Annotated in this window: 44 protein-coding genes, 3 tRNA genes and 1 pseudogene (1 of these 48 running past the window's edge); 27 read left to right on the top strand and 21 right to left on the bottom strand. The window is 37.4% G+C overall.

Annotated elements, in window-relative coordinates:
* The 3 genes from B3P17_RS11090 to B3P17_RS11080 form a co-directional block, all read left to right on the top strand.
* A protein-coding gene (locus B3P17_RS11090; protein WP_252637554.1) for a DUF1080 domain-containing protein crosses the window boundary here: on the top strand, window positions 1–505 show its end. Its footprint begins 2,921 nt before the window's first position; 505 of the gene's 3,426 nt are visible here — the last part of the coding sequence; its start codon lies beyond the left edge, outside the window; its stop codon occupies window positions 503–505.
* A 297-nt stretch (window positions 506–802) separates the two neighbouring features.
* On the top strand, window positions 803–1,924 hold the full coding sequence (locus B3P17_RS11085) for a lipid II:glycine glycyltransferase FemX (RefSeq protein WP_252637556.1): 1,122 nt from the start codon (window positions 803–805) through the stop codon (window positions 1,922–1,924).
* Between the two features lie 129 nt (window positions 1,925–2,053).
* A complete protein-coding gene (locus tag B3P17_RS11080) occupies window positions 2,054–2,599 on the top strand; it encodes a DUF2179 domain-containing protein (protein ID WP_252637558.1) in 546 nt (181 codons plus the stop codon).
* 72 nt (window positions 2,600–2,671) lie between these two features.
* Here B3P17_RS11080 and B3P17_RS11075 read toward each other — a convergent pair whose 3' ends face one another.
* The 11 genes from B3P17_RS11075 to eco all read right to left on the bottom strand — a co-directional run bounded on the left by B3P17_RS11075 (window position 2,672) and on the right by eco (window position 22,927).
* Window positions 2,672–5,020: a GH92 family glycosyl hydrolase gene (locus tag B3P17_RS11075; protein ID WP_252637560.1), complete on the bottom strand. Its 2,349-nt coding sequence runs from the start codon at window positions 5,018–5,020 to the stop codon at window positions 2,672–2,674.
* A gap of 114 nt (window positions 5,021–5,134) precedes the next feature.
* Entirely contained in the window at window positions 5,135–7,462 is a 2,328-nt protein-coding gene (locus tag B3P17_RS11070; protein ID WP_252637562.1) for a GH92 family glycosyl hydrolase, read from the bottom strand.
* Window position 7,463: 1 nt separating this feature from the next.
* Window positions 7,464–8,585 (bottom strand): basic secretory family protein, encoded by a 1,122-nt coding sequence (locus B3P17_RS11065; RefSeq protein WP_252637564.1) that lies wholly within the window; start codon window positions 8,583–8,585, stop codon window positions 7,464–7,466.
* A 154-nt stretch (window positions 8,586–8,739) separates the two neighbouring features.
* Window positions 8,740–10,365, bottom strand: coding sequence for a RagB/SusD family nutrient uptake outer membrane protein (locus B3P17_RS11060; protein ID WP_306540402.1), 1,626 nt, complete (start codon window positions 10,363–10,365; stop codon window positions 8,740–8,742).
* 32 nt (window positions 10,366–10,397) lie between these two features.
* Window positions 10,398–13,622 (bottom strand): SusC/RagA family TonB-linked outer membrane protein, encoded by a 3,225-nt coding sequence (locus B3P17_RS11055; protein WP_291105480.1) that lies wholly within the window; start codon window positions 13,620–13,622, stop codon window positions 10,398–10,400.
* 449 nt (window positions 13,623–14,071) lie between these two features.
* Window positions 14,072–18,079 (bottom strand): hybrid sensor histidine kinase/response regulator transcription factor, encoded by a 4,008-nt coding sequence (locus tag B3P17_RS11050; protein WP_291105478.1) that lies wholly within the window; start codon window positions 18,077–18,079, stop codon window positions 14,072–14,074.
* Between the two features lie 539 nt (window positions 18,080–18,618).
* Window positions 18,619–19,377, bottom strand: a complete 759-nt coding sequence (locus tag B3P17_RS11045) for an MBL fold metallo-hydrolase (protein WP_252637572.1) — start codon at window positions 19,375–19,377, stop codon at window positions 18,619–18,621.
* 24 nt (window positions 19,378–19,401) lie between these two features.
* Complete coding sequence (locus tag B3P17_RS11040; protein ID WP_291105475.1) at window positions 19,402–20,202, bottom strand: hypothetical protein; 801 nt, start codon at window positions 20,200–20,202, stop codon at window positions 19,402–19,404.
* Between the two features lie 167 nt (window positions 20,203–20,369).
* Window positions 20,370–20,888: an SPOR domain-containing protein gene (locus B3P17_RS11035; protein WP_135103720.1), complete on the bottom strand. Its 519-nt coding sequence runs from the start codon at window positions 20,886–20,888 to the stop codon at window positions 20,370–20,372.
* Between the two features lie 99 nt (window positions 20,889–20,987).
* Window positions 20,988–22,259 (bottom strand): serine--tRNA ligase, encoded by a 1,272-nt coding sequence (gene serS, locus B3P17_RS11030; protein ID WP_252637574.1) that lies wholly within the window; start codon window positions 22,257–22,259, stop codon window positions 20,988–20,990.
* Between the two features lie 173 nt (window positions 22,260–22,432).
* Complete coding sequence (gene eco / locus B3P17_RS11025) at window positions 22,433–22,927, bottom strand: serine protease inhibitor ecotin (RefSeq protein WP_252637575.1); 495 nt, start codon at window positions 22,925–22,927, stop codon at window positions 22,433–22,435.
* Between the two features lie 281 nt (window positions 22,928–23,208).
* Here eco and B3P17_RS11020 point away from each other — a divergent pair, with 281 nt between their 5' ends.
* The 6 genes from B3P17_RS11020 to B3P17_RS10995 all read left to right on the top strand — a co-directional run bounded on the left by B3P17_RS11020 (window position 23,209) and on the right by B3P17_RS10995 (window position 30,089).
* A complete protein-coding gene (locus tag B3P17_RS11020; protein WP_252637577.1) occupies window positions 23,209–24,030 on the top strand; it encodes a LiaF transmembrane domain-containing protein in 822 nt (273 codons plus the stop codon).
* 40 nt (window positions 24,031–24,070) lie between these two features.
* The gene (locus tag B3P17_RS11015; protein ID WP_252637579.1) at window positions 24,071–24,874 is read left to right on the top strand and encodes a LytR/AlgR family response regulator transcription factor; all 804 of its coding nucleotides are present in this window, start codon (window positions 24,071–24,073) and stop codon (window positions 24,872–24,874) included.
* Window positions 24,875–25,087: 213 nt separating this feature from the next.
* Window positions 25,088–27,130, top strand: coding sequence for a methionine--tRNA ligase (gene metG / locus B3P17_RS11010; RefSeq protein WP_252637580.1), 2,043 nt, complete (start codon window positions 25,088–25,090; stop codon window positions 27,128–27,130).
* A 314-nt stretch (window positions 27,131–27,444) separates the two neighbouring features.
* Entirely contained in the window at window positions 27,445–27,948 is a 504-nt protein-coding gene (locus B3P17_RS11005) for an RNA polymerase sigma factor (protein ID WP_252637582.1), read from the top strand.
* Window positions 27,935–28,546, top strand: coding sequence for a hypothetical protein (locus tag B3P17_RS11000; protein ID WP_252637584.1), 612 nt, complete (start codon window positions 27,935–27,937; stop codon window positions 28,544–28,546). Before B3P17_RS11005 ends, B3P17_RS11000 begins: the two co-directional genes overlap by 14 nt.
* A gap of 160 nt (window positions 28,547–28,706) precedes the next feature.
* Window positions 28,707–30,089: a tyrosine phenol-lyase gene (locus tag B3P17_RS10995; RefSeq protein WP_252637585.1), complete on the top strand. Its 1,383-nt coding sequence runs from the start codon at window positions 28,707–28,709 to the stop codon at window positions 30,087–30,089.
* A 65-nt stretch (window positions 30,090–30,154) separates the two neighbouring features.
* Here the strand turns inward: B3P17_RS10995 and B3P17_RS10990 are convergent, their stop codons facing one another.
* A complete protein-coding gene (locus tag B3P17_RS10990; RefSeq protein ID WP_252637587.1) occupies window positions 30,155–30,757 on the bottom strand; it encodes a nitroreductase family protein in 603 nt (200 codons plus the stop codon).
* Window positions 30,758–30,904: 147 nt separating this feature from the next.
* Here B3P17_RS10990 and B3P17_RS10985 point away from each other — a divergent pair, with 147 nt between their 5' ends.
* The 8 genes and pseudogenes from B3P17_RS10985 to B3P17_RS10950 all read left to right on the top strand — a co-directional run bounded on the left by B3P17_RS10985 (window position 30,905) and on the right by B3P17_RS10950 (window position 38,502).
* Window positions 30,905–31,591: an HAD family hydrolase gene (locus B3P17_RS10985; protein ID WP_252637589.1), complete on the top strand. Its 687-nt coding sequence runs from the start codon at window positions 30,905–30,907 to the stop codon at window positions 31,589–31,591.
* Window positions 31,592–31,596: 5 nt separating this feature from the next.
* Window positions 31,597–32,520, top strand: a complete 924-nt coding sequence (locus B3P17_RS10980; RefSeq protein ID WP_252637590.1) for a class I SAM-dependent methyltransferase — start codon at window positions 31,597–31,599, stop codon at window positions 32,518–32,520.
* A 1-nt stretch (window position 32,521) separates the two neighbouring features.
* Window positions 32,522–35,047, top strand: coding sequence for a YfhO family protein (locus B3P17_RS10975; protein ID WP_252637592.1), 2,526 nt, complete (start codon window positions 32,522–32,524; stop codon window positions 35,045–35,047).
* A gap of 1 nt (window position 35,048) precedes the next feature.
* Window positions 35,049–35,954, top strand: a complete 906-nt coding sequence (locus B3P17_RS10970) for a glycosyltransferase (RefSeq protein WP_252637594.1) — start codon at window positions 35,049–35,051, stop codon at window positions 35,952–35,954.
* 192 nt (window positions 35,955–36,146) lie between these two features.
* Window positions 36,147–36,737, top strand: a complete 591-nt coding sequence (locus B3P17_RS10965; RefSeq protein ID WP_252637596.1) for a hypothetical protein — start codon at window positions 36,147–36,149, stop codon at window positions 36,735–36,737.
* A 1-nt stretch (window position 36,738) separates the two neighbouring features.
* A pseudogene (queG, locus tag B3P17_RS10960) lies at window positions 36,739–37,694 on the top strand (tRNA epoxyqueuosine(34) reductase QueG).
* Window positions 37,695–37,725: 31 nt separating this feature from the next.
* Complete coding sequence (locus B3P17_RS10955; protein WP_252637600.1) at window positions 37,726–38,268, top strand: hypothetical protein; 543 nt, start codon at window positions 37,726–37,728, stop codon at window positions 38,266–38,268.
* 150 nt (window positions 38,269–38,418) lie between these two features.
* Window positions 38,419–38,502, top strand: a tRNA-Leu gene (locus tag B3P17_RS10950).
* A gap of 71 nt (window positions 38,503–38,573) precedes the next feature.
* On the opposite strand, the gene B3P17_RS10945 is transcribed toward B3P17_RS10950, so the two are convergent.
* Both B3P17_RS10945 and B3P17_RS10940 read right to left on the bottom strand, forming a co-directional pair.
* Window positions 38,574–39,320: a hypothetical protein gene (locus B3P17_RS10945; protein ID WP_291105466.1), complete on the bottom strand. Its 747-nt coding sequence runs from the start codon at window positions 39,318–39,320 to the stop codon at window positions 38,574–38,576.
* A complete protein-coding gene (locus tag B3P17_RS10940) occupies window positions 39,302–40,915 on the bottom strand; it encodes an RNA-directed DNA polymerase (protein ID WP_252637631.1) in 1,614 nt (537 codons plus the stop codon). Before B3P17_RS10940 ends, B3P17_RS10945 begins: the two co-directional genes overlap by 19 nt.
* Window positions 40,916–41,151: 236 nt before the next feature.
* Between B3P17_RS10940 and B3P17_RS10935 the strand changes: the two genes are divergently transcribed.
* Complete coding sequence (locus tag B3P17_RS10935; RefSeq protein WP_252637633.1) at window positions 41,152–41,673, top strand: lipocalin family protein; 522 nt, start codon at window positions 41,152–41,154, stop codon at window positions 41,671–41,673.
* 107 nt (window positions 41,674–41,780) lie between these two features.
* On the opposite strand, the gene groL is transcribed toward B3P17_RS10935, so the two are convergent.
* From groL to B3P17_RS10920, 3 genes are all read right to left on the bottom strand, one after another.
* A complete protein-coding gene (gene groL / locus B3P17_RS10930; protein WP_135103738.1) occupies window positions 41,781–43,412 on the bottom strand; it encodes a chaperonin GroEL in 1,632 nt (543 codons plus the stop codon).
* 28 nt (window positions 43,413–43,440) lie between these two features.
* Window positions 43,441–43,710 (bottom strand): co-chaperone GroES, encoded by a 270-nt coding sequence (locus B3P17_RS10925; RefSeq protein WP_006842334.1) that lies wholly within the window; start codon window positions 43,708–43,710, stop codon window positions 43,441–43,443.
* 163 nt (window positions 43,711–43,873) lie between these two features.
* Complete coding sequence (locus B3P17_RS10920) at window positions 43,874–44,887, bottom strand: L,D-transpeptidase (protein ID WP_252637634.1); 1,014 nt, start codon at window positions 44,885–44,887, stop codon at window positions 43,874–43,876.
* 349 nt (window positions 44,888–45,236) lie between these two features.
* Between B3P17_RS10920 and B3P17_RS10915 the strand changes: the two genes are divergently transcribed.
* Both B3P17_RS10915 and B3P17_RS10910 read left to right on the top strand, forming a co-directional pair.
* A complete protein-coding gene (locus tag B3P17_RS10915) occupies window positions 45,237–46,322 on the top strand; it encodes a TlpA disulfide reductase family protein (RefSeq protein ID WP_252637636.1) in 1,086 nt (361 codons plus the stop codon).
* A gap of 97 nt (window positions 46,323–46,419) precedes the next feature.
* A complete protein-coding gene (locus B3P17_RS10910) occupies window positions 46,420–47,529 on the top strand; it encodes a TlpA disulfide reductase family protein (protein WP_252637637.1) in 1,110 nt (369 codons plus the stop codon).
* A 71-nt stretch (window positions 47,530–47,600) separates the two neighbouring features.
* On the opposite strand, the gene B3P17_RS10905 is transcribed toward B3P17_RS10910, so the two are convergent.
* Entirely contained in the window at window positions 47,601–48,587 is a 987-nt protein-coding gene (locus B3P17_RS10905; protein WP_252637639.1) for an adenosine kinase, read from the bottom strand.
* 83 nt (window positions 48,588–48,670) lie between these two features.
* Here B3P17_RS10905 and B3P17_RS10900 point away from each other — a divergent pair.
* Together B3P17_RS10900 and B3P17_RS10895 are read left to right on the top strand one after the other, a co-directional pair.
* Window positions 48,671–48,744: transfer RNA gene (locus B3P17_RS10900), tRNA-Asn, on the top strand.
* A gap of 32 nt (window positions 48,745–48,776) precedes the next feature.
* A tRNA-Asn gene (locus tag B3P17_RS10895) sits at window positions 48,777–48,850 on the top strand.
* Between the two features lie 58 nt (window positions 48,851–48,908).
* On the opposite strand, the gene B3P17_RS10890 is transcribed toward B3P17_RS10895, so the two are convergent.
* Both B3P17_RS10890 and B3P17_RS10885 read right to left on the bottom strand, forming a co-directional pair.
* Window positions 48,909–51,281: a DUF5686 family protein gene (locus tag B3P17_RS10890; protein ID WP_291105460.1), complete on the bottom strand. Its 2,373-nt coding sequence runs from the start codon at window positions 51,279–51,281 to the stop codon at window positions 48,909–48,911.
* Window positions 51,282–51,471: 190 nt separating this feature from the next.
* On the bottom strand, window positions 51,472–51,921 hold the full coding sequence (locus tag B3P17_RS10885; RefSeq protein WP_252637642.1) for a type I restriction enzyme HsdR N-terminal domain-containing protein: 450 nt from the start codon (window positions 51,919–51,921) through the stop codon (window positions 51,472–51,474).
* A gap of 78 nt (window positions 51,922–51,999) precedes the next feature.
* Between B3P17_RS10885 and B3P17_RS10880 the strand changes: the two genes are divergently transcribed.
* From B3P17_RS10880 to B3P17_RS10870, 3 genes are read left to right on the top strand one after another with little or no spacing between them, the layout of a single operon-like run.
* Window positions 52,000–52,779 carry an AMP nucleosidase gene (locus B3P17_RS10880; RefSeq protein ID WP_252637644.1) on the top strand — a complete coding sequence of 260 codons (780 nt, stop codon included), beginning with the start codon at window positions 52,000–52,002 and terminating at the stop codon, window positions 52,777–52,779.
* Entirely contained in the window at window positions 52,773–53,780 is a 1,008-nt protein-coding gene (holA, locus tag B3P17_RS10875) for a DNA polymerase III subunit delta (RefSeq protein WP_252637645.1), read from the top strand. The genes B3P17_RS10880 and holA overlap by 7 nt, the downstream gene beginning before the upstream one ends.
* Before the next feature lie 11 nt (window positions 53,781–53,791).
* Window positions 53,792–54,757 (top strand): alpha/beta hydrolase, encoded by a 966-nt coding sequence (locus tag B3P17_RS10870; protein WP_252637647.1) that lies wholly within the window; start codon window positions 53,792–53,794, stop codon window positions 54,755–54,757.
* A 26-nt stretch (window positions 54,758–54,783) separates the two neighbouring features.
* On the opposite strand, the gene B3P17_RS10865 is transcribed toward B3P17_RS10870, so the two are convergent.
* Window positions 54,784–56,196 carry an ATP-dependent DNA helicase gene (locus B3P17_RS10865; protein ID WP_291105519.1) on the bottom strand — a complete coding sequence of 471 codons (1,413 nt, stop codon included), beginning with the start codon at window positions 56,194–56,196 and terminating at the stop codon, window positions 54,784–54,786.
* Window positions 56,197–56,279: 83 nt separating this feature from the next.
* Between B3P17_RS10865 and B3P17_RS10860 the strand changes: the two genes are divergently transcribed.
* A complete protein-coding gene (locus B3P17_RS10860; protein WP_252637651.1) occupies window positions 56,280–57,089 on the top strand; it encodes a DUF3822 family protein in 810 nt (269 codons plus the stop codon).
* Complete coding sequence (locus B3P17_RS10855; RefSeq protein WP_252637652.1) at window positions 57,086–57,631, top strand: RsmD family RNA methyltransferase; 546 nt, start codon at window positions 57,086–57,088, stop codon at window positions 57,629–57,631. The genes B3P17_RS10860 and B3P17_RS10855 overlap by 4 nt, the downstream gene beginning before the upstream one ends.
* The last annotated feature ends 40 nt before the right edge of the window (window positions 57,632–57,671 follow it).

Genomic DNA, 57,671 nt, shown 5'->3' with positions numbered 1-57,671 from the left:
GGACGGCTGTATAGCCCTCGACCCGAAAGGTGGTCATGGCGGAAATCTTTATACAAAAGATGAGTTTGCAAACTTTATATACCGTTTCGAGTTTCAGCTTACTCCTGCGGCTAACAACGGGGTAGGTATCCGTACACCGATGGGTGTGGATGCTGCGTATGATGGTATGGAAATCCAGATCTTAGATCATGATAATCCTGTTTATAAAGATATCACACCATTGCAAGTACATGGTTCGGTGTATGGCATAATAGGGGCAAAACGTGCTAAGTTCAAACCGATGGGCGAATGGAACGAAGAGGAGATAATCGCAAATGGTAATCATATAAAGGTAACGCTCAACGGAGAGGTTATTCTCGATGGAGATATCAAAGAAGCAACCAAGAACGGAACAGCAGACGGGCATCAGCATCCCGGTTTGTTCAATCCGAAGGGGCATATAGGCTTCTTGGGGCATGGTTCGCCGGTTAAGTTTAGAAATATAAGGATTAAAGAACTGAAATAGGCTTTTTAGCAGGATAAAATAAGAGACTGCCTGAGTAGAGTTTTTCATCATCTCTCAGGCAGTCTCTTTTGTATTTAAATTTTTCCAAATTATCTTATATAAAGGCTTTTAGGTCTGAAAGAAGATAGGGGAAAGTGACAGGTCAAAAGATCTGCTAAAAGTGTCACTTTTGTCACCTTTTAGGGCTTAAGTGGTTGTAATATAGTGTAGTGTGTTTTCATGGAATTGTCACCTTTTGTATCTTGGCTGGTTTTACATTTTTATTATGCCTATCTTTGCAGCTATTTTGTGAAAATCATGGTAATTGAAGTATTTGAAAAAGAAATAAGAGACATAAACGATACACCGATTGTACAACAAACAGCCTTTTGGTCTGAGGTGAAGAGTCATCAGGGATTGGGTACCAAAGCTTTCGACTTTAAGGTAAAGAACAGAGATATATACACAAATGTAGGGGGACACTCATATACCAATGCTGATGTACTGGTGCTACAAAAGCCTTTAAACTCGGAATATAGCATGGCCTATGTGCCTTATGGCCCCGAGATAGAGCCGTCTGAAGAATTTCAAGGGCGATTTTTGGAGGAATTGTCTGAAATAATACGTTCTCATTTGCCTAAGAGTTGTATAGCTATCCGCTACGATCTCAACTGGCAATCACACTGGTGCGACGAGAGCAACTATGATGACCAAGGAATATGGATTGGACCTCCCGAAAAAAAATATCAAGAGTTTCAGCTAAACTATGGTACTGTAGAGTGGAATCTAAGAAAGAGCAATTCCGATATCTTACCATCTACTACTATATATCTTGATCTGAGTCTGTCGGAAGATGAAATTCTGATGCAAATGAAACCCAAGACTCGTTACAATATACGTCTGGCCGAAAAAAAAGGAGTCTGTGTCAAGCGTGTAGGATTGGATAAGATATCTATTTGGTACGATCTGTATAAAGAGACAGCTTTACGAAACGGTCTATATATAAATGATATAGAGTATTTCACCTCGGTGTTGACTGCAAAAGCAGATGATACTGCATCTCCGGCTCGGGTTGAACTCCTATTGGCGGAACACGAAGGAGAGCCTTTGGCTGCTATATTCCTGGTAATGTCGGGGCATAGAGGGACATATCTATATGGAGCTTCATCTTCTCGCAAGAGAAACTATATGCCGACTTACGCACTCCAGTGGGAAGCTATAAAAATAGCGAAGGAATATGGTTGTACCGAGTACGATATGTTTGGCGTTTCGCCGGGACCTGATCATTCCCATCCCATGTATGGACTCTATCAGTTCAAGACCGGATTTGGCGGAGAGCTTTTTCATCATCTGGGCTGCTGGGACTATCTGCTGGATGAAGAAAACTATCGCTATCTTTTGATCAGCGAGATGAATGCACAAGGCTACTACTTGTCTTGATATTCTCTAATTATCCTTATTTAAGGGTAAAGATATCTAATATAGATTAGTTTCTTCTCGTGTTGTTTAATATGTGAGAAGTGATATTTTGTATCTTTATATTTATTCAAAAAATAAAAAAGGATTATTATGTTTACCATTTTTGAGACTTATCCTTGGTTGTTGCCTGTGATGATTTTCTTTGGCCGGATATGTGATGTAACGCTAGGTACATTGCGTATCATCTTTGTATCGAAAGGTGAAAAATATAAAGCACCGATTGTCGGCTTTTTTGAAGTCTTTATCTGGGTTGTTATTATTTCTCAGATATTCTCCCAAGCCAATAGTCTGGTTGCTTATATTGCTTATGCTGCCGGATATGCTGCCGGTAATTATGTTGGTATCTTGGTTGAGAACAGGATTGCCTTTGGATATCAGTTGCTGCGTGTATACACAAAAAAAGAAGCATTGGAGTTAATAAAAGTGCTGAACAGCAAGGATATCGGAGCTACCTTTGTGAAAGGAGAGGGGGCTGTATCTCAGGTTCATATTGTGGAGATCGTCATAGGACGAAAATCGTTGAATGAAGTTATTGGTATAATCTCTGATTTTGATTCGAAGGTTTTCTATCTGGTTGAAGATATCAGATATAAGAAAGAGGGGATATTTACATTGAAAAACTTTGTGAGGAAGTAAGATAAAAAAGCCTGCCGATAAGATAATCGACAGGCTTAGTAATGTAGTGAAAACTAAGACTCCATTACAAGTCTAATTCTTTATATAGCGAAGTGTCTCCTTCGGCTTGGATAACGACGGTGCTACAGATTCATCCGAAGTACCCCATGATTTGTTCGGGTTGCTACCCAATACAAACTTAATGTCGGCTCCGTTCTTTATATCGTCGTAAGTAATATATGTCTTGTTATACTCCTTTCCATTGAGGAACATAGCCTGTATATAGACGTTTTGCTTACTATAATTTTCGGTGGTCATGGATATCTTCTTTCCATTTGCCAATGTAAGTTCTACAGCCTCCAGTCCCGGAGAACCTATTGCATAGATATTGCTTGACGGACATGTAGGATAGAATCCCATGCAGTTGAAGATATACCATGCCGACATTTGTCCGCAATCATCATTCCCGCTTAGGGCATCAGGCTTATTGCCATAGAAAGTATCGAGTACATAGCGTATCTTTTCCTGTGCCTTCCAAGGTTGTTTGATATAGTTGTAGAGGTATATTATCTGATGACAAGGTTCATTGCCATGCCAGTATGCACCAATTCTACCTTGAATATCATGTGCACCCGGAATATCATCAGGCAGTTCCATTGTGAACATAGAGTCGAGACGTTGTTCAAAAACATCACTACCCATCTCGTTTATATATCCTTGTACATCCTGAGGTACATACCATGTATATTGATAGGTAAAACCTTCGGTAATGTCTCCCCAGCCATGAACAGATCCCGGGCCTGTATAGGCTATCGCATCGAATGGTGTTCGCCAGTTGCCATGAGAGTCGCGTCCTCTCATAAACTTGCTTTCCGGGTCTATCAGGTTTTGGTAAGATAGAGAACGATTAAGGAAATATTTATAGTCTTCTTCCTTTCCTAATTTCTTGGCAGCCATAGCTACGCAATAATCGTCATAGGCATATTCCAATGTCTTCGAAACAGACTCACGCTCTTTGTCGAAAGGTACCCAACCCATAGCTGTGTATTCGGGTAAACAATCGTAATGCGGGTTCATCGCTGTTGTTTTCATTGCTTCATAGGCACGTTCGTAATGAAAGCCCTTGATGTCTTTTACTATAGCATCGGCAATAACCGAAACCCCATGATAGCCTATCATACACCACGTCTCATTTCCGTAGAAAGACCAGATAGGTAACATGTGCTCTACACTCTGGTCGTAATGAGCCAGCATGGAGTTGATCATGTTTGCATTTCTGTCAGGGTTTGTCAGGTTCAACAGAGGATGCTGAGCCCGGTATGTATCCCATAATGAGAACACGGTATAGTTGGTAAACTTGCTATCGGTATTACGGATATTCGAATCGTGCGCCCTGTATTTACCATCTATATCTTCATATATAAAAGGATGTAGCGAGGCATGATATACAGAGGTATAGAATGTTTCCAGTTGCTCTTTGGTTCCTTTTACTTTGTACTTGTTTAGTTCTTTAGCCCAGAGGATTTCTCCCTTCTTTCTGAGGCTGTCAAAGTTCTGATTATCCAGTTCTTCCAGATTGGCATAAGCTCCTGATGTGCCGGTAGAAGATATCGCAACTTTTACTTCTATCTCAGCTCCTTGCGCAGCATCAAAATCAAGCCATCCCATAATTTTAGTACCATAGGCTACTTTATCGCTACGGAAACGTTTTGTATCATAGATTACAGGTTTGCCGTCTTGCATGATACCTGATCGTTTGAATGGTTTGGAAAACTGTGCTACAAAATAAACATAGCGTTCAGGTCCCCATCCATTAACCAGCTTAAATCCGCAGATGGTTGAATCATTTTCTATTCTAAATTGAGACCATGCGGTTTTAAACCATTGTACATGATCCATATCTATCATCACAAAAGCACTATCTGTTTTGGGAAATGTGAATTTGAATATTCCGGATCGGATACCGGAAGTCATTTCAGCTTTCACATTATAATCCAACAGGTCTACTGCATAATAATTGGGTGATGCCCATTCTTTATCATGGCTGTATCGTGATCGGTATCCTTCATCGGGGTTCTCGTGTGTGCCCGCAGTGTATTTCTTTGTGCCTGTACCGGGTATAAATAAGAAGTCTCCCAGATCAGGGATTCCTGTACCACTAAGATGTGTAAGGCTGAATCCCATTATTGTCATATGGTTATATTTATAGCCCGCTGCAGCATCGTAATAGTCACAATCGGTGTCGGGACTTATTTGTATCCCTCCAAAGGGAATCTGAGCTCCCGGGTATACGTTACCAAATCCAGATGTACCAACAAAAGGGTTGACATAGGTATTTAATGTCATATTTACAGCCATGTCTTCTGTTGGTGTCTTCTGACTACAAGATAAGACTGTGAGATTTATAATAAGAATGGCAGCGGCCCGAAACAGTTTATTCATAATCTTCGTAATAAAGTTGAGAGTTTGTTTGCTATGGAGTTTGGATATGTATTGTTCCAAACTCCAGACCTAGCAAACGGAATAAATAGATGACTCTTATCTTAGTGTAACAAGTTATTTAGAAAGAGAATACGGCTTTTCGTCTTCATTGAACAGCCTTTTTTTGTTTGGAGTTGACGACATTTCGAATGTAAGCTCAGCTCCATTTTTGATATCATCATAATTGATATAAGCTTTTGTATACGGTTTACCATTTAGCTTTACCGATTTTACATAGCGCATTTTATCGCTTACTTTATCTGCTTTTATTTCCAGATAGCGTCCTTCTCCTAAGTTTACTTTCATGTAAGGAAAATAAGGAGCTCCCAGAATATATTGGTTTGTACCCGGACAAACAGGATAAAAGCCCATCGCAGAGAATATATACCAGGCTGACATCTGTCCGCAATCATCATTGCCACAGAGACCATCGATGCTATTGCGATACATACGATTCATAATTTCCCGTACCCAGTACTGTGTTTTCCAAGGCTGCGAAGTCCAAGCATACAAATATGCTATGTGGTGACTTGGTTCATTGCCATGTACATAATTACCCATAACGCCTTCGCGGGTAACATCTTCTGTTTCTGCGAAAAACTCATCAGGTAAGTGCATGGTGAAAAGTGAGTCGAGGCGTTGTACAAACTGTTTGTCGCCACCCATTTCTTTGATAAGCCCTTTTACATCATGCGGAACAAAAAATGAATAGTTCCATGAATTGCCTTCAATAAAACCTTCTCCATGTGTGCTTAGCAGGTTGTATGGTGTTTTCCACTCACCGTTGCTTAAACGAGCACGTACAAAACCTATTTGATGATCGAATACGTTTCTGTAATTCAAAGCCCTTTTCTGATAAGCATCTGCTACAGATTGGTTACCTATTTTTTTAGCGGTATTGTATATTGTCCAATCGTCGTACGAATATTCAAGGGTGATGGATGAGCCACTTCCATTTCTGTCAACAGGGACATAGCCAAGCTTTTTGTAATATCCTGTACCATCATAGTAATCGAGGTTAGAACTACTTATCATCGCTTCCAACGCTTTGTCTTTGTCTATGTTCAAACCCTTATCCAAAGCATCTGCTAAAACAGATACAGAGTGATAGCCGATCATGCACCAGTTTTCGTTGCCCATGTGAGACCAAACAGGTAATGCTTTGTGAACGCTTTGTTCGTAATGAGCGATCATCGATTTTACAATGTCGGTGCTTCGCTCTCTGTTGATGAGATTGAATAATGGGTGGAGGGCCCTAAAGGTATCCCATACAGAAAAGATAGTATAATTAGTAAAGCCTTTAACCTGATGTATGTTATGGTCTATACCTCTATACTGCCCATCCACGTCCATATATACTGAAGGATTAATCATCGTGTGATACAATGATGTGTAGAACATTGTTTTCTTATCAATGTCTCCTGTTATATCTACTACGTTCAATTCTTTGTTCCATTTTGCTGTTGCTTCTGCGGCTATCTGGTCGAAAGATTTTCCTTTCGTTTCAGCCTCAAGATTTTTTATTGCTCCTTGCGTACTCACTGCCGACAAAGCTACTTTTATAACAAGAGGAGCTGACGCATTATTATCGAATTCCAGATGAGTAACAATTTTTCGTCCGGCTATTTCAGGAAAATTATTCTGTAAGTCAAACTTCCTCCAGAATCCTGAGTATTTAGGTTTTTCTTTATCTACATACCCATATTTTTTTATTGGCTTAGATAAAGAGATCGCAAAGTAGGTATAGTTTTCTCTAGCCCAACCATTCGTGATACGATAGCCTGTAATCAGCGTGTCGTTTTCAACTCTCAGGCTTGCCCAAAGAACTTTTCCGTCATAATTATAGATTCCGTGTGTAAGATCCAATAATATTTTCTGAACCTCACCTTCGGGGTATGTGTATTTATGTACGCCAACACGTTCTGTTGCTGTTAGCTGTGCTTTTACTTTATAGTCGTCGAGGACAACTTCATAATATCCGGGGCGTGCCTTTTCTGTATCATGCGAATAGCGAGACCGATATCCTGAATCGGGTTTGTCGGCTGTGCCGGGGTTAAATTTGAGTGGTCCTGTTACGGGTACGATTAAAATATCTCCTAAGTCGGAATGTCCTGTCCCACTAAGGTGTGTATGACTAAACCCTACAATGGTTTTGTCGTCGTGCTGATATCCGGCACAATATTTATATGTGTCTTTCTGATATACACCGTTTATACTATGAGGTATAGTATCCGTGTCCGGGCTTAACTGTACAATGCCATGAGGAACACAAGCTCCCGGGAACGTATGTCCCATCTTTACAGTGCCAATCATGGGGTTGACATAGGATGTCTTCTCTTGTCCGGATACCATACCACACAAAATGTATAAAGAAAAAGTGAGGACAATTTTGTTGAATTGCATATTATTTTTTAGCGTTATTAATTAAATATTCCTGATATTCATTCCACATGCCTTCGATGCTCGCTTCGGGTCCGAAAACTTTCTTGATAGCGCCATCAAAACTCCATACATCCATATCTCTTACTGTAAGGTGAAATTTTCGGATTGCATCCGGGTCTTTAGTGGTGAGCCACTGTATAAAAAATCCTGTGGTGCGGTAACCATCCATCCAGTTGCCTCCGGGTTTGCGTGTACTCATATCAAAGAGTCCAGCTTCGGCTCTCACTGCATCGGCGATGCCTTCGATACATGCCCAGAAAGTTTTATTATTGCCGTAGTTTCCAATGCCTTTTGGTTCAAACTGGTAACCATGTGTCAATTCGTGATAAAGAACGCCACGTGTTTCGAAATCTAATTTATGTAATGATTCTTTAGCTGATTTTTCTATGTGCTGTGTGCTATACACTATATTTATATTAGGAGAACTGCCTCCTTTAGCCGAAACTCCGTTGTAATCTTTCAGTGTATAATCTATTTCCTGTACATCTACCATTGGATCATTAGCTGTATAATACAATATTTCGGCTACCTTTTGGGTATGGTATTTTACATACTCGTCAGGATTCTGCACTAGCTGATGATATATCTTATTACCCTCAGTATCGGGATCGAGAGACTCAAATACTACTTTGGGATATTTGAAGTTTTCCCAACCAGCTTTTAAGTTTTTAGTTGATAATACAACTTCTGCAATCTTCAGCGTGTCATTGTTGGACGTTTTGGCCTCCAGCATATAATATTTGTATGTTGCAGGCTTTTGTACTACACATAATATTTCCTGAAAACGTGAACAAAAAATCTGATCTTTTCTCTCATCTACTATTGTCCATTTTTTTCTATCGTTCGATCCTTTTATAGTCCAGTTAGTAGGATCATAAGCAGGGAGCTCCCCTGTAGAGTATATTTTATAGCTTAACACAGGCGTGGTATATTCTGTATCAAATACAATTTGATTCAGTTGCCTTTTTCCTGTGTAAGATGTTGTAAGGTCATTATCCAACAATTCTTTCGGATTCGTTGATAATGATTGGCTTTGACATGCTAAAAAAGGAACAAGTAGAACAGATAATATTAGCTTTTTCATTATATTCTGTCAATTGTTTTGAGAAATAAAAGAGATACTTGTTTTCGTAATTTATAGTTAAACAACCTGCAATTCCTTTATTGCAATGGGAATTGCAGGTTATTAATTTTATATAGGTTTCAAATAAGATTCACTATTTGTAAGAATCTTTATTTTAATTCCATCCTGGATTCTGATGTCCTTGCAGAGAAGGGTTAGCTTGCATTTCACTTAATGGAATAGGCCATAATAGAGCATATTCAGGAATTGCGCCAACTTTAGTACTTCCGTCAGGTTTGTTTTGGATTTTTGCCGTTGCAAGTGCTACCCATTTTAGCTTACCTGATTGGTTGCCATCAGCTTCCGGGTACAAACGAGTACGACGAATATCATCCCATATCTTGAACTCTAATGGGAATTCATGGAAACGTTCAGTTAAGATAGACTGTATCAACGCATCGCCAGCAGCAGTTTCATCTGCTAGTCCGGCACGTTTGCGTACTTGGTTAAGATAAGTTCTAGCCTCACCTTCTTTTCCTGTACGTGCAAGACCTTCAGCCGCAATTAACAATACTTCGGCATAACGGAATGTAGGCATGTTGTAGTCGCCATCTTTACCTGTTTTTAGAGCATTTTCATCAAGCCAAGCCCAGTTTCCAACATTATTTAATGTACTTGTTATAGTATTTTCACCTATCGTATAAGTATATTCTTTGAAGAAAAATTGTTTTTCATGTCCGCGGATATCACCAGGGGCATAGCTATTGATCAACATATCGCAAGGCAAGTATGCATTATACAAAACGTCTCCACCCGGTTTGAAAATACCCCATTGGAAAGCATCTGTTCCAATTGAACGACAAGCATAAGAGTTACCTACATTGTAACTGGTTTGGTTGTATTCTTTAGCGAAGATGATTTCATTCGACGACTTTGTTGTTTTAATGACGTTGTAAGCAGAATTAAGATCATCGCTACTTCCTTCTGGTTGTATAAGGGCGTGTTGTCCACCTTTTACTACTTCAAGAGCCATGTTAGCTGCTTTAGTATAATACTCGTTTCCGCCATTGAGAGGAGCACCTGCCCATTGTAAATATACTTGAGCTAAAAGCGTTTGAGCCATTGGTTTAGTTACATAGCAACCATTCGCATAAAATGCTTTGTTAGCTAATACATCTCCGGAGATGATGCTAAGCAAATCTTCTTCGATGTGTTTGTATACATCTACAGACGGTGTACGTTCTACATATATACCATCCAAAGATGTATAAGGTTTATCTATATATGGAACATCACCAAATTCTTTTACCAGATAATAATAAGCGTATGCTCTGAAGAACTTACCTTGTGCAACAAAATTGTTTATTTGTGTTTCACTTAATACGTTAGTCATTGTCGGAATATTGGCAATAACGAAGTTTGCACGTGAAATACCGATATAGAATTCAGACCAAAGCTTTCTTGCTGTAGCATCGAACGCTTCAATATTAAAGTTACCTCCTTCGGATGCAGTCGTAAACGTTCTATCTTTACGTTTATCTACGAACAAGCCGGACATAATACCGCCCCACATAGTGGCTTTAGGTGTCCAACCACCATCAACATCAATATTATTCAAATATGGAACCCCACCGAAGTAAAGTGCATTTACAGCTGTTTTAGCATCAGATTCTGTTTTCCAGAACTGACCTGCAGTTTTTTCATCCAGCGGCTCTTCTTTCAAGAAGCCATCACATGAACTCATTACTAATGATAATGTAATCATGTAAAAGATGGATTTGTATATTTTATGCAATTTCATATGATTATGAATTTATTGTTTATTACTATTAATTAGAATGCTACATTAAGACCAAACGTGAATGTTCTTGGACGTGGATAGGTAAAGAACTGGCGGTTGGTTCCCCATTTATTGTCACCCAAACGAGATGAGTTGTCAGGATCATATCCTAAATAGTCAGATGATGTAAGTAGGAATGCGTTGTTTACACTAGCATATAAGCGTAATGAAGAAAGACCCACTTTGTTGAGGATTTTAGGATTGAATGTATAACCAAGTTGGATTAGGTTTACGCGTAGGTAAGAACCATCGGCAACCCAAGTATCGTCAGCTTGATTGTTTGCACCTTGACCAAAGTTGTTCAAGCGAATAGCTTGTGCTGTACCTGTAGGATTCAGCGTTGGGTGCCATGCATCTTTGTAAAGACGAGTAAGACCACTAGTTAAGAAACGAGCCTCTGTAGAGTGGAAGAACTCTTGCATAACATCTACACCCCATTGGAATTGCAGATCTAATGTTAGGTCAAATCCTTTATATCTAAAGGTGTTGATGAATGATCCGGTCCAATCAGGTAAGCCATTACCAAGAATCTGACGTTGTTTATATGTAACTTTTTCACCAATAGTTGAAGGTATATTCATTGTTTCAGCATCCCAGTTAGAAGGAACTCCATCATAGATACCGGCACGTTTGTAACCGTAGAAAGTAGAAAGTTCTTCACCTTCGCGGATTAACATGTCATAACCAACAAAACCATCAAGAAGGATTTGGCGTTTGCCTGTAATCGGATCCACAGACGAACTTGGGTCTAGTTTTTCTACACGGTTTTTATTGTAGTTTACATTTAGAGTTGTATTCCATTGGAAGTCACGAGTATCAATCGGATATGCATTGATCAATAAGTCCAAACCACGGTTCGAAACTTCTCCTACGTTTGTTGTAATAGAAGAAAATCCGGTTGATAAAGGTAGAGGACGGCTAAGTAATAGATCGGTAGTATATTTATAGTAATATGATGCTTCTAAGTTCAGTCTGTTGTTGAACAAACCAAGATCAATACCGAAATCTAATTGATTCGTTCTTTCCCATTTCAGACCCGGGTTGGGCATTCTGCTCATATAAGACACAGTTTGTAAGCCATTACCAATAATAGTGGTTGATTGGCCCATTGTCGCTAATGATGCATAAGGATCTATCTCTGAGTTACCCGTTGCACCGAAAGAGGCATGTGGTTTCAGTTTGCTTATAATCTGATTCTCTTTCAAGAAATTTTCATTAGAAGCCATCCACCCCAAACCGATTGAAGGGAATAGTGCATACTTGTTATTGTCTCCGAACTTAGACGCTCCATCATAACGACCTGTAACTGTAGCCATATATTTATTGTCGTAAGAATATGCGCCACGTAGGAAGTAAGAGTTCATTGTCCATTTATAGTGATCGTTACCTACCGAAGGGCGATCTTCACCTTTACCTAAGTTGTAGTAAGCATAAAAGTCATCCGAGAATTTACTTCCTGAAGCACTGAAATATGTATAGTTACGTTCTTGCCAAGACATACCTGCCATCGCATTGATATAATGCTTTCCTAATGTCTTATTGTAAGTCAGGTATGTTTCTTCTTGCCAATACAATGTATTAGAGTTGTTTGCAGAAGCAGAACCTGTAGAACTTTGATTGATTAGTGGACGTGGAGTGAACGGTGTGTAATTGGTATTACGGTTGTTCTGATAGTCAATACCAAGCTGTGTTTTTAAATCAAGACCTTTTGCAAGATGGAAAGTTAAAGCTGCATTACCAAATATTTGCGTTTTGTATTGCATAGCTTGGATGCGCTCAAGCAACTCAACAGGGTTACCAACACCTTCAGGACTAAATCCTTGCTTCCCGCTGTCAGGATTATTTTGATCATTTAGAATAGAGTTTGTTTTAATGATATTGGTTTGAGTATATACTCCATCCAACTCAACTGGTAAGAATGGCAACTGTTCGATCATTGTACGTAAAGCACCTTGACCGTATGGGTTGTCCGAAGTTCTGTTACCCCAAGTGTGGTTCACTAATAAATTGATACCTGTTGATAACCAGCTTGTTGGTTTATCGTCATAAGCTAATTTTGCATTCAAACGTTTGAAATAAGAATTACGCATGATACCTTGTTGGTCGGTATAGTTTAAGAATGCACCAACAGAAGAGTTTTCGTCACCACGTTGGATACTTAACTGATGATTGTGTGAAAAAGCTGTTCTGCTTGCTTCTTTCTGCCAATCTGTATCATATATAGGAGTACCGTCCGAATTGAACAAGCGTGTGTCTGTGAAGATTTGAGAAAGGTCTGTAGTAAAGTTTTTACCTTGCCAAGCATTGGCATTTTCCAAACCTTGCTTAAATGCAGCCATCCATTCGCTAGAATTCATAACATCCATATATCTCGACATTGTGCTAACGGATAGTGAACCATCGTAAGAAATACGAGCGCGTTTTCCTGTATTGCCACCACGTTTAGTTGTTACTAGGATAACACCATTTGCTCCACGTGCACCATAAATAGCAGCTGAAGATGCATCTTTCAATACTTCAATAGACTCAATGTCATTTGGATTAAGATATTGGAAGTTTGACATAACCACTCCGTCAACTACATATAATGGACTTGCAGAAGCATTAATGGTAGAGATACCGCGGATGATAACACGTACTTCTCCTCCGGGTTGTCCGGTATTAGAGAAAATATTTACACCGGCAGCTTTACCTTTTAATCCTTCAAGGGCATTAAATGATTGATTTTTTACGATATCGCTACCTTTAGCAGTAGATATAGATCCGGTTACATCCGATTTACGCATTGTACCGTAACCTACTACGACTACTTCTTCCAAGGCTTTAGCATCTTCTACTAATACCACGTCGATGCTGGTTTTTCCACCAACAACTATTTGTTGTGTATGGAATCCTATAAAAGAAAATACAAGTGTTGAATTGGAATTTGGAGCAGTGATAGTATATGCACCGTCCAGATCTGATATTGTTCCTGTTGTAGTACCTTTGACAACAACGCTTACGCCGCTTAATGGCTCGCCGGTTGCGTCTTTTATTGTGCCTTTCACAGTGATGTTACTCTGTTCAATGCTTTTGCTTTCATTTGCATCCTTTACGGCTGCAGGAGCTGAAGCAGATGAGTACTGAAAGATCATGAGAGAAAGAAATAGAAAAAGTGCCTTTCTGACATAATCCTTGTAGTAACTTTTAGAAGTATTACTTGCAGATTTTTTTCTCATAATATGATTTTTATTAAGTTAACTTGTAATTAGTTATTTGAGACATTCGTCTCTGTTTTGAATTTAAAATGAGTTGGTTTTAATGAATGTTACATAAATTCTAGGTTTTAGAGGTTAATATTATAGGGAGTGTAATGTATTTTCCTTTGTCTTGATATACCTGAAAGTTGTTTTATAAACCTTTTACCTATCTGTAAGTCTTTAAATTTCTAGGTTGATAATTGATGTTTTATGTCTTTCTGTTTTCCATGGACAATTCTTATATTGTATATAATATCTTTAAGAATTCCTCTGAGCTATTTTAATGTTTATTCCAATAAGGAACATGCAATGTTAATATTTCTGTATGTTTATTTCTTTATCTTAAAAGCTGAAAAAGGTATCCTTATTTACATGATGTAAACGAGGATACCTTTTTGGTTTTTTAGGATACTATTCGGTCTGTCTAGTTATTTTTGCTGCCTGTATTCCTTAGGGGTCATATTGTATTTTTTTGAGAACTCTCTATAGAAGTAAGATTTGTTATTTATCCCCACCTTATATATAATCTCTTGAATGGTGAGGTTTGTTGTGATTAATAATTTTGCAGCACAAGTAAATCTGTAATCTTTTATAAAATCACTTGGTGTAAGTGATGTTATTTTCTTAAATCTTCGGTACAGATTCCGTGTATTTGTACCAAGCTTTTCTGCTATTAACTCCGGTCTAAGATTCTCTTCTTCGATATTACTGTCTATTATCGAAATAACGGACTCCATAAACTCTTTATCTTCCTGATGTATTACTTGCCCATCCGAATACTCAAGTGCACTTTCGGGTGAATAGTAATAGTCTTTTAGTTTCTTCTTCGTATTTAGAAGACGATTTATCACAGAGCGCAAAAAGAGTGGGGAAAATGGTTTTGTAAGATATGCATCTGCCCCAACATCGAGACCTTCAGATTGATCTACATCACTAATCTTTGCTGAGATAATAACCAAAGGGATGTGTCTGGTTATTTTGTCTGATTTTATTTGGTTTATCAGTTCCAGCCCGCTCACCTCAGGCATCATGATATCAGTGATGATCAGTTCCGGCATTTGGCTTTCTATTTGTCTAAGCGCTTCGTTTGCATTGTTAGCTCCTTTGATAATATATTCGTCTGATAAAATATCATTGATGAGCCATATTATATCTTCATTGTCATCTACAACGAGTATTATTGGTTTAGAACTCTTGCCTGAGTTGTCATCCGGTACAACGTTTACCGACTCTTGAAGAGTAGCAACAGGTACTTCTTTTATTTCTAGTCGAGGCAGTTCCACAATAAACTCTGCATATTTATTTACTTCACTTTCTACTTTTATGTTCCCTTGTAATAGCTCAACAAGGCTTTGGCAAATAGACAGCCCTATTCCATTCCGCGAAGATGTACGAGAGTATTGGTTGTCACTCCCTATTTCTTCAAGGATGCTATAGCGGTCAAATATAATCGGAATTTTAGAAGCCTCAATTCCCTTTCCTGTGTTGTATACTTTTAGGGTTAAGGTATCGTTGTCTGTCATTAAGGTAACTTTGACTTCTCCACCTTCTTTTGTGTATTTAAATGCATTGGATACAAGGTTGGTGTATATTCTATTGAAACATATTATATCTGTATTCCAAAGTAGCTTATCCGGTACTTGTAGGTTGAATCGTATTTTATTTTGCTCGGCAATAGAAAAGAATGACTGAGACTGTTTCGTTATTTGTTCGGCAACAGGAGCATTCTTTATTATATGGAGGTTGTATTTGGATTCTTCTAATTTTCTGAAATCGAGTATTTCTTGGATAAGCTCGTTTAGATTATCGACATTGTTGCGCAAGATCTCGATATACTTATGAAAGTTATTATCCATATTTGGGGTTTTCTCTATGCGATCGGTCACTCCATTTATAAGAGTTAGCGGAGTACAAAACTCATGAGTAACATTTGTGAAGAAGTCTAGTTTAGCTTCTATCAACTTCTCTTTTTGTTCTTCTTCTATTTTATTCGCTAGTTGTATTTGCTTGTTTATTATTTTTTTGCGAATCATATAAATGATATATGCGCAAACAAGCAAGAATAAGCATGCATATCCAACTATTGCCCATGTGGTGAAATACCAAGGAGGTAATTTCTTTATATGGAGGGTGTAGAATCTTTCATCGGAATTGAACACGTCGTTCTTATATCTAACTTTCAAGACATAGTCTCCTGAAGGCAGATTGGTGAATGTTATCTCATTTGACTTTTGTAAATCTGTCCATTCATTATTGTAGTCTTCCAGCATATAAGAATATTCGTAGTTTTCTCCATCGATATAGTCTACCGCTATAAATGAGAGGGTAAAAGCTGCGACATTAGCAGGGATTTCGAGATACTTCGTGCTGTTGTTAATGTAATTTGACAAGGGACGATCTTCTCCTGATATTTTTAATCCAAAGAAATAAAGATCAGGTCTATAGCTGTTCTCAAAACTATATCCGGGCTCTAGCCATGTGAGTCCGTTTATACCACCAAAGAAAAGTCGCCCTGTATATGGGCAATGCCAGTAGGCATCATCAGAAAATTCAAAGACTTTTAGATCAGGAAATGTATAGTTGTGGAAAAAGTCGTTATGCGGATTATACTTAGCCAGTCCTTTATTTGTACTTAGCCATATACAGCCTTCTTTATCTTCTAGTATCCCGTGTATCATATCATTTATGATGCCACTTTTTCTGTCAAATTGCTTGATTGTATGATTTCCGTTTTTGAAAAACTGCATTTGAGTTAGGCCTGAGCTGGCTCCGAAATAAAAAACAGAGTCTTTACTCTGATAAACGCTTAAGACATCACCAATAGCAGTACTTTCTGCTTTATTGATCGGAATAAATTCGTATTGTTTGTTCGTGATGTTAAACCGTGTTACTCCATAACCACCTCTATTCCCTATAAATAATGTTGATTTTCCGTCATAAGTCATAGAGTGGAACTCGTTGCATGTCTTATCGTTTTTCTTCGGAAAAAAGGCATTTATCGATTTAACTTCAACTGTTGGAGCCTGATTGTCAACAACAACTTCCAATAAACCATTTCCGGCTGTGGCCATCCATAATGTGGAATCATTTACTTCACATATTGAATGAACTTTACCTATTGTGTTCGGAGTCTTATTTATCGCTGTCTTTATTTTATTGTCTTTGTACGAATAATAAGAAAGTCCCGGGCCTTCTGTCCCTAACCAGATTAAGTCTTTCTTTTTACTTCGTAAAAAACAGAATACAAGGTTGCTGACTAGTCCTTCGGTTGTTGTGTAATGGATTATTTCCGATGATGGGATTTTTACATTATTCAACTTATCGTAATTCTTAATCAAAAAAATACCGTCACCTTTTGTTCCTACCCAAAGATTGTTGTGTTCGTCGGTATATATCGAACGAACAGGTTTTTGACTATCGAATGGTAAATGTTCGAGCAGTATATTCCCAAACATATCGTGATTCTGATAGAACATTTCTACTCCTTTGCCATCTGTTCCAAGCCATAGTATATCTTGTTTATTATCTTTTAATAAGCAAAAAACACCTATCCCGCTGGTTATAACTTCCGGTCTATAGTGGTCTTCTATATTCAATTTTACTACGCCATTGTTTTTGAACGCGATATATACGTCATATTTGAACGATGTTATTCTTGCTATACCGCCATTTTTGGCTGTAAGTTGCGATATATCTGATAATAATATTTTTTTTGAAGCAATTATGTCATATAGGTATAGCTTTTGATCTTTATCAACGAAGTAAATCTTATTGTTCTCATAAGATGCATAATCTATATTTTTATCATGCATTGTTATTTCATGAGTCTTTAGTTTTATATCCGAATCCTGCTTCTTAGAATATTCAATATTAAGGAGCTTCCCATTGTTTGTAGTCAGATAAAGTTTATCATTCTTAGTAAAGAAAATATCTTTTATCGTTTCAGCGTCAGCCTCAGGGAGATGGATGTCTTGGAATCTTTTCAAGTCGGAAGATGATGAATAATAGGAAATATATCCTCGTTTGCATATAACCCATGTATTGCCTTTACTGTCTGCGGCTAATAGTTTTGCTTCGNNCGGGTGAGACTCTGTTACTCGCCTGTCTTTTAACGAGAATCTGTTAAGTCCAAGAAATGTGGATATCCACAAATGGTCAGCATCTGCTTGCGAAATTTTATGTATGATATTGCTGCAAAGTGAATATTCGTTGTCTAGTTCGAACCGATACACATAAAGGTTTTTTCCATTGTATAGATTAAGGCCATCATATGTACCAAACCACATATATCCATTTTGATCTTGGTACATACATAATACAGCGTTATTTGACAGGTCAAGGTTTCCGACTCTGTGAGCCCCATATGCAGCATATGAACTCAGAGTTGAAAATACAGAGAACCAGCAAATAAGAAATAAGGTGGTTGATTGTTTCATTCTCGAATTGTATGGTGGTTTTAGTGCATTACACGAATAACAAGGTATCCATGAATATGTTTCTTCATGAGTTAGAGAAACTAAATTATCTTATAGTTATATAGCCTAACAGAGTATTTGAAGAACAAAGAATTTAGAGCATTTAATTTACAAAAATAAGAGATAATATTGTAAAAATATAGTTAAATCGTTCGAGATTTAAACTTTTATAATATTCTGAATATAAAAATGGTTGACATAAAACTCTTTAATTGTATTGCAGTAATATTAACTCGGTATTCATTTGATTATGCATGCATTACTGATATAAATAATTCCAATGTTTTTCTTCAGTATTTATTTTACACGTTAAGCCTAAATATTTTCTAAATATAATAAAATCTTTAAAATAGATGACTATTTAATAAAAAGTTATTAATATCTCTTTTGATATGTGCTTGTGTATTTTTAATGTCCTCGTTAAGTAATATTCTGTTCAAGAATAAAAATAAATCTAACGGGGTCTATGATACTATTAATCTTCGTTGTATAACCTTATATTATATATTGATTTCAAGCCCGTCGTACGACAAGTATACATTTGGAGGCAATATGACCTGTACCTTATCATGTAATCCCATTTGATGAGACATGTGTGTCAGATAAGCTTTCTTAGGAGATATTTTCTTTATCTCTTCCAAAGCTTCTATTAGATTTAAATGAGATATATGCTTGTCGATACGTAGAGAACTAATAACTAAGGTATCCAAGTCTTTTAATTTATAGTATTCTTCTTCAGGTATATGCTTTACATCAGTGAGATAAGCGAAGTTATTGATTCGGTAACCTAAAATAGGCAGCATGTGATGCATGATTTTTATAGGTTGTATCTCAATATTCCCTATATAAAAAGACGCTTCATGACTCACTTCGTGAAGCCTGAACGTGGGAACTCCGGGGTAGCGGTGCTCCCTGAAAGAGTAGGGGATTCTTATTTTTAGCGCATCTAAGGTAATAGCGTTCGAGTATATATCTACATCGTCGAATCTACAGAAAGGACGTAAATCGTCTAATCCGCCCACATGGTCATAATGTTCGTGAGTGAGTAATACTCCATGAATGTGCGAAAATTCCTCATGAATAATTTGCTCCCGGAAATCAGGACCACAATCGATAAGAATTCGCTTATCACCTATATTCAATAAAACAGACGCTCGCAGGCGTCTGTCTTTTATGTTATTAGAGGTGCATACCTCACATTTGCAGCCAATTTCAGGGACTCCTGTGGATGTTCCTGTTCCTAAGAACTTTATCTTCATCCTTATCAAATATCTTTGTTTACACTATTTTCGTAGAATCCATAAATCTGTTAATGGTATTCTGTATGTTTTCAATAATTGTGCAGAAGACTTTCGTGCATTATACTGTTCTTCCACGGTCTTTATTTTATTCAAAGCTTCCTGTTCCGAGTCATACGTTCCGATAATAACATAATATATACCCGAAGTGTTTTTTACTACGATTAAAGACTCTTTCGCCCCTAACGTTTTTTTTAGGTGTTCTGATCCATTATATTTATTCGTTAGTGAAGCTATTACTACACTATATTTTTTAAGCTTTGCTTTATCTTCTTTATTTAAGTAAGATAATCCTTCTGTTTTGAGCGTTTTCTTCTCACTATCGAGTAAATGCGCAAAAAAGTCTGAACTTTCGGGTTCTCCAACCAATGTTTCGCTTGTTTGTCCTCCTTCTGCTTGAGCATTAGACGGTGATGTTACAGGCACCACAACAGATGTCTTCTTCGGACAATCGGGACATTGATCGATAAGAGCCTGTCTGCGTTTTGCAGCTTCCAAATATACATCTCCATTTGCATACTCCGAATCATCATGATTTACTTTATAATGTTCATAAGTAGTTTTTACCTGAGCCATGTAAGCCGATTCGGCCGCATAGTTTATTGATTCGCTACTACTTTTCGTTTCTTTACCCGAAGTATTTTTGCTTTCTTCGATTAAGAAGCTTTCTCCTTTCATCTGATTGTTTGCCTCCCGATAAAATTTAGTAATAGATTTTTCCTGTGATCCACAAGAGGATACAAACATAATAATTGATAGTAGTAAAGTTGTGTAGATTGTCTTCATTCTTAGATGTTTGTTTAGTAAATATTATCTATATCACTATACAAAGATATAAAAAAAGACGTTCAATTAATACTCTAAAGGTTAAAAGTAAGGGTGTTTAAATGGCATTGGCTTTAGTTATAAACATGAAAAAAGGAGAGCTGTTAAGGCTCTCCTCTTATATTCGTTTAGTATTCTCGCTGTAATATCCACCAATCGTTAAATGGAATTCCGTATTTGCTTTTTAGAGCAGATACATCTCCCATTGCATGGTATTTTTCGAGGATTTCATTCTTTTTAGCTACAGCTTGTTCCTTCGAGTCGTAACTTGCTATAATTACACGATACATTCCCTGATCGTTGCGAACCAATATTATATTGTAACCGTCGTTTCCAAATCTTTCTTTCAAAGATTCAGCTCCGGGTTTCATTGCCATTGCAGCAACAACTACACTGTAAGCCTTCAACCCATTAGCATCACTTTCGTATACCGGGGTTACTTTTTCTTTTCTAACGGTTTCGCTACTGTAGCTAGGAGTCGTAGTCGCCGGTTTCGAAACAGGAGTTGAAGATACTGAGTTCTCTTCCATTTCTCTTTCTTTCGCAGCTTCATATACCGACTTATATGCACTTTGTTTAGGTTTACAAGACCCAAATGCAATAAGGAAAGCCAGAGCTAATCCAATTCCAATTAATTTTTTATTCATATCCTTTATTTTAATATGTTAGATTTAGCATTTGACGCAAAATTAATACATTACCATTTAGTATAACGCTTTTTTGTGGCAAATAGTATGATTTTCACTTTAATTAATAAATTCAAAACCTGTATATGGCACCAATACTTTCGGTATGCGAATGCCTGCATCGGTCTGATTGTTTTCTAACAATGCAGCAACAATGCGGGGTAAAGCTAATGCGCTGCCGTTCAGTGTATGAGCCAGCTGTATCTTTTTGTCTGCATCCCGATAGCGGCATTTCAGACGGTTTGCCTGATAGCTTTCGAAATTGGATACCGAGCTTACTTCGAGCCAACGTTTTTGTGCTGCCGAGAATACCTCAAAGTCGAATGTAAGGGCAGAAGTGAAACTCATATCCCCACCACATAGACGAAGTATTCGCCAAGGCAATTCAAGTTCATCAACGAGTGACTGAACATGAGCAACCATTTCCTTCAAAGAGTCGTAAGAGTGCTCAGGTTTGTCGATACGAACAATTTCAACTTTGTCGAACTGGTGTAAACGATTCAATCCACGAACGTCTTTCCCGTACGAACCTGCTTCGCGACGGAAACAAGCAGAATATGCCGTATTCATAATCGGAAGATCTTTTTCTTCGAGAATAACGTCACGATATATATTTGTTACAGGAACTTCGGCTGTAGGTATCAGATACAAATCATCCAACGTAGCATGATACATTTGTCCTTCCTTATCCGGCAACTGACCTGTACCATAACCCGAAGCAGTATTTACTACATAAGGTGGCTGTACTTCCAGATATCCGGATTCACGAGCTTCGTCAAGGAAATAGTTTATTAAAGCACGTTGTAGGCGTGCTCCTTTTCCTTTATATACCGGAAATCCCGCTCCTGTAATCTTTACGCCAAGTTCGAAATCGATAAGATCATATTTTTTAGCCAAGTCCCAATGTGGAAGCGCGTCTTCTCCAAGTTCAGGTATGATGCCTCCTGTTTTTTCTACAACATTGTCTTCGGCTACTCTTCCTTCAGGAACTTCGTCCGATGGAAGGTTTGGTATAAGAACAAGCAATTCTTGTAGATCTTGTTCTGCTTGGCGAAGTGTATCTTCGAGAACTTTACTTTGTCCTTTTATTTCAGCTACCCTGTTTTTTGCAATCTCAGCTTCGGCCTTATTGCCTTCTTTCATTAGTTGTCCTATGTGTTTCGATAGATTATTGGACTCTGACAAACAAGAATCTAAAGAGGTTTGTGTTCTCTTTCTTGTCTGGTCTATTTCCAATACCTTTTCGATTATTTCTTTTGCATCGAAATGTTTTTTAGCCAGCTTTTTAATTACTAGCTCAGGATTCTCACTAATTGTTTTCAGCGTTAACATAAGTCTGATTTTTGTTTATGTTGCAAAGTTATAAATATTTTAAGAAAATGTTATTTATATACCTATACAAGTTTTATTTGTTTTAGGAAGTAACAAAAGACGATAACGACCTTTATAAAAAAGAGACAGGTCGAAATCGACTTGTCTCTCTGTTTTGACGATTATCAACAATCTTATTTTATTTCAGAGTTTTGGTCTTTGCCGGCTTTCCAAACTCGATATTTAATCTCATAACCTTTCGGAGCGTATACCACTATAGGTAGTTTGCTATTGTATCTCACAATAAGAGATTGACTTGATACAAATCTGTTTTCGTTCGGCTTATTACATGCCATCATTGTAGAGGCTGTTTTTCCATCCGATGTGAATTCGTAATAAGTATATCCCCATCCCTGTAAATCTTTTTCTTCCAATTTACCCATCAGGGTATGCACATTGCAATCCACGCTCATTACTTTTCCGGGAACTATTTCTATCTTGAATTTAGATTCGTCCGACTTTTTACTTAGATAAATCACATGTCTCACCATTCCGTCTTTTGCTGCCGGATAGGGTTCTAGTATTTTGGCTCTTTCTTGTTTGCTTTGTGCATTTGCTACCGAAGCAAGAGATAAGCACAGACTCATCATAAGTAGTGTTAACGCTGCGAGTGTAGTTCGTTTCATCATGTTATTGTTTTAATTGTTTAATATTTAATTTGTTTCTAATATTGTTTTGCTATTATTATGACTAAGCAAAAAGATAAAGGTTTAAGATACTTGTTTGGTGTTAAATCTTTACTTTTATATTCGAATATAACAAGTGCCTGTCGTAAAGGTTCATATCCGATTCTTTTGTTTGCAAGTTTTTATCTTTCGTTTGTCGGGAAATAGAATTCGTTCATCGATTATTACTTGTTTATATATGCCGGTCGGATTAATTTTACATCATAACATTAAATAAGTTTATTATGAGACGAAATTTAGAAGATAGACATTTTTTTAAAAGAGCTAGAAGAGATAAATCAAATAAAGACGGTATCGGTTTTGCCGTTTTGCTAATTCTAGTCGGAGGCTTTTTCTTATTCTTTAATATGGGAATTCTTCCCGATGTATTAAGACCAATATTTATATCGTGGCAGATGTTATTGATCGGAGTTGGGGTATGGTCTCTTGTTGTAAAACGAAAACTAGGGCAGGGACTTTTGGCAATTGGTTTTGGATTATTTTTTATCTACCCCAAATTGAGTTCTGCATTTCCCACTATTTTCATTGATCTCGATATCGATTTCAGAACATACTGGCCAATAATACCGATAACAGTGGGCACCGTTTTAGTATTAAACTGGTTGAGATCTTCTGATAATAAAAAAGGTGAGCGATGGAATAAAGTATATAATGCAGAGACTGATGAGTGGCACGAGTCTGCTCAGGCAATACATAATAAATCCGATTTTTTCGAAAAGAATATGATTTTCGGAGGCTCTGAGCAGATCATATTATCTCAAAACTTTAAAGGAGGAGAAGCTAATGTAATTTTCGGAGAGTTGATCTTAGATTTGCGTAAGGCTCAGCTGGGTGAAAATATAGCATACTTAGAATTGAATGCGATATTTGGCAGCTTGGTTGTATATATCCCGTCAGAATGGACATTAAAGGTGGATAGTTCTACTGTTTTAGGTGCTTTCCAAGACCGACGTTTGTATAAAGACGAATCTTTGGAGAATGAAAATGGCGCACGGGTTATAATGGAGGCTAATAGTATATTTGGCAATATAGAAATCCGAAATTAAACAGATAGCCGTTAGGATGAAGAGTCGCTTGATAATCATAATGTACATTTTTATAGCATTGCTGACTACTGCTATTATATATGGCTGTATGAAGCCTTTGGCGATGGTTCCCTTGCCTGTATTGTGGGCTGACGCTTGTGTCTCGGGGATTGTTTTGTCTATACTTTTATTTTTATTGTATGAGATTGTAAAATATACTCGCTTTGCTACTTTGCCTTTTAAGCAACAGGTCGTTAATTATACTGCATTAGCTATATTATTTGTGTTTTTCTGGTTGGGAGCAGATCTTTTAGCTCTGTATACACTTTTCCCCCAAGAGGAATGGATTGGTTTGTTGCCGATCTCTACAACTCGGATTGTTTTAAGCTTGCTGGTATATGTGTCTGCAATACTTTTTTACAATAATATATATAAGTCTAATGTACAGAGTTCAGATGAAAATACGGATGAGTTTCCTATTGCAGAAGATGATAATATAGAGAATCTCGTGACTGAAGAAATAAAACCAAATGAAGAATTGGAGCGTGTCGCTGTAAAAAATGGGCAAAGAATAGAGGTAATCCCTGTCTCCAATATAATTTATATACAGGCAGAGGGAGATTATGTGATGATATACTCGGATAAAGGTAAATTCCTCAAAGAGCAAACGATGAAGTCTTTCGAAAGCCTCTTACCTTCTACTAAATTTGTGCGTGTACATCGTTCCAGTATCGTAAATGTCGATTTTATAGCGCAAATAGAATTGTATAATAAACAAAGCCAATTGCTAAAGCTCAAAGATGGTTCACAGGTGAGGATTAGTATGAATGGGTATAGGCTCTTAAAGCAAACGCTGGGTTTGTAAGGTTGTTAATAAGGTTAAGAGTTTCAATTTTAATGAAAGTAGTCTCCGCTTCTTTTTTTACCACAGAGTAAAAAGAGTAAAGCGGAGTTTTTGATCATAAAACAAAACCCCAAACAAAAATCATAAAGGACTGTATTTTTTGTCTCTAAGTTCCTATCTTTGCACCACGAAAATGCATTTTACGGGAACTAAATATAAAATAACTTACTATATATGACCAAGAAATACAACAGAACCCTTGTTACATCGGCCCTTCCTTATGCCAATGGTCCTGTACATATCGGACATCTTGCCGGAGTTTATATTCCTGCCGATATTTACGTTCGTTATCTTAGGCTTAAAGGTGAAGATGTAATACACATAGGTGGTTCTGATGAGCATGGTGTTCCTATCACCATCCGTGCAAAGAAAGAGGGAGTTACACCTCAGGATATTGTTGATAAGTATCATGGAATTATCAAGAAATCTTTTGAAGATTTCGGAATAGCTTTCGATATTTATTCCCGTACAAGCTCTGATATTCATAAAAAGACAGCTTCTGACTTTTTTCTAACGTTGCATAATAAGGGAGCTTTTGAGGAAAAAACAAGTGAACAATATTATGATGCGGAAGCTCAGATGTTTCTCGCCGACCGTTATATTATGGGTGAATGCCCTCACTGTGGCAATCCGAATGCTTACGGAGATCAGTGTGAGTCGTGCGGAACATCGCTTAGTCCTACCGATCTGAAAAATCCTCGCTCTACAATATCAGGTTCTACTCCTGTGATGCGTGAAACAAAACACTGGTATCTGCCTCTTGACAAGCACGAATCGTGGCTTCGTCAGTGGATACTCGAAGATCATAAAGAGTGGAAATCGAATGTTTACGGACAGTGTAAGTCATGGCTGGATATGGGGTTACAACCTCGTGCCGTAAGTCGCGACCTCGATTGGGGTGTGCCTATTCCACTGCCCGATGCAAAAGGAAAAGTACTTTATGTGTGGTTCGATGCTCCTATCGGATATATTTCTAATACGATAGAATTGCTGCCGGATAGCTGGGAGAAATGGTGGAAATCGGAAGATACGAAATTGGTACACTTTATCGGGAAAGATAACATTGTTTTCCACTGTATCGTTTTCCCTGCCATGTTGAAGGCTGAAGGTTCTTTTATTTTACCTGAAAATGTCCCGGCAAATGAATTCCTGAATCTGGAGGGAGATAAAATATCTACTTCTCGAAACTGGGCTGTGTGGTTGCACGAATATCTCGAAGATTTTCCGGGACAACAAGATATACTTCGTTATGTACTCACGGCTAATGCTCCCGAAACGAAGGATAATGATTTTATGTGGAAAGATTTTCAGGCTCGTAACAACAATGAGCTTGTAGCTATTCTGGGGAACTTTATCAATCGTGCATTAGTACTTACCCAAAAATATTTTGAGAATAAAGTACCGCAGCTGAATGAACTGACAGACTATGACAAGGAAACCCTTAAAGAGTTTGCAGATGTAAAGGCTGTAGTCGAATCTTATCTCGATACATACCGTTTCCGCGATGCGCTTAAAGAAGCCATGAATTTGGCTCGTATCGGTAACAAATATCTGGCAGATACAGAGCCTTGGAAAGTCGTTAAAACGGATATGGCACGTGTAGAAACAATATTGAATATATCTCTACAGATTACAGCCAATCTCGCAATCGCTTTCGAGCCGTTCTTGCCATTCAGCGTGAAAAAGATACGCCGGTTTATAAATGTTGATAACCTGACATGGGATCAACTAGGACGCATTGATCTGCTGCCTGTAGGACATCCGTTGAATCATTCGGAATTGTTGTTCTCTAAAATAGAAGATGAAACGATAGAAAAACAAATCCAGAAACTTCTGGATACTAAAAAAGCAAATGAACAGGCTGTGGAAGTAAAAATTGCTCCGCAGAAACCAAACGTTGCTTTTGATGATTTTTCGAAGCTCGATCTTCGTGTTGGAACAGTTTTGGAGTGTATAAAAGTACCTAAAGCTGATAAATTGTTGCAATTCTTAATTGATGATGGCATGGGTAAACGTACCATTATTTCGGGAATAGCAGCTTGGTACAAGCCTGAAGATTTAGTAGGTAAGCAGGTGTGTTTTATTGCAAATCTCGAACCACGGAAACTAAAAGGAATAGAGTCGCAAGGGATGATTCTTTCTGTAGAAGATGGGGGCGGTAATTTATCGCTTATTACACCTTCTAAGGATGTAGAACCGGGTTGTCAGATAGGATAAAGAATAATATATTTCTCTTAAACCGATATACCTCAAGAGGTGTGTCGGTTTTTTATTTGAACTTATTTTGATTTTTGACCACGAAGTCTCACGGAGTAAAGCGTAAAAAACTATTGTCGTCTTTTGTCATTGATTACACTGCGTTCCGTCGAACGTTCTTTCTGAGCGAAGAAAGGATCTCCTTGCAATAAAGAGTCGAGATGCTTCGTTACCTCAGCATGACAAATAGAATATACAGTATTATTATAAAAAAATAGTTTTCTTGTAATAAAATTCAAGTAACTTCTACTATATAGTAAAAGGACAATAATGATATGGATGATCTGAGAGAGAACTTTCTACAAATGCTGGAAAAATATCAATCCATTTTGCATAAGGTGAGTCTTATCTACTTTAGGCATGAAGATGAACGGAAAGATAATTTTCAGGAAATTGTTTATCAGATGTGGAAAGCATACGCATCTTTACGAAATAGAGAGAACGTTGTATCGTGGATATACTCAATATCTATCAATACTTCTATATCACGAATTAGAAAAGATTCCCGGATGCAGTACCGGGAAGAATTGCCCGATGAGGCTTGTGTAGATATGGCTAAGCAATGGGCTGTGGATGAAGATATGAGTATGCTGTTGACAGCTATTTATAATTTGAATGATATCGACAAATCGATCATACTGCTTTATTTGGAGGAGAAAAGCTATGAAGAAATTTCAGAAATCATAGGTATAAGTAAATCCAATGTAGGGACTAGGATAAACCGAGCAAAAAATATTTTGAAGGACAACTTAATTAAGATGGGTTATGAAAAGGGATAATTTACAAGATATATGGCACAAAGGAAGCTCTAATATAGAGGCTCAATCTTCTGAAGACCTCAAAAAGCTGCTAGAAAAGAAGGTTGTCAAAGTGATGAGAAAACATTCTTTTATTGATTATATTTCCATATCGGTAGGAATTATACTTTTTGTATTACTGGTATATGCCGGAATAAAAAGAGCGAGTGATACCTATTATCTAATAAACAATATAGTGCTATGCTTTGTAGTTGCTGTCTTTGTTGTATCGGGCATCCGATCGCACTATAAGATAAATTATAATACGATGAGTCTTCCTCTCAGAGATTGGTTGAGGTATCGGATAAATGAGATATCCAAATCGCAAAAGATGTATCCGGTTCGTTATCTTTTTGCGATCTTAATGATTTTACCATGCTATCTGTCTTTTTTCGTATATTCAATAAACAGGTCTTTTCTTGATGTTGTTACGAATGAAGCGTTCTTTCCTGGTTTTCTTATTGTATTTATTAGCGGTTCTTTCTCTTCTTTCTTGGCCATGAGGAATATAAGCCTATATAAAAAGAAAATATTAAAAAGTCTTAAAAAAATGTATGATCAACTTTGCGAACAAGATTGATCCCTGTTATTTTGTAAGTAAATAAGGTTTGTTTCTATTTTCTTTTTGATGTTTTTATTTTATATTTGTAGTGTAGTGCTGTTTGATTTGTCAAATAGTTAGTTGACCTTGCTTTATTTTCTTTTCGATAAATAATTCTTTTAACCAAAAATCTACGAATATGGCATTCTCAAAGAAACCATGGGCAGAGCCCTATCGCATCAAAGTAGTAGAACCCCTGAAAACCACAACAAGGGAGCATCGTTTGAAATGTATGAAAGAAGCCGGATGGAATACCTTCTTACTCCATGCCGATGATGTCTATATCGATTTGTTGACGGATAGCGGAACGAATGCGATGAGTGATATGCAATGGTCGAGAATGATGATCGGGGATGAGGCTTACGCCGGTAGCCGCAGTTTCTACTATTTGGAAGAAGTCTGTAAAAAATATTACGGTTACAAATATATTCTGCCTACTCATCAAGGTCGTGGAGCCGAAAACTTACTAAGCAAATGTATGATTACTCCGGGACAGTATGTGGCAGGTAATATGTATTTTACGACTACACGTCAGCATCAGGAGATTGCAGGAGGTACATTTGTAGATGTGATTATCGATGAGGCGCACAAAAGTCAATCTACACATCCTTTCAAGGGAAATATAGACCTCGAAAAATATGAGAGGCTGATTAAAGAAAAAGGTGCAAAAAATATAGCCTACATTACTGTCGGTGCCCCTGTGAATATGGCGGGAGGGCAGCCTGTGAGTATGGCGAATATGAAGGCCGTATCGGAACTGTCTCACAAGCATGGTATCAAAGTTGTGTTGGATGCTACACGCAATATAGAGAATGCGTATTTTATCCAACAGCGCGAAGAGGGTTGCAAAAATCGCAGCGTAGAGGATATAAATCGTGAATTTTGTTCTTATAGCGATGCTGCGACAGTCAGTGCCAAAAAAGATTTGTATGTAAATATCGGAGGTTTGGTTATGTGTAACGATGCTGATCTTTACGATGATTTACGAAGTCTGATTGTTGTATACGAAGGAATGCCAACATACGGAGGTCTTGCCGGAAGGGATATGGAAGCGATGGCTCAGGGACTGATCGAAGCTGTACAGGATGATATGATAGCCTCGCGTGTTCGTCAGGTCGAATATTTCGGTAATCTGCTGTATGAGGCAGGTATACCAATTGTGTTGCCTATCGGAGGACACGGTGTATTTATTGATGCCAAGAAATTTTACTCACATATACCACAAGATCAATTTCCTGCACAGAAACTGGCTGCGGATATTTATATCGAATCAGGAGTGAGAGGAATGGAGCGAGGAATTGTATCGGCAGGAAGGAATAAACAGACAGGTGATCACTATTATCCCGAGCTGGAGTTGGTGAGATTGACTGTTCCTCGTCGGGTATATACACAGGCTCATTTCGATGTGGCAGCTTGGAGTATAATAGAGATGTTTAAAGATCGGGATAAAGCCCGGGGATTGAAGATGGTGTACGAGCCTAAATTCCTTCGTTTCTTCCAAGGACGATTTGAGGAATTATAATAAAACAAAGGGAGCGGTTTTTGCCGCTCCCTTTGTTTGATAAAGAACTTAACCTATTCTTTCTTTTATTTAAATACTACTACTCTGCTTTCTAGCGGTTGGAATTCCTTTGGTCCTGCTTCGCTTGTTGGTGTGCCAAATGGCATTTGAGCTATCAGTTTCCATTTAGGGCTGATGTTGAATGCTTTGGCTACTTCCTCATCAATTATCGGATTGTAATGTTGCAGTGATGCGCCTAATCCAGCTTCTTCGAGCATTGTCCAAATAGCAAACTGGTGCATTGCCGATGTGTGCTGAGACCATACAGGGAAGTTTTCGCTGTATGCAGGGAATGCGTCTTGCAAGCCTTTTACAACATCTGTATCTTCATAGAAAAGTATTGTTCCGTGACCTGCAGCAAATGCACCGTCTATCTTCGCTTCTGTAGCCGGAAAAGCTTCAGGTGAAACAAGCTTCTTTAATACCGATTTTACAATATCCCACAGTTTTTTGTGGTTGTCATTCAATAGGAGAACTACCCTTGTAGATTGCGAATTGAATGATGATGGAACATGCAAAACTGCGAAGTCTATAATTTCTTTTATCTGATTATCTGAAATAGGGCTCTTGTCATTGATAGCGTAATATGTTCTACGACCTTCTATTGCTTCTTTAAGATTCTTTTTCATTGTTTATTTTATTTAATTAGTGTCTAAACTCTATAGTTGGCTTTGTTTCTCTAACGTCAAAGTTAAAGCAAATGTTTTAGTGATTTATATAAAAATAATAATAGTTATCTCTTCAAATATCTATATATCTAAGTATTTCGTACATTTGTGGCTGAATTCTTAACAAATGGTATAATGCTTTTTTCGGGAGTAATATTTGATTTTAACGGAACATTATTTTGGGATACTAAGCTGCATAATAAAGCATGGGATATATTTCTGACTAAACATGGTTTGTTTTTATCCGATGAGGACAAGTTTAAGAAGATGCATGGTAAAAACAATAAGGATTTGTTTATTGAATTATTTAATAAGCCCTTGTCTGACGTTGAAATTCAAAAGTATGTGCTTGAAAAAGAAGGACTGTATCAGGATCTGTGTTTGCAAACCGATATGCAATTAGCACCCGGAGTTGCTGACTTCCTGGATTTCCTGAAAGGGAATAAAATACCATTTACCATTGCCACTGCCTCAGGGAAAGAGAATCTCGATTTTTATTTCGAGCATCTTCCTCTTACCCGATGGTTCGAATACGATAAGGTTGTTTATAACAACGGAAAGATAAAAGGAAAACCCGATCCTCAGATATATCAGAATGCTTTGGCTATTATAGGCAAGCAACCTGAGGATGTCATTATATTCGAAGATGCTGTAGCCGGATTGCAATCTGCACGAAATGCAAAAGCCGGAAAAATAATTGTCGTAAACTCAAATGATGACGATTATACAGACTGGTCGGATTGCCAGATAATTAAAAATTTTGACGAAGTAGATAGAACGCAATTTGTATTATAAAGAAAATGGAGAGCTCTATAAAGAAAGTTCATACTGTAATTTGTCCTGTCTGCGGAAGTCGTGGAATTGACCCTTTTCTATCCTGTAAAGATTATCTTACAACTCAGGAAGTCTTTGAAATCAATAAATGCAATGTATGTGGTTTTGCTTTTACTCAGGATTTTCCTGTCGAAAATGAAATCGGAAAATACTACGAAGCACCTGAATATATTTCACACTCGGATACAAACCGGGGAATAATAAACAGTCTGTACCATCTGGCTCGTAAGATAGCTTTGAAGTCGAAGTCGAAGCTAGTTACCAAATATGCGGGCAGTAAAAAAGGGATGCTGCTTGATATAGGTTCAGGAACCGGCTATTTCCTAAATCGGATGAAAGAACTGAAATGGATTGTAACAGGCATAGAGAAATCGGCATCAGCCAGAAAGTATGCAAAACAAAAATTCGGCATAGATTGTCAGGACTCCGAATATCTTTACGAGATTCCGTGCCAGACAAAAGATGTGATTACGATGTGGCATGTGCTGGAGCATCTCGAACATCTGAACAGTGTACTGGACTATCTCCAAAAAATATTGAAAGATGACGGTACTCTCGTTATTGCTTTGCCCAATAAAGAATCGTTTGATGCAAGATACTATAAAGAATATTGGGCTGCCTACGATGTGCCCCGCCACCTATGGCATTTCTCTTCTTCCGATTTTCAGCGCATTGCAAACAGGCATCAGTTCGAAATTATAGAAGTGAAGCCGATGTATTTCGATGCTTTCTATATATCTATGCTGAGTGAGAAAAATATGGGACATTCGTTTGCCAGTTTGCGAGGATTGATTCGAGGTGGAGTTTATTTCCTACGTACTTTGAGGAATAAAAATGGCAGTAGTTCGTTGATTTATATATTAAAGAAGAAAATAACAAACACAAAATAAGATGATAAAAAAAGAGCAGTCTTTGGTGAAGATGTTGTTGCCACATATTATTGCAGTGGTTGCATTTCTATTTATAACAATGGCATATTTTAGCCCTATGTTGCAAGGTAAAGTGTTGTCGCAGCACGATGTAACACAATATCAGGGCTCAGCAAAGGAAATTAGTGACTATTACTATAATGAGGGTAAGACTTCGGCATGGACAGGCTCGATGTTCTCCGGTATGCCTGCGTATCAGATAGGTGTGCATGGAGGCAGTCCAAATTTTCTTGACTATCTCGAAGCTCCTGTAAAAGCATTGGGCAACACTACGGCAGGACCTGTTTTTGCAGGTATGCTGATGGCCTATATCTTATTTTGCTTGATGGGATTCAGTCCGGCAGTTGCTATATTGGGGGCTGTTGCTTATTCGCTGTCATCTTACAATATTGTTATACTCAACGCCGGGCACGTGACTAAAGCATGGGCACTGGCATACATGCCGCTGATAGTGGCAGGCTTTATGTCGTTGTTTAAGAATAAAATTCTGCTCGGTAGTGTGTTGGTTGGTTTGGGGCTGGCTCTACAGATAAAAAGTAATCACTTACAGGTGACTTATTATACAGGTTTACTCAGTGTTATACTCTTCATTACATATGCAGTTGAGGTTCTCTCAAAAAAGAATTATAAGTCATTCCTTATGTCGTGTGGTGCGATGATTATTGCTGTGGCTTTGGCTGTGTTGGCTAATCTGGGGAATATATACGGCAATATGGAAATGGCACGAGAAAGTACGCGTGGAAAGTCTGAGTTGACTTCGCCGAAGTCTGAATCGGAAAAGCAATCGTCAGGACTCGACAAAGATTATGCTTTTGGGTGGAGCTATGGCAAAGCGGAAACATTCACATTCCTTGTTCCTAATCTGTACGGGGGAGAATCGAAGCCTTATGACAAAGATGCTCAGAGTATAAAAGTATTGACTCAGAAGGTACAATCGGGAGAAATTCCTGCCGAATTTGCCAATCAGGTGTCACGCATTCCTCAGTATTGGGGCGACCAGCCGTTTACTCAGGGAACTGTATATCTGGGAGCAATCGTTTGCTTCTTGTTCCTGTTGGGTATGATCATTATAAGAAGCAATGTAAAATGGGGTTTACTCGTGGCTACTATCTTTTTCATATTGCTGGCTTGGGGTAAAAATCTGGAATGGTTCAACGACTGGTTTTTCTATCACTTCCCGCTCTATAGTAAATTCAGGGCAGTGTCTACGGCTTTGGTAGTGCCTGCACTCACTATTGTTATGGTTGCGGTGTGGGGAATAAAAGAATTTTTCTCGGGAGAAATAGATAAAAAGAAACTAAAGAAAGCACTTTATATATCGTTAGGCGTAGTTGGTGGTTTTTGCCTTATTCTTTGGATAGCGCCGGGAGCATTCTTCAATTTCACTTCGGGTGCAGATGCACAATGGAAAGCACAGGTTCCTGAATGGTATTATAATGCATTGCTAGCCGATCGTCAAGACTTGATGTCGTCCGATGCTTTACGCTCTTTGGTGTTTGTTTTGTTGGGTGCAGCAATTTTGTATTTCTCTCTTCGGACGAAGGTTGATACAAAGAAAATGACAATATACGGTTCGCTGGGACTTGCCGTTTTAGTCTTGATCGATTTGTGGGGAGTTGATAAACGCTATTTGAATGAGAATAATTTTGTGGCTAAAAGCACCTACAAAACAGAGACGTTTTCTCCCTCGGTAGCCGATCAAGCTATCTTGAAAGATCGACATCCTTCCTACAGGGTTTTGAATCTCAATAATCCGTTTGCGGAAACAACGACTTCTTATTATCATAAATCTATTGGAGGCTATCATGCAGCCAAACTGAAACGTTATCAGGAATTGATCGATAGTCGTCTGGATGGTGAAGTTAATCAGATCATCGGCACATTCAGTTCGCAAAATATAGATACAATCATGGCATCGTTTAATAAAACGAAAGCACTGAATATGTTGAATGCAAAATACGTAATATATCATCCTGAACAACCACCATTGGTAAATCCGAATGCAATGGGAAATGCTTGGTTTGTAAATGAATACAAGTTGGTAAATAATGCTGACGAAGAAATTGCGGCAATCAATACTTTAGATCCGCACACAACAGCCGTTGTGGATAAGCGTTTCGAAAGCGAATTGTCGGGATTGAAAATTACCCCCGACTCTACAGCTACGATAGAACTAGTATCATATAAGCCGGATGTGTTGACTTACAAAACAAAAGCTGCCTCAGATCAACTAGCCGTACTTTCTGAGATTTATTTCTCGAATGGTTGGCAAGCTTATGTTGATGGAAAGGAAGTGCCTCACTTCCGTGCCGATTGGACATTGCGGGCAATGCGTGTTCCGGCAGGAGAGCATGAAATTGTTTTCAAGTTTGAGCCTCAGGGATATTATAACAGCCGCCATGTGGCAACAGCTTCTTCGGCAGTACTTGTTTTGTTGTTGATCGGCATAATTATAAGACCTTTTGTTTTGAAGAGAAAGGAAAAATAAAATGAAGCTATCTGTTATTTTCTGTACATACAATAGGGAGAAATATCTGTACAATGCGTTGAAAAGTATTTCGCAACAGAATATTCCATATCACGACTACGAAATAGTTATGGTGAATAACAACAGTACAGATTCTACAGAAAGTATTTGTAAGCAGTTTCGATATGATTATCCTGGAGTTAATTTCCGATATTTTCTTGAAACTCAACAGGGACTTTCGTATGCACGCAACAGAGGTGTGCAGGAGAGTAGGGGAGATATCCTTGTTTTTGTAGATGATGATGCTACTGCCTTCGAATCCTATCTTTCGTCCATAAAATCATTCTTCGAATCTCACCCCACCGTATCGGCATGTGGCGGGCCTATTGTGCCAGTATATGAGGTGGATAAACCGAAATGGCTGTCTCATTATACCGAGCAGCTTATTGGTGGAGCCCTGTACGAAGGAGATAAGATAAAACCTTTCAGCAACGGTAAATATCCCGGAGGTGGAAATTCAGCTTTCAGAAAACAAGTATTTGATAAATACGGACTGTTTAATGTAGAATTGGGCCGCAAGGGAACAGGGCTGATCGGGGCTGAAGAGAAAGACCTTTATGACAGACTGACAAGAGGTGGTGAAAAATTTTATTACCTGCCACAAATGGGTATCCATCATTATATCCCCGAAAAAAAACTTACAGAATCTCACTTCAGGGAACTAACTTATTCTATCGGAAAAAGCGAACGTATTCGTACTAAATCGATATCACCCAAGACCTACCAAAACAGAGTTTTTGCCGAATGTAAAAAATGGGCGGGCTCTATTGTCTTGTTTTTTGCTTATGCATTGAGGCTCTCTCCCGACAAGGGTTGGAAGCTGATACAATTCAGGTGGTATGTAAGTAAAGGGCTACTAGGGAAGTAGATTTTTCTGTATAAACCTCATATATAATAAAATAATTGTACTTTTATCTATTAAAGAGGATGATACATGACAAAAAAAGGTAACAAATAAAAGTACTCTGAAAAGTGTCACTTTTGTCACCTTTTGCTTGTAATGTATTGTTGAGTAGGTTTTTAGTTTTATGTGACGTTGTCACTTTTTAGTGATTAAAATATGAAAAAGAAGACTAATAGTAATTTATTGAAAGTTGTTGCCGCTATTGTAGTTGTTATCGTATTACTCTTTTTGTTTAGAGGAAACATTTACCGCATGGCTGTAAAATATGAAGATGGCGGAAGCCGTAAGTCTTATGATATAAAAGAAGGAGATTTGGCTACATTCATCAATCAGAGTCTACCTAACGATGAGGCATTAGATGCTACTATAAGCATTGAGCAGATTATCGACTTATCTCAGGAGATAACTACAAAAGTATTGGATTTTTCTTCCGATGCTCAGGAGAGTGATCCTCAGAAGCTTTTTGTTGCCACAGAGGCTAATTATACCGGCTATGCTGCTTTTACATCTGCTGTAGGTACTTACCTTATCAAGAGGTTTGGAATGGATAAGGAGTGGGAGGCTAAACCCAAGAAAGGCAAGCTGTACCTCTTTGGGAGCAACATGACTAAAGATGCTAAGAGCGGGTGGTTTAAAGATCATGACTTTGTTGTGTTCAGGAATAAGAATACAAAAGAGGAAATATACGTAGATCCTACAGTGGATGAATATCTTGGGCTGAAGCGAGTTGATAGATACCAAAAGTAAAATGTTGGCAAACGAAGATATCTCCCTGCAAATAAAAGATTATGCTTATAGTCTTGGCTTTGATGCTTGTGGGATTTGTAAGGCTGAGCCGATAGAGCTAGAGGAACAACAGTATTTTAAAGACTGGATTAGTCATTCATATCATGCCGATATGGATTACTTAAAGGAAAATTTAGAAAAACGNNTAGAAATTCGGAGAAACGATGCAACCCTACTTTATTGGTTGAAGGTTCCCGTTCGGTGATCAGTGTCGCATTGAATTATTACCCCGAAACAAAGCAACCGCAAGAAAATCCTCAATTTGCTTATTACGCCTATGGCAAAGACTATCACGATGTGGTGAAGAGTAAGCTACAAACGCTGCTGGATTACATTAAGAGCTTAGAGCCGACGACCGAAGGACGGGCTTTTGTTGATACAGCGCCAATCTTAGAACGTTATTGGGCAGCCAAGGCCGGATTGGGATTTATTGGAAAAAATTCGTTGCTGATCATCCCGAAGAAGGGTTCTTATTTCTTTCTGGGCGAATTGATCATCAATCTGGAACTGACATACGATACTCCATTGAATTTATCGTGTGGAAACTGTACTCGCTGCCTCGATGCATGTCCTACATCGGCTATCGTAAAGCCTAGAGTGGTGAATGCGAGTAAGTGTATTTCGTATCAGACGATAGAAAATCGTGGCGAGATTGATGAACAGGTAATCTCGAAGATGAATAATCGTTTTTATGGCTGTGATATTTGCCAGCAAGTTTGTCCTTGGAACAGATACTCGCAGCCGCATCAGACGGAGGAGTTTAACCCCTCTCAGGCTTTTCTAGACCTGTCTTTTGACCGCCTCGATAAGCTGTCGGTTGAAGACTACCAGAAGATATTTAAGGGTTCGGCGGTGAAGCGTGCTAAATTTACAGGGTTGAAAAGAAATCTGGAAGCATTGAGGCAGAATATGAAATAATATTAAGTCGTTGATAACGTTTTGTAAGAATATGAAAAAGATAAAATATATAGTTTTGATAGTTGTGTTGGTGTTTTTGGGTTGTGAAAATGAAAAACCAAAGTATACTATTCCTGCTAGTCGTGTCAATTTTAACATCAATACATCATTCTTGGATAATAACTTAAATAACACAGGGAACATCAATGTATATTTAAGGAGTAAGGATAAGGCAAATTACGAAAAGTTAGTGGCAAACGTAAAAGGCCTGCAAGTTCTAAATGGAGATAGGGCAGGTAGTCCATATGTTGGCTATTCCGGGCTTCTTGTGATTAATACAGGTTCTACGTTGACACCAACTCCATTTGCTGTCTTTGATTTATGTTGTCCTGTAGAAGGGTTGGAACATGTGCGTGTTTTGCCTACAAATAATGGTATAGCAAAATGTCCTCAATGTAATTCAATATATGATATTATTTCTGGAACGGGTATTCCCAAGAGCGGACCAGCTTTAGAAAAAAGGAGCTCTTTGCAATCGTATTATATTGCACCAAGGGGACAAAATGAGTTTCATATATATTATGGGCAAAATTAGGTGCGATTTCTTTTGTAGAAAGGAAAACATTTTTTACATTTGCACTCGCTAAACGGAAAAGGCTTCCAAAATGTTGGGATTATAGCCTTGGATATAGCAGTAATTGCGAAAGTAGCTCAGTNNTCGAATCCCGTCTTTCGCTCATAGGCTGCTCGGATGGTGGAATGGTAGACACGCAAGACTTAAAATCTTGTGACCATTACGGTTGTGCGGGTTCAAGTCCCGCTCCGAGTACGGAAAACCCCTATTAATCTTTTGATTATTAGGGGTTTTTATTTTTTAAGAGGGATAGTTTGAGGAGTAAATTATATAGATGTATAATTATTTGTTATATAATTAATAATTTCTGAATAAATTTCTGCAGATGATTCTCCTGCAATAATTTCACATACAGTTTCTATTTCCTCATTCCACTCTACCCCTGTTCGAATATTAAATAAATAGAACCGTTGGATATCGTAAGGTTCATTACTGACTGAGTTCAATGCTCCATAAATGAGCAATTGATACAAATCATATTTTGTAATATTACCATTTCCTGCTTTAATTTCAACAAGGGTTTTTCCCAAACGAATATCGCCAGTACATTCAAAAAGCAAGCCACAACCTTGAAATTTAGGATAAATTTCAAAATCTTGCTTTCCATTTGAAAACGATAATAATCGATGTGCCAATTTAATAACAATATCTAATTCTGTATTTGTCAATTCATCTTTGAAATTATCAGAATTATCAAGTATCTCCATTCTTTCCGCTTCCGAAAACTGCAACTCTTTAATTAAATCTATATTTTTATCAACAAGAGATTTCATATCTCTTGGATTTGTTTTCTGCTCATAAAAATGATAGAATAGTTTAAAAGAAATACCATTTATTAAAGCTCTACGTGATGGGATATCTTCTCCTTCATAGGTTATAGGCGTATAATGTCTCTCTTTTAATCCAGAGTTAATCATTCGTACATAATGATCTATTCCTGGTAGTAATTGATTCCAGAAACTAGAATAATATTTGATAAATGTTTTTTCTGAAATCATAATGGCATAATCCAAGTTGATATTTTTGATTTTTCTTTAGCCCACTCACTAATAATACTTTCACTTGTAGAAAATGTTCGTTTATTAAATCGTAACCAATGGTCACCTTCATCTCCTAAAAAATGAGCTGCAATAATAAACATACGACGTTCCCATTTATTCATTGTTGAAAAGGCATCTTTTTTGTCTGCTAGCCAATAATAAGCCTTCCATCTTATCATTATCTGAATAACTATACTTTTTATAAGAAGGCTTTCCGAAAACTTCCCATAGACTTTGTTTATCACGTCTTCATTCTCAGCACTCGAAACAGAGCCAAGAACTCTTAATAAATATGTCATATTAATTTCAGATTGTATTATATAAGAATCATCTAAAATTAGTTGCCGTAAAACTTTATGCAAGTTCTCTCTTGTTTCAGCTTCCAATTTATCATTATGTTTGTAAGCTGATTTCATTATCTCAGGAAAAATCGGATACAATATATCAAATCTATTTATTATAGAATCAAAAGCTCTAGAAATGATATTAGAATCCAAAATGTCAAAAGTTTTGATTAATCGTTTACCAAATTGTTGATGTATTCGAACCTTCTTCAATTCATCGTTTAATAGCCCTACAATGTCAAACTCGTCTAGTTGTTCTTTTATCTTTTGGTAATCTTCATCAGCATTATCCGAGTATGGATCATAATTAATTGGAAGTGACATGAATTTAGCTCTTTCCTTTTCTTTAAAATCATCACTTTCTGCATTAATTCGAGAGGATACTAATTTCTCAAATTCAATTCGCGTTTGTATCTGTGTCTTATGTTTTTGTAGAGTGAGCCCTTCATTTTTCATTAATTTACCTGCTAAATAATTAAGAGCAGAATGAGCCTCTTGCATTGTCCTACAAAAAATATGAATATCATCTACAAATCTTTTAAATTTAAAGCCGTGACTAAATAATAGTTTATCAGAATTATTCAAAGTTAGTTCAGCTAGTAACCTCGCTGCTTCTCCTCCTATCGGCAACCCGTAAGATTTAGTGTTAGAGAACTTTTGAATAATATTTTTAATTTTCTTTGGTAAATCATTGCCTGCATCAAGTCTATCCAGTGCATTTTCTAATGGATGATGATATATTCTGTTATAAAAATCCGCAATATCACAAATAACGACATACTCGTAATCAGAATTATTCTTAAGAAAATCCAATGAGTCTCGCTGAAATCTCAACCAGTTATAGTCTGTATCAAAAAGCATTCTCTTCTCTTGATTTACACAAAATCTATAAGAATATACAACCCCTTCTTCTTTCTTAATTCTCACCTTCTCAATTGCTTCTCCCATTTCAATTACTGCTGAAAGGAAATAAGCATTCCAAAATGGATCAATTTGTGTAGCCCATCTAAAGCCTGTATATCCAATTGGAGCTAAAGCGCTAATATTTACAGGAGGATTATTCACAATCTCATTGACAAAATTTTTATCCAATTCTTGTAACAAGCCTATAATTTCATCTCTTTTATCAAAAAATATTAACTTTTCAATGGGATATGGGAAGATGTCAGTATCACCATATTTTGCAATATTATCTACTGCTAATTGAATTGATTCTATATTCATTACTATGATCTTTAAGTAATACAAACTATAAGCTAAAGTTAAAAGTATTTATAATACAATCAAACCAATTCAAGAAGAATTATTTATATCTTTATCAATGACATAAAAGCGGAGCATCCCATATAAAAGTATAATATTAACTTGTATTGCCTAAATATACTACGGATTAACATTTCTCTTTCAAAAACAATTATTGTATATCTGTTGTTTTTATAGATATGTTATAAGTATGAATTATGAATCTCAAATATCCGTTTATTGCAATCATTATGATTAGTTTATTTGCATCGTGTACAGGTATTCCTAAAAACGCAACAGCAGTCAAAAATTTTGAAGTTGAAAAGTATATGGGACGGTGGTATGAAATAGCCCGGTTCGATTTTCGGTTTGAACGAAATTTAGATAACACTACTGCTGAATATACGTTGAATGAAAACCAAACAGTAGGGGTGCTAAATCAAGGGCATGATTACATCAAGGATACTTGGAAATCGGCAAAAGGAATAGCTAAATTTGTCGGTCCCAAAGATGAAGGCAGGCTTAAGGTTTCTTTCTTCCGTCCGTTTTATGGTTCGTATAATATAATTGCTTTGGATAAGGATTATAAATATGCGCTTGTTGTGGGCAAAAACAAGAAATATATGTGGATTCTTTCACGAACTAAAACGATTCCCGATGATGTGAAAAATAACTATCTTGATTTGGCTAAAAAGCTAGACTTTGATATTGATAAGCTGGTTTGGGTAAATCACGATTGAGTATAGGATACAGTATATAAAAGAAAGAACCGATGGATCAAGATCCATCGGTTCTTTCTTTTATAAGTCCTGTCAACCTTTGTAGGCTGAGGCAATCGAATGATTGATTACATCATTCCGCCCATTCCGCCACCCATTGGAGGCATTGGAGCAGGGTTTTCTTCTTTCTTGTCAGCGATGATACATTCTGTAGTTAAGAACATACCTGCAATAGAAGCTGCGTTTTCAAGAGCTACACGAACTACTTTAGCAGGGTCGATAACTCCGGCTGCATTCAGATTCTCGTAAACATCTGCACGAGCGTTGTAACCGAAATCAGCTTTTCCTTCACGTACTTTCTGTACTACAACAGCACCTTCTTTACCGCTATTGGCTACAATCTGACGAAGAGGTTCTTCGATAGCACGCTTAACGATTTCGATACCGGTAGTTTCGTCTTCGTTTTCACCTTTTAGGTCTTCTAGAGTGCTAATAGCACGGATGTAAGCTACACCACCTCCGGGAACTGTACCTTCCTCGATAGCTGCACGAGTTGCAGAAAGAGCATCGTCAACACGGTCTTTCTTTTCTTTCATCTCTACCTCTGACGGAGCTCCTACATAAAGAACAGCTACACCACCTGCCAATTTAGCAAGACGTTCCTGTAGTTTTTCTTTATCGTAGTCTGATGTTGTTTTTTCCATTTGAGCTCTGATCTGAGATACACGAGCAGCAATAGCATCTTTCTCACCTGCACCGTTTACGATAGTCGTATTATCTTTATTGATAGTTACCTTGTCAGCAGTACCAAGCATGTCGATAGTAGCAGCTTCAAGTTTGATACCTCTCTCTTCTGAGATTACGATACCGCCTGTAAGGATAGCGATGTCTTCAAGCATTTCTTTACGACGATCACCAAATCCGGGAGCTTTAACAGCAGCAATCTTCAAGCCTGCACGAAGACGGTTAACTACTAGTGTAGTCAATGCTTCTGAGTCTATATCTTCTGCAATGATTAGCAATGAGCGACCTGATTTAAGAGCAGATTCAAGAATAGGAAGAATGTCTTTCAATACTGAAATCTTCTTGTCGTGAATCAAGATATATGGGTTTTCAAGGTCAGCTTCCATTTTCTCTGTATCAGTTACAAAGTATGGAGAGATATAACCTCTGTCAAATTGCATACCTTCTACTACATCCACATAAGTTTCTGTACCTTTTGCTTCTTCAACAGTGATAACCCCTTCTTTCTTTACTTTACCCATAGCTTCAGCGATCAGCTTACCTATAGTTTCGTCGCCGTTAGCAGATATCTTAGCTACGTGCTCTATCTTCTGTAGGTCATCACCTACAGCTACAGCCTGAGACTTGATATTTTCTACTACTTTTGCTACAGCTTTATCGATACCACGTTTCAAATCCATTGGATTTGCTCCAGCTGTAACGTTCTTAAGACCAACGCTAACGATCGATTGTGCCAATACTGTGGCAGTAGTGGTACCATCACCCGCATCGTCGTTTGTTTTAGAAGCCACTTCTTTTACAAGTTGAGCTCCCATATTCTGGAATGCTTCTTCCAGTTCTATTTCTTTTGCTACTGTTACACCGTCTTTTGTGATGTGAGGTGCACCAAATTTCTTTTCGATGATTACGTTGCGACCTTTTGGTCCAAGGGTTACTTTTACTGCATTAGCTAATGCATCAACACCTTTTTTTAGCTCGTCGCGAGCATCTATGTTAAACTTAATCTCTTTAGCCATAATGTTATGTTAATTAAAACTGTTAGTATTAAATAATTGCAAGAATATCAGATTGACGCATAATAAGGAAAACTTCGCCGTCAAGTTCTACTTCTGTTCCGGCATATTTGCCATAAAGAACCTGATCTTTTGGTTTTACGATCATATCTTCGTCTTTTGTTCCGTTGCCTACTGCAATAACTTCACCTTTTAGAGGTTTTTCTTTAGCTGTATCCGGAATAATGATACCTCCCACGCTTTTTTCTTCGGCTGCAGCCGGCTTAACAAGCACTCTGTCTGCTAATGGTTTAATACTCATGATTCTTAAATTTTTAATAGTTATATATTAATTTATTTTATGTATTCTGTTTAGATATTAGCGAAATGCGTGCCAAAATGTATTTCTGTCAAAACAGCAGAATCATAGAAATGACAAACTGACAAGTAGTCATTTTCGCTAATGTGTTTTATTAAAATAGAGATTATTCTATAACAAAGATGATGGTTTCTTCTGTTGGCGCCCAGTCATATACAAATTTTGCGTGCGATGTCGCATTGCGCACACACATGTGTGAACGGGGTGTAGTACCCAGCGAAGGGCTATATTCTATGAATGTGGTACTTGGTGCATTCACCGGAATACCGTGTATATATCCTCCGTTTGTAAAGCGATTGGCATAAGGAGCAAAGCCTCCTGTTTCTGTTGTGCCATCGACAAGGAAAAACATCTTTACTTTCTTCTCCTGAAGAACAAATAGCCCCAGTGGGGTTTCTTGCTGATATGGCGGTTTATGCAAACCTGTTGTGGCAGGATTCATACTTCTTACAATCCATTTTTTATCTAGTTTCTCGAGAGTGACGATATTCTCATTGTTGCGATCAACAAATATTGCATGTTTAAATTGTACGGTATCATGAATTGGTTTTACATATTTCTGAGGAACAAGCCATAACTCTTTGGAGTCCGTTGTAGTTATTTTTCTAAAACTCCCGACATTGTCTTTGAATAGTTTTACCAAGGCACCATCTCTGCCATAACGTTCTCCTGTAACAGTATCCGTAGGAAGAAATAGAGGAATCCCTTGAAATCGTTCTACCCCTAATGTGTCGGCAATGCGTTTGTATTCATTCCTTTTATATTTCTTTACTAGAGGAGCTTCTCCATTGTTATTCCGATAATTCTGTAAAATCCCCCAGGCAAAGAATTCTTGTTGAAAGTTTTCGAGAATAGCCAAGCCTTGTTTGATCTTTTCCCATTGGAACTGCCGTGTTGTGTCACGATATGGATATGTGTCTTGCAGGGTGTATTGGTCGTAAAGAAAATCCTTCTCTATGATAATATCTTTGGCTTTTATCCTCTGCATTTTTTGTGCATTCTTCATCAAGAGAGAATCCTGACGTAATTGGCTGAGAAATGAGTCTTGTCCGTTTTTTTCGGAACAAGAATTAAATATAAATAAACAAACGAAAAATAAAGAAATTGTTGTCGCTTTCATCAAAACGTAAAATGTTTCTTGAAGTTTATATGATATAATTTAAATACCGACATTTCATTTTTTGTCACATATGATACAAACAATAAAAATGCTTGATTGTTCGATGTTTATATCTACACGTAAAACAAAAAGTAACAAAGGTAACACTTATTTGCTTCATTTAGAGTGTCACTGTTTTTATATCGAACCATCTCTTTATGAGATAAATTTAATCGTTCAAAATGCAAAATAAATTAAGCCTGAAAGTTACAATAATACATCTCTCGGTTTTAAGTATTAAGTGTTAAATAAGCAAGATTATGAACTATTTACTTATCTTTGCTTGATATTTACTTAATACCTCTTATTAATGAAAAAAATCATATTTCTCTTTTTATCAACCCTTGCAATCTTATTCGTTTCTTGTCAGGGTAATTCTTATTCCATAGAAGGAAAGTTTTCGGATAATTCATTCGACACAAAAGTTGCATATTTACAAAAAATAGATAGCATCAACTCTCAGAAGGCAACAGTAATCGACTCAGTAACGATCTCTGATGGGAAATTCAGTTTTAAAGGGACTGCCGATGAGCCTATGATGGGATTTGTATCTGTAGGCAAACTAGAGAATGCAGATAATGACACACCGATAGGAACACTGATATTAGAACCGGGGAACATCAAAATTACATTTGATAAAACAAACGTAACTCTTGGAGGAACACCCAAGAATGACGAGTTTAATAATATACACAAGGTAATGAACTCTCTTACCGATAAGATATCTAAAATTACGCCTCAGGATGCAAACAACCCTGCAATAAGAGCAGAAGTAGATACTTTGCAAAAACAATTACAGATGTCGACTTTCAATTTTGCAAAGGCAAATATTTCGAATAAAGCCGGTGAGTTTTTATTTTATTCATCAGCAAAATCATTTAGCAAAGATCAACTAAAAGAATTGATAGCTGCCAGCGACAGTACATTCCGAAACAGAGATGAGATCAAGGCATTGGTAAAAGAACTGGACAGAGTGAAACCTGAAGTAGGTAATCCATACAGTGATGCTCAATTGATAGATCAAAGCGGACAGATGGTATCCTTGTCTGACTATGTAGGCAAAAATAAATTAGTGTTGATTGATTTCTGGGCTTCATGGTGTCAGCCATGTATTCAGGAAATACCAAATCTTATAAAGACTTATAATGCATACAAGTCTAAAGGTCTTGAAATAGTCGGTATATCAGTTGATGATGATAAAAACAAATGGACTGCAGCTGTCCAAAACTATAAAATGACTTGGGTACAATTGGCAGATGCAACAACAATGGCATCGCAATTATACGGAGTGCAAAGCATTCCGCATACATTACTTATAGATCAAAATGGCGTTGTTATAGCTACAGATTTAAGAGGTAAAGATTTGGAAGATAAAATAGCTGAAATCCTAAAATAATCTTTAAGTCATAAACAATAAGAGTTTTGTCTTTGTTTTAAACGTAACTCTTAAAAAATTAAGATATACTATTTATTAACCACTATTTTGATTTAGAATGAAGAAAATAATTTTGTTTCTTGCAGCAATTGCAATATTTGCTACTTCTTGTGTAGAGAAAGATGCTTTTACCATTAAAGGTAAATTACCGAATGGTACGTATGACGGACAACAAGTATATCTAAAGACTTTAGATGAGAATTGGAAAGACCTTGTGGCTGTTGACACCGTAGATGTTGTTGACGGAGAATTTGTTTTCAAAGGACTAGCCAAAGATGGTGCAAAAATACATTTCATCTCATTGGATGATGCGCCTGACAATATGAACAGACCTGTTTTGGTAGTAGTGGAACCCGGACAGATAGAAGTTTCTCTCGATAGCATTTCTACAGTAAAAGGTACTCCTTTGAATAATGCTTGTCAAGCGTTTAATACAAAGAGCCAGGCTATAGAAAATGAAATGATGTCTATCTCTTCCAAGTTGAGGGATGATTCAACGAATACAGGCAATAAAGCTGAACTCGAAAAACAGTATGAAGACAAATATAATGTTTGGACAAAAGAAACTTTCGACTTTGTAAAAGAAAATATACAAAACCAACTGGGAGTTTATTTCTTATCTCGCAACTTTTATCGCTTCTCTGCCGAACAGCTTAATGAGCTTATTCCGTCTATTAAACCAGAATATAAGTCTATAGCCAGAATACAAAAGGTGGAAAAAGTAGCCAAAGCTCTCGATGCAACGTCTGTAGGGAAAACTTTTACCGATATAAAAGGTAAAACTCCGGAAGGAAAAGATATAGCATTAGCAGATTTTGCAGGTAAAGGAAAATATGTTTTGGTCGATTTCTGGGCTTCATGGTGTCCTCCATGTCGTGCCGAAATGCCAAAGCTTGTAGAACTTTATAAGCAATACGGTGCCAAAGGGGTAGAGATCGTAGGTATCTCTTTAGATAAAACAAATGAAGATTGGGTGAAAGGAATCAAGAATCTGAATATTACATGGCCTCAAATCTCAGACCTTAAATTCTGGGATAGTGAAGGTGCTGCAATATATGGTGTGTCTTCTATTCCTCACTTGATGTTGTTAGACAAAGATGGTAAAATATTAGCCAGAGGTCTGAATGCTGAAGAAGCAACTAAAAAGATAGAAGAGCTTTTGAAATAACAAAAGAGCCGATCATAAATTAAAAAGCCTGTTTTTGTAAAAAACAGGCTTTTTTGTTACTCAGTAGTATCTCATAATACTTTCTTTATTTTTTCGATCTCGTCATCTATATCATTCCACTCGTTGTCGCCCACTTTAGCTCCTATCTTTTGAATTACGTATGCGGCTAGTAGAGTTCCTATTTGACCACTGATAAAAAGTGAATAGTTTTGTATCAGTCCATATATAAATCCGGCTGCATATAGGTCTCCTGCTCCCGTTGTGTCTACACAGTTTACTTTGTATGCGGGAACAAATATCTTTTCGTCTCCTTGTTGTATCCACGATCCTTTGTCTCCAACTTTCACTATAGCTATATCTGTTTGTTTAGCTAATAAAGAGACTGCTTCTTCGGCTTCTACATTCAATAGGGCTCTTGCTTCCTCTTCGTTCGCAAAGACGATGTCTGTGTACATAGGGATAATGTCTAGAAGAAATTGACAGTTCGCTTCCACTACATTATAACTGGCAAGGTCGAGTACAACTTTTGCTCCTGCTTCTCTGGCTAATTCGATTGCTCTGCGGATCAGTGCATGGCTTTGTACCAGATAACCCTCAATATAGAAATACTTGTAACCTTCAAAATCGGCTGTTTTAAGCTCTTCTGCATCCAATAGGGCAGCAGCTCCTAAGTATGTACCAAAAGTACGCTCTCCGTCCTTGGAAATGAACGTAGATGCAACACCCGAAGGTTCATCAACCTCGGTCAGGTGAGATTTGATCTTGTATTTATTTAAGTCTTCTTTAAAGAAGTTTCCATAAAAGTCTTTTCCTACTTTTCCCAGAAAGCCGGTTTCGATTCCCAGACGGGATAATCCTACGATTGTATTCGATGCCGAACCGCCTGATATAATATTCTTTTTTAATTTATTTATTTCACCCGATAATATTTCAAACTTCTTGTCATCTATAAGCTGCATGCTACCTTTCGGTAGTTCAAGGAGTTCTAACATCTTATCGTCTTCTATAATTGCCAAAACATCCACTAAGGCATTGCCCATTCCTAATACTTTTGCCATTCTTCTTCGTTTTTTTTTGCAAAGATATTGCATAATTCAGAAATAAGGTCTATTTTTGCGTCACTTTTGAGAGAAACAAACACTCTTCCTTAGCTCAGTCGGTTAGAGCATCTGACTGTTAATCAGAGGGTCCTTGGTTCAAGTCCAAGAGGAAGAGCAAAATAAACAAGATTTCTTTCAAAAGTACATTCTTCCTTAGCTCAGTCGGTTAGAGCATCTGACTGTTAATCAGAGGGTCCTTGGTTCAAGTCCAAGAGGAAGAGCAAAAAGAGTTACATGAAAATGTAACTCTTTTGTTTTTTATATAGATACCTCAAATGATTAATCTTTCAATAGCAGAAGAGACTGAAGATTTAAAGAGAATCTGACTCCTGCCGTTTTGTAATCGAAGTTGTTGAAAGAAGAAAATACGCCCATCCCAAACATTCTTGTAATATTTATTGAATAGCCGATCTCTGAATAAAATTTTATGTCGGGAGTATACAATGTCTTAAAGTGCAATCCTTCAAAAAATGGTTTTCCTTGTAGAAACGAAAGGCGTTTGAGTAAAAAATATTGACTGGCATAATTGAATGAGAGTGTAACCCAGTAATGGTTTGCCTGCAATTCATAATTATCGAGCAAAAGAAATGAGTCGAACAGTGAGCCCAAGTTGAAAACAAGGTCGGGCGCACCATAAAACTGGTAATCGGCAAAGTGCAAGTTTTTTCTAGCACCGACAAAAGCTCCTGCTTCAAACTTATAATCTAGTTTATCGAAATAATTCAATCGGATATTTTGTACAGCTCCGCCTTTTATTTTTCGATATTGTGAATTGTTCGTTTGCCAAGAAGAGAAGCCTTCTTCATACTGAAGATGAAAAACAAGGGGCGATTCATTATTCTGGATTGTATAGTTTGCAAACGGAACATAAGAGAGTCCCACAGAATAATATGTTCTGTCGAAACGCTTATCGGGATTTATATTCGGTGTGATATTGTCCCTTTCTATAATCGTAAAATCTGTATTGTTATTTAATCCTGCCCGTCTTTCAACTCCAAGCCCGACTGTTAGCTTTAGCTTCTTTGTCAGATCTATATCATTATTTACTGAGACATAATCTTTCTGATAGAAAGAATTGTAGTTTTTACCTAGAAACAAAGAGCTGAAATAGTTATTATATCGCGTTATGCTTAAGCTATTGAAATCGGCAGTATGGGAGCCGATGGAGAACTTTAGCTTTCCTGCTCTTTCGGGCAAGTAGTTATACGTAAAGTCGCTTCCCCCTATAAGCCGATGTCTTGCTGTCGTATAGTATATGTAAGGGCTGATTTCGAGTTGTTGATCTTTGTCTATTTGCGATTTGAGATAAAAACGATTTCCGAGCCAGAAACCATCCACATAGTTGTAATCTCTGAATATCATTTTCACACCACCATATCTCAACGACCACTTGCTAGAGTCATTTCCTAAAAAATAATCTCCCAGCAACGCCTTTCCATACCAAGGCTTAGATGCTATTCTTTCTTTTAACCTAAAGTGATCGAGAATCTCCAATCGTTCTGTATTTACAGGAAACATTCTTATACTGTCCCAAAATGTGGAATCTTGGGTATAAGCATCTTTGTTAAATGTTATTTTGTCATTGATTTTTGGTCGTTCATCTCCTCTGCTTATAACACCTATTGCTTCTCCGCCATTATCTATCTTCTTATATTTTAGAGATGTCAGATATGTAACGTTTCCCTTATTTCCTAAGATATTGATGCTTATATCAGTTTGATATGTTATCGGAAGGTTAGGGTGCCCATCAATTGTCTGATATGTGATTTGATTAACAGTTTCCAGACCTTGGAATTTTCTATACAACTTAGCACAGGTTATATTACCGTCATCTGTAATGTACAAGTCTCCGTTCAGTAATTTGTAATCATCATATCGTGGAACAACCTCTATCTTGTTGATGACTTTGCCATCTTCCAAGTAATAGCCTTTATATTTGAATTTATAATAAGAAGATACTCTTCTCCCTAAAGGAGAAATACTGCCATTGAACCAATCGGAGAATAGAGATTCACTGAGAAGCCCTATAGCTCCTCTTGTATTCATAGCATCAGCAATATTTCCGGTATATCCGTTTACTTGAATTTTGTAGTTATTGGGTGCTGTATATTTTACTGCGCAATTGATTTCCTGATGTATGATCTTATTCTCGAGATCGGAGACATTTCCATTCTCTATTTTCTTTACGACTGTATTTGTGAGCTCTGTTATTCTGGTTAATGTTAAGTTACCTTTGATATAGGCATCAGCGTCGTACGATGTATAAGATGCCGCTTTTCTTGTTACTTTGTTTAGTATATCGTTTCCTGTCAGTTCTATTTTCCTATCGGTATTTTGATATTCATAGAATGGATATGCTATGAGTGTAATCTCGACTTCACACGCTTTATCCTTTTGAATAGAAACAGACTGTTTCTGCGTTTTATATCCTATCTGTTTATAAACAAACGTGTAGTCTCCCGGTGGAAGATTGAGCTGGAATAATCCCTCATTGTTGGTCACCAACCCCTTTTTTTCTTCTTCTATATAGATAGAAGTATATGGTACACCGACTCCTGAGGAATTTTTGACAAAACCTTTAAGGTATTGGGAAAAGACCTCACATGGGTATAAAAATAACACAAAAACAACTAAAGCAAGGGTAAGCTTCATCCTTTGATTTCCATAATAAACTATCACGCTTCAAAATTAATATTATTGTAGAATCAAAGAACTTTGCTTATTGTCAATCTTATTCAACAAGAGAAATTATAACATTTTATCACATTTTTGTGACAATAAGAGATGAATACGACTTACTTTAAAGCTAGTAGTATTGCTTTAAGATGTAGTTTGGTGTTTATTATAAATCAGTGTAGTTAGGGATATCCGATAGGTAATTGAATGACTGCTTATTATAGTCTATTATGCAGCAATAATGATTCAGACCATTGGACACGATCAGATATTTAACTTTCAATACAATGTTATACCTTACAATCTGATCAAAGACTTGTTGTGTGATATCTACATCCGGTGCCTTATATTCTATAATCATCAGGGGTGATAAATCACGATTATACACTACCGAATCGCAGCGTTTTTTCAGCTTGTTGAGGTCAATCTGAATTTCGTTCGCAATTAGGGCTGCGGGATAGCCTTTTTCTCTTAACAAAAAGTTCACAAAGTGTTGCCTGACCCACTCTTCAGGTGTCAATGCTACAAACTTACGCCGTAAAGGATCTAAGATAGAGAGTTTTCCACCTATCTTTTTTACATTTATATCGAAGGACGGTAAATTTAACTCTAACATTTGCTACCTTTGTTAAATCCGCATATCAAATAATAAGGGATAGTGCTTGTTTATTAGACGAACAAAAGTAGAATTTATATGAAAACAAAACAAGAAATTGTAGCAAATTGGCTACCACGCTATACGAAAAGACCACTCGAGCAATTTACAAAATATATATTATTAACCAACTTTGCCAAATACGTAGAAGTTTTTGCTCATCACTTTAATGTCCCTATTTTAGGATTGGATGGCAATATGCCAAATGCCTCGGCAGAAGGAATTACAATTATAAATTTTGGTATGGGTAGCGCCAATGCTGCTACTATAATGGATCTGTTGAGTGCCGTAGAGCCCGAAGCTGTACTTTTCCTTGGAAAGTGTGGAGGACTGAAAAAGCATAATAATTTAGGGGATTATATATTACCGATAGCAGCTATCAGAGGAGAAGGAACATCGAATGATTATCTTCCACCTGAAGTGCCGTCTCTACCTGCTTTCAGCCTTTTAAGATCGGTGTCCTCTACGATACGTAACCATAATAAGGATTACTGGACAGGGACGGTATATACTACAAACCGCCGAGTATGGGAGCACGATGATAAGTTTAAGGAGTATCTTCTTCAGATACGAACTATGGCTGTAGATATGGAAACCGCAACACTGTTTACTTGCGGCTTTGCAAATCAGATACCCACAGGGGCATTACTCTTGGTGTCGGATCAGCCAATGATTTCTGATGGTGTAAAAACCGAAAAAAGTGATAACATTGTCACACAGAATTTTGTAGAAGAGCATGTCATAGTGGGTATCGAATCGCTAATGACTTTAATTAATAACGGAGAAACAGTAAAACACCTACGCTTCGAAACATGGTAACATTTGAGCAGATAGTTACAGAGATTAAAGCACGAAAGTACAGACCTGTATATCTTTTTATGGGTGATGAACCTTATTATATAGATGAGCTTACGAATATGTTGACTGAAACCGTTTTGCCTGAAGAGGAACGCGATTTTAATCAGAGTATACTGTATGGGATGGAAACGAATGTTACAGCCGTGATAACAATGGCTCGCAGTTACCCGATGATGTCGGATCATCAACTCATTGTAATCAAGGAAGCTCAAAACCTAAGTAAAATAGAGGAACTCGAAGTATACGTAAAGAACCCGCTAAAATCTACTATACTTGTTCTCAATTATAAAGGGGGCTCTCTCGATAAAAGGAAGAAGCTATATGCCGAGATTGACAAAATGGGAGCTATTTTTGAGTCGAAGAAAATACCGGAGTATAAGATTCCGGCATTTATTACTTCCTATATATTGTCAAAAGGCTTGAGTATCGATCAGAAATCTGCACAGATGCTATCCGACTATTTGGGGAATGATCTGAGTAAGCTTACAAATGAGATTGCAAAACTGTTAATAGCTATACCGCCCGGGCAGATGCGTATTACGGCAGACCTTATTGAAGAAAATATAGGTATCAGTAAAGATTTTAATAATTTTGAATTGCTAAATGCAATTATAAATAAAAATATATTTAAGGTAAATCAGATTGCTGACTATTTCGAAAAGAATCCGAAGAACAATCCGATGATTATGACCATGTCGGTACTCTTCAACTTTTTCAGCAACCTGATGATTTGCTATTGGGCAAAAAATAAAACAGAGCAAGGTCTTGCAACCGAACTTGGACTTAGAAACCCCTATCAGGCTAAAGACTACGTTATTGCCTTGAAGAATTATAATGCGTTTAAGTGCATGGAAATTATCGGTCTCTTACGTATATACGATGCCAAATCAAAAGGCGTTGATAACAACTCTGCCCCTGACGGGGAATTACTGAAAGAATTACTATATAAAATAACTCACTGAATTTGTACATTATGGGAAAGAGAATAATAACATCATTGCTTATTTCGCTATTTGTCTCTATTTCATTGTTTGCTGATGAATATATTGACAAGCAGACGTACGTGTATTCTGTAAAAGATGGTAGCTCGTTGAAACTGGATAGATACTATCTTAAAGATGATGAAGCAGTAGCTGTAAAGGTTACCCCTTGTATTGTTTTTATGTTCGGAGGTGGTTTTGCAGCCGGCGAACGTGACGGCGAACAGTATGTGGACTATTTTCATAAGTTGGTAGAAAAAGGATATCAAGTTGTATCTATCGACTATCGCTTAGGAATGAAAAATATTGGTGATGGCTCGCAGATCGACCCAATGCGTTTTGCTGCATTATTGACCAACAGTATAACAATGGCTGTAGAAGATCTTTTTGATGCAACCACCTTTGTATATAATCATGCTGATGATTGGAATCTCGAAAAAGATGAAATTATTACGAATGGTTCGAGTGCCGGAGCTGTTGCCGTTCTGCACGGAGAATATGCAATATGCAATAAGAGCAAGCTTGCAGAGAAGCTTCCTCAAGGGTTTAATTATGCCGGAACAATTGCTTTTGCCGGAGCTATCTTTAGTACAAGCGGAGATTTGAAATGGCAAACAGAACCATCGCCTATACAGATGTTTCACGGAGATGCCGACCGGAATGTTCCATTTGATAAAACAGAAATGCTTCAGGTTGGGCTGTATGGTTCGAAACATATTGCAAAACAGCTTCAAGAATTGAATACTCCATATTATTTCTACAAAGTAGAAAATGCTGCACATGAAATAGCCGAACGTCCGATGAAAGAGAACATAAATGAAATATGCTCATTTATTGATAAGCTGATCATAGGCAAAGACAACTTGATGATAAACACAGGAGAGGTAGAAATAGGTAAGCCCGAATTGAAAAAAGACTTCGACTTAATGGATTATATAAAAGCTAACTTTGGAGGATAGTCTTTTACACATTATTCCGTTTTATTTTATACAAACTCGTCGGGAAGATTTACTAAATACAGTTTCTTCCCGGCTCGGGTAATTGCCGTGTAGAGCCAGCGATAAAAGTTTATCCCTAAATGTTCCTCCGAAATATAGCCTAAGTCAAGAAAAACGGTACTCCATTCACCCCCCTGTGCCTTGTGGCAGGTGACAGCATAGGCAAATTTTACTTGTACAGCATTATAGAAAGGGTCGGTTTTCAGCTTTTTCATTTTCCCGGCCTTTGTAGATATATCAGAGTAATCTTCTAATATATTTAGGAATAATTCTTCTGCACGCTCACGAGGTAATCCCGAAACATCAGAGTAAAGCGTATCCATAAGTATCTTGATTTCGAACTCTATATCATAATCGAGGCTCCTAACCAAGACATCACAAAAGCGGAATCCATACAATTCTTGTTCACGGCGAACACGAAGCACTTCTACTATTTCACCATTCGCTAAGAAATCTATTCCTTCTATGTTTTCTGTCCAATAATAATTATTTTTAGTGATCATCAGCATATCTCCCGCCGATAATTCCTCCTCTCTGTATAGAATCCTGTTGCGCACCCCCTGATTGTAGATGTTACATCGCTTATTGGAGCGGGAAACAATCATCGTATTGTCTAGCCCTTCTCTATCATAAGATGCGGAAATCTCATCGATAAGGTCTTCTCCGTTGATGCGTACAATATCGTTAAAATTATCGAGAAGGAGTTTGGGATATGCTCCGGTTTCTCCTTTGCTCAACAGATTACGTATATTGGTGGCATTATAAAGGATGCCCGAACTTTCAGCTTGCCGCACTATCTGTGAGAGCATAGCCTCATAAATATCGAGTCCGTAGCCTTCGAGTACTGCCGTTTGTAGGGCAGGGCTATCTTCTTCCATAACAGGTGGCAACTGTGCCGAATCGCCAATAAGCAATAAGCGACAGTTTTCGCTAGAATAGACATAATGAATGAGATCATCGAGCAGATGCCCTGTACCAAAGAAGGATGCATCCATTCCACTATTACTGATCATAGAAGCTTCATCTACAATAAAAAGTGTGTCTTTATGCAGATTATCCATCAGTCCAAAGCTTCCGAAGTCTCCTGCATACTTCTGTTGTCGGTATATTTTCTTGTGAATGGTAAAAGCCGGATGGCTGGCATAGGATGAAAACACTTTCGCTGCTCGTCCTGTAGGCGCTAGTAATACTGTTTTTTGCTTAAACTCGGTCATCGTTTTTACTAAGGCTCCGAGCAAAGAAGACTTTCCTGTTCCGGCATATCCCCGCAACAAAAACAGAGTCTCTTCTTTTTGTAAAAATAAGAAGTTTACGATCCTCTCCAAAGCTTCATTTTGTTGGCTTGTTGGTTCGAATGGGAAATTCTCTATTATTTTACTGCGGAAGAAATCATTGATCATAGCGGAAAGAAATGGTGAATTGAAGGTCAAAAATAGCAGATAAAAATATCTTTTTCTAACTTTGTGTATAGAAATACCAAAATATGTTTTTACCGGAAAGTATAGACCTCGGACAATCAGATAGATATGTGTTATCGATACGGATAACGCCCTATAGCTTTATGTTCTCTATTTCAGATCCTGAGACAAAAGAGAACTATTGTCTGCGTGAAACATCTTTTTCGATGAGCGATAACCTTCTGGCAAATATTCAACGAATCATTTTTGATTTTAATTTTCTTACGCAGGAGTTTAAGCAGACCAATGTTGTTTTTGTTTCATCAAGCTATGATCTGATTCCTGCCCGATATTTTGATCTTAAAGAGAAAGAGCATTTGTATAATTTTACACATGTTGAGAAAGCAAGCCATCTATCTACGGGTTTTATCAAAAACCAGGATGTGACTACATTGTTTAATTTGAATAAAGATATTTTTGACTTTCTATCCAGAAGCCTTTGGGCTCCGCACTTTTTTCATCATACCAATTTGCTTATCAATTACTTTGAAGATAAAAATAAGCTTACAGGGAATGCTTCGAGAATGTATTTAAACTTTCACGATAATTTCCTCGATATTATTTGTTTTACCGGGCCAAAATTGGTTCATAGCTTAACGCATACGAATGAACAAATAACAAACCAGCTATATTATATTCTTAAACTTTGGGAGCAATGCAGGTTCAGCCAACTGGATGATTATCTTTTTATAGTCGGGAATCCCGATCTGCAATTGGTGAAACTTCTGCAACAATATATAAAAAACATTGAGCAACAGAATATTCCGAGTGAGATTTTCTTGTGGAATGAAGATGCTCAAAAAGCTCCATTAGACTTACTAACATTATCATTATGAGAATTATCAGTGGGAAATATAAAGGGCGTAGATTTGATCCTCCTAAAAGTTTCAAGGCACGTCCTACAACAGATTTTGCAAAAGAAAATATATTTAACGTCCTGAACAACTCTATAGACTGGGAAGAAACTACAGCATTAGACCTTTTTGGAGGTACAGGTAGTATTAGTTTCGAATTGGTTTCGCGAGGGTGTCCACGTGTTGTATGTGTAGAGAAAAACTTTGCTCATGCTTCATTCATCGAAAAAACAAAAGCAGAATTACAAATACAATCGGAGCTAATGCTCTCCAAGATGGATGTATTCAGTTATTTGGTGCATTGTAAAGAGCAGTTTGATTTTATTTTTGCCGACCCTCCTTATGATTTAAAGCATTTTGAAGATGTGCCTAAGCTTGTATTCGAAAAAGAATTGATAAAGCCGGGGGGAATATTTATTCTTGAACATTCTAAGGATTATAATTTCTCTAATTATCCGTTATTCGAAGATCAACGAGTATATGGAAGTGTGAATTTTACCGTATTTAGGAATGGTTCTATATAAAAAAGAAAAGGTTGTCATCTCGACAACCAATCTTCATTGT

It is taken from the genome of Dysgonomonas sp. UBA7630 (assembly GCF_002483985.1).
GTDB lineage: Bacteria > Bacteroidota > Bacteroidia > Bacteroidales > Dysgonomonadaceae > Dysgonomonas.
This window is presented reverse-complemented; position numbering and strand designations above follow the sequence as displayed.

Bases quoted from the DNA above. Each gene is read 5' to 3' on its own strand.
- B3P17_RS10980 (WP_252637590.1), top strand. From the start codon at position 31,597: ATGGAGAGCTCTATAAAGAAAGTTCATACTGTAATTTGTCCTGTCTGC.
- eco (WP_252637575.1), bottom strand. From the start codon at position 22,927: ATGATGAAACGAACTACACTCGCAGCGTTAACACTACTTATGATGAGT.
- B3P17_RS10925 (WP_006842334.1), bottom strand. From the start codon at position 43,710: ATGAGTATTAAACCATTAGCAGACAGAGTGCTTGTTAAGCCGGCTGCA.
- B3P17_RS10955 (WP_252637600.1), top strand. From the start codon at position 37,726: ATGAAAAAGATAAAATATATAGTTTTGATAGTTGTGTTGGTGTTTTTG.
- serS (WP_252637574.1), bottom strand. From the start codon at position 22,259: ATGTTAACGCTGAAAACAATTAGTGAGAATCCTGAGCTAGTAATTAAA.
- holA (WP_252637645.1), top strand. From the start codon at position 52,773: ATGGTAACATTTGAGCAGATAGTTACAGAGATTAAAGCACGAAAGTAC.
- B3P17_RS11020 (WP_252637577.1), top strand. From the start codon at position 23,209: ATGAGACGAAATTTAGAAGATAGACATTTTTTTAAAAGAGCTAGAAGA.
- B3P17_RS10865 (WP_291105519.1), bottom strand. From the start codon at position 56,196: ATGATCAATGATTTCTTCCGCAGTAAAATAATAGAGAATTTCCCATTC.
- B3P17_RS11080 (WP_252637558.1), top strand. From the start codon at position 2,054: ATGTTTACCATTTTTGAGACTTATCCTTGGTTGTTGCCTGTGATGATT.
- B3P17_RS11015 (WP_252637579.1), top strand. From the start codon at position 24,071: ATGTACATTTTTATAGCATTGCTGACTACTGCTATTATATATGGCTGT.
- B3P17_RS10855 (WP_252637652.1), top strand. From the start codon at position 57,086: ATGAGAATTATCAGTGGGAAATATAAAGGGCGTAGATTTGATCCTCCT.
- B3P17_RS10915 (WP_252637636.1), top strand. From the start codon at position 45,237: ATGAAAAAAATCATATTTCTCTTTTTATCAACCCTTGCAATCTTATTC.
- B3P17_RS10910 (WP_252637637.1), top strand. From the start codon at position 46,420: ATGAAGAAAATAATTTTGTTTCTTGCAGCAATTGCAATATTTGCTACT.
- B3P17_RS11075 (WP_252637560.1), bottom strand. From the start codon at position 5,020: ATGAATAAACTGTTTCGGGCCGCTGCCATTCTTATTATAAATCTCACA.
- B3P17_RS11070 (WP_252637562.1), bottom strand. From the start codon at position 7,462: ATGCAATTCAACAAAATTGTCCTCACTTTTTCTTTATACATTTTGTGT.
- B3P17_RS10965 (WP_252637596.1), top strand. From the start codon at position 36,147: ATGAAAAAGAAGACTAATAGTAATTTATTGAAAGTTGTTGCCGCTATT.
- B3P17_RS10880 (WP_252637644.1), top strand. From the start codon at position 52,000: ATGAAAACAAAACAAGAAATTGTAGCAAATTGGCTACCACGCTATACG.
- B3P17_RS11035 (WP_135103720.1), bottom strand. From the start codon at position 20,888: ATGAATAAAAAATTAATTGGAATTGGATTAGCTCTGGCTTTCCTTATT.
- B3P17_RS11060 (WP_306540402.1), bottom strand. From the start codon at position 10,365: ATGAAATTGCATAAAATATACAAATCCATCTTTTACATGATTACATTA.
- B3P17_RS11040 (WP_291105475.1), bottom strand. From the start codon at position 20,202: ATGAAGACAATCTACACAACTTTACTACTATCAATTATTATGTTTGTA.
- metG (WP_252637580.1), top strand. From the start codon at position 25,088: ATGACCAAGAAATACAACAGAACCCTTGTTACATCGGCCCTTCCTTAT.
- B3P17_RS11085 (WP_252637556.1), top strand. From the start codon at position 803: ATGGTAATTGAAGTATTTGAAAAAGAAATAAGAGACATAAACGATACA.
- B3P17_RS10935 (WP_252637633.1), top strand. From the start codon at position 41,152: ATGAATCTCAAATATCCGTTTATTGCAATCATTATGATTAGTTTATTT.
- B3P17_RS10920 (WP_252637634.1), bottom strand. From the start codon at position 44,887: ATGAAAGCGACAACAATTTCTTTATTTTTCGTTTGTTTATTTATATTT.
- B3P17_RS10940 (WP_252637631.1), bottom strand. From the start codon at position 40,915: ATGAATATAGAATCAATTCAATTAGCAGTAGATAATATTGCAAAATAT.
- B3P17_RS10885 (WP_252637642.1), bottom strand. From the start codon at position 51,921: ATGTTAGAGTTAAATTTACCGTCCTTCGATATAAATGTAAAAAAGATA.
- B3P17_RS10905 (WP_252637639.1), bottom strand. From the start codon at position 48,587: ATGGCAAAAGTATTAGGAATGGGCAATGCCTTAGTGGATGTTTTGGCA.
- B3P17_RS10890 (WP_291105460.1), bottom strand. From the start codon at position 51,281: ATGAAGCTTACCCTTGCTTTAGTTGTTTTTGTGTTATTTTTATACCCA.
- B3P17_RS10990 (WP_252637587.1), bottom strand. From the start codon at position 30,757: ATGAAAAAGAATCTTAAAGAAGCAATAGAAGGTCGTAGAACATATTAC.
- B3P17_RS11045 (WP_252637572.1), bottom strand. From the start codon at position 19,377: ATGAAGATAAAGTTCTTAGGAACAGGAACATCCACAGGAGTCCCTGAA.
- B3P17_RS10970 (WP_252637594.1), top strand. From the start codon at position 35,049: ATGAAGCTATCTGTTATTTTCTGTACATACAATAGGGAGAAATATCTG.
- groL (WP_135103738.1), bottom strand. From the start codon at position 43,412: ATGGCTAAAGAGATTAAGTTTAACATAGATGCTCGCGACGAGCTAAAA.
- B3P17_RS10995 (WP_252637585.1), top strand. From the start codon at position 28,707: ATGGCATTCTCAAAGAAACCATGGGCAGAGCCCTATCGCATCAAAGTA.
- B3P17_RS10870 (WP_252637647.1), top strand. From the start codon at position 53,792: ATGGGAAAGAGAATAATAACATCATTGCTTATTTCGCTATTTGTCTCT.
- B3P17_RS10860 (WP_252637651.1), top strand. From the start codon at position 56,280: ATGTTTTTACCGGAAAGTATAGACCTCGGACAATCAGATAGATATGTG.
- B3P17_RS11005 (WP_252637582.1), top strand. From the start codon at position 27,445: ATGGATGATCTGAGAGAGAACTTTCTACAAATGCTGGAAAAATATCAA.
- B3P17_RS11000 (WP_252637584.1), top strand. From the start codon at position 27,935: ATGAAAAGGGATAATTTACAAGATATATGGCACAAAGGAAGCTCTAAT.
- B3P17_RS10975 (WP_252637592.1), top strand. From the start codon at position 32,522: ATGATAAAAAAAGAGCAGTCTTTGGTGAAGATGTTGTTGCCACATATT.
- B3P17_RS11055 (WP_291105480.1), bottom strand. From the start codon at position 13,622: ATGAGAAAAAAATCTGCAAGTAATACTTCTAAAAGTTACTACAAGGAT.
- B3P17_RS11065 (WP_252637564.1), bottom strand. From the start codon at position 8,585: ATGAAAAAGCTAATATTATCTGTTCTACTTGTTCCTTTTTTAGCATGT.